The sequence below is a fragment of the Methylobacterium sp. J-059 genome (assembly GCF_022829485.1).
Classification (GTDB): Bacteria; Pseudomonadota; Alphaproteobacteria; order Rhizobiales; family Beijerinckiaceae; genus Methylobacterium.
This window is the reverse complement of record NZ_JAKSYA010000157.1, coordinates 1-47,361: the sequence shown is the minus strand read 5'-3', so window position 1 is coordinate 47,361 and position 47,361 is coordinate 1. Positions and strand designations below refer to the sequence as shown.

Here is a 47,361-nt window from a genome sequence, read left to right as displayed (position 1 = left end):
GCCGGCAAACCCTTCGACGCCGGCTTCCTTTGACGCAAGATCCTTTTGACGCAAGACCCTTGGACGCGAGTCCTCTTGCACGACGGACGGAATCGATATGACGAGCGGCACCGCGAAGTGGGTCTACACCTTCGGCGACGCTCGACGAGCGTGGGGTGCGTGCCGGGATGCGGGGTGAGCTCGCCGATGGCAGGGACGAGCGACAGGGCGGCACCGATGCCGACGCAGCAGATCGGCAAGGACAGGGGCAGGACCCGGAGCACCATCGGCAGCCATGCCGTCAGAAGCACCAGGACACCGAACCCGGCGACGACGAGGACATAGGTTTCCATCTCAGGGCGAACCGTCCCAAGTGCGGTCACGTTCCCGATACCGGCTCCTCTGCGACCCTGGCGACCTGCGGGGCCACCACAAGACTATCGTCGACTTCCGACCGTCGTCCGCGAGGAGCGGTTCGAGTTCGCGGCAGAGCGGGACTCCAAGCCCATCTGCAGGCGAGCGGCGCCGACAAGGACAAGCTGACGGCAGGGCAGAAGGCCGAACGTCGCAACCGTGCGGTGGCGGAACCACGCCCTCGCTACGACGCTCCAGCCCCGCGCAGTTGCGGTTGGGCCAACGGTTTTTCGCGGTTTGGAACGCTGCCTCGCCGGGAATGCAGCTCGCTTTCCCGGCGCTCGGTGGGGTCATGCTGCTCGAGCGGCGACCTTCGCGAAGGTGCCGGTCGCGATCTGCTCTTGGAGCTGCGCCTTGAAGTCCGCGATGCCGAGGACCTGAACGGGATTGCCCGCATCGTCGAGAAACTCGTAGAGCGCATCCTCGATATTGCGGTTGCTGAAGAAGACGATCGCATCCTCGTCGCCGCCACCCTCCATGTGGGGGTCGGCGTTCGCGACGCCCGAGACGTAGCTGCCCGTCGGACGGGTCTCCTTCAGGGTTCCGTCCTCGCGGTAGAACCTCAACTCACCTTGCATCACCAGCGTTACGTACGGGCTCTTGTGCCGGTGCAGCATCACCCGCTGGTTGGCGGCGAACTTGAACACGACGTCGACGATGCGGTTCTCCTCGTCGACCTTGTAGACGAAGAAGGCGATGTGCGGCAGCCAATCCAGGGTCCGCCAGGTGATGTTGGTTTCGTCGAACGTATGCTCGGACATTTTGTTTCCTTCCGTTCCCCCATCCCGCCGCACTCGGCGGACGCGCTGTTTTCAGCTGCTTCGGATGGTTCGACGTAGACGCAACGTCCTCCGCGAAGAATCGATACGCGGCTTTTTCGCCGATCCGTCATGCGTCCAACGTCATCGGGCGATCACGTCCGCCCGTGATATGGGCCTCCGGTCAGCGTCTCTCGCTCCGCCTCGGGACTGCCATGGCCTCGATGAAGTTGCGGATTTCCGTCTGGCGCTTGTCGCCCTCCGTGACCTGGTCGTCCGGGCCGAGGCGCCAGGCGAGGTCCCGGGACATAACCCGCCAAGGTCGTCCCGGCTCCGGTCGCGCTTTCCCCGATCTCTTCAGGTCGAGGCCGGCATGCGCGACGCTTCAGCCCAGGGATGCCTCGGCTGCAACAAACGTGCGGATGGCTCGTTGATCGCCCATGTCCGCGAAGCGCCCCTTGGATGCCTCGGTGATCCTCGTGGTCGAGGACGACGATCGCGTTCGCCTATGCGCCGCCGAGATGCTTGAGGACGCAGGCCTGACGGTGATCGAGGCCGGCAACGCCGATGAGGCTTGGGACATCCTCGAACGGCGCTCGGATGTCGGGGTGCTGTTCACCGACATCGACATGCCCGGCTTGATGTGCGGCAAGACGCTGGCGGAGCGCGTCTACGCCTTGTGGCCGGATATCCGACTGGTCCTGACCTCCGGGCGACAACGCTTGGCGGATGAGGAGGTCCCCGATCACGGCCACTTCGTGTCCAAGCCCTACAGCACGCGGGATGTCGTGGAGGCCGTCGCGGACGCCAAGTAGGGCGCCCTCGACGTCAAGGTCGGTGCCAAGCCCCTCGTCGACAAGGCCATGGGCAAAGGCGTGATGCAAGCAAGGGCGGCGCGACCTGGAACAGGGTCCGCTGTCCGGGGAGGTCCACGGCAACTCGGGCCTTTCTACCAGTGGGTGCAAGCAAAAAACACGGTTGCCGACGCGGACCATCGCCGTTGTGCTCGTTCACCAAGCCCTTCGAGGCGATGCGAACAAGTAGCCGGTGACTATTCCAGGACCACGTTGATGGGGGGAAATCCAAGATGCCGGTTCGCGCTTTCGTGATTTTGATACTGGGATCGATCGCGACGCCAGCCTTGGCCTTGCAACCGCAGGACACCCTGCGGGACTGGAGTGCCGCAACGGGCGCGGACCGTGATCGTCTGCTGCAGCAGCTGGAGAAATCCAGCGCAATAGCTGCTCCGCGCAAGGATGTGTTGTCCTGCTTCAATGATGCCGCGCGCATGAATGCGCATGCCGACTTGGCGATCGGCGATGTGTTCAGGGCCTGTGCCAAGCAGGCATCGGAAGACTCGATCTGAGTGCCGACCATCCCCTGACCTCGCGCGTGAAGCGGAGAGGCGTTTCAGGACGCAGGGGACGGCTATCAGCCGAGCGAAACAGATGCCGCCCACGAGGGCGATCTGAAAGCCATTGAGGTTTGGAACCGATGCTCACGCAAGCGGCTATTCTCGTGACGGCCCTCCTGTTCGGCGGGATGGTCCTGTACTCGTTCGGTTTCGCTTCGTTTCTGTTCAGCGCGCTGCCCGCCGACGCGGCAGGCCCACTGCTGCGCCGCGCGTTCCCGCATTTCTACATCTTCGTCATGGTGTGCGCCCTCGGTGGCGCGGCGCTGACAGCCACCACCGATAGGGCATCGGCACTCATACTGGGACTGATCGCCGTCACGGCGCTCCTCGCGCGCCAGATACTCATGCCGGCCATCAATGGCGCGACCGACATGGGTAATCGCGCTCGCTTCGGCATCCTTCATACCGGATCGGTCCTGGTGACCCTGGCTCACATCGTTGGGTCCTCCGCAGTAATCCTGAGACTTTCCGCCTAGCCGCGTCCGATCAGGGGCATACCTGCAATGCCCGGGGGCATGCCAACGAGATCTCGGGCTTTCAGGACAGCTCGATCACCGAACCGTAGAGAGGCTGGTCAAGCGACCGCATGGCGCGTCCGCGGTTGATTGGGTCTCGTCGCGCATTCAACCAACCGGGAAACGACCATGGCCCACGTCCTCGTCATCGGCGCCAGCAAAGGTATCGGCCTGGAGACCGTGAAAGCGTCGCTCGCGGCCGGACATCGCGTCCGGGCTTTCGCGCGTTCGGCCACGACCATGACCCTGTCCGGTACGGGTCTGGAGCGTTTCACGGGTGACGCGCTGAAGGCTGGAGATGTCGCCGCCGCCCTCGACGGCGTTGACGTCGTCGTCCAGGCGCTCGGGGTGCCGGTCAAGGATCTGCTCGGCCCGGTGACGCTGTTCTCGGACGCGACCAACATGCTGGTACTGGCTATGGAGAAAGCCGGGGTCAAGCGCCTTGTCGCCGTCACCGGCTTCGGCACGGGCGATAGCAGAGACTCCATCGGCCTGCTTCAGCGCGTCCCGTTCCGCCTCGTCTTCGGTCGCGCCTACGACGACAAGGATGCGCAGGAGATGCGCATCCGCAAGAGCGACCTCGACTGGACGTTCGTTCGGCCAGGGGTTCTCACGCCCGGATCGGCGACCGGCCGCTACAAGGTTCTCACCGAGCCCTCAAAGTGGCGGAACGGCCTGATCGCGCGGGCCGACGTCGCCCACTTCATCGTCGGGCAGGTCGACCAGCCGACCTACGTGCGAAAGGCCGTCGTCCTGATCGGCTGATCGACCACGGCCGGACCCAGGCATCCAAAAATTCCGTGACCCGTATCGGATGCCGTGACGCGGCATGCGTTACCCTCGGAGCGGCGCGGCTCCCGCCCGAGGCCTAGGTCGACCGTCATGTTCGCCTCCGTCTACGTCATCCTGCCGGTCTCGGACCTCGCGCCCGCCGAGGCCATCCGCGCCTCGCTGGCGCCCTTCCAACGCGGCGGCAAGGCCTTGGCAATCCGGACCTCAGCCTGGCGACCGTGGCACACAGGCCCAGCGCGTCTCCAGCCGCCAAGTCCAGCCGATGTTCCAGGCGGAGGGCCAGACCTTGTCGGGCTTCGTCCTCGACCGACGCCTAAACCGCGCCATGCAGCGCCTCATCGAGGCCGAGGATGCCCGCCCGGTGAGTGCGATCACCTTTGATGTCGCCTTCGGAGACCTGTCCTACGTCAATCGGACCTTCCGCAAGCGCTTCGCCCTGACTTCGTCCCAGGTCCGTCGACTGGGCAGGACCACCGGCGCAGTAGCTTCGGGGCCGGCCGGAGCCGGCGAGCCACTGCGCGCTGAGCGGTAGAGCAGGCACGGACCTTCGAGCCAAAGCCGTAAGCATCGAAGCTCCTATCCATCCAGCGCAAGCCGATGGGTTCATCCATTCGAAGCAGTCCACGCGAGGAGGGATCCGACGTCGGATCTCAGTCGCTACGCGCTCAGATTCAGCCGATAGCGATAGGCATCGCCCCGGAACAAGCCCTCGACGTACTCGATCATGACCGAGTTTTGGTTGTAGCTGTGGCGCTTGATCAGCAGGCACGGAAGGGGCCGTTCGAAGGCGAAGATCTCGCATTCGTCCGCCGTCGGCATGGTCGCCTCCACCGTCTGCTCGCAGCGCACGAGGCGGCCGCCCGGATGCTCGCTTAGAAAGGCGTAGACCGAGCCGGAAAGGTCGCCGGTCTCGAGGGCGGGCACCGCGCGGATGTTGTACCAGGCGACCTCGCGCGACATCGGCACGCCGTCGCCCGACCGGACGCGCGTCAGGCGCAGGAACGGGGCCGTCGAGGGGAGGCCGAAGATCGAGGCGATCGAGCGGTCCTCGGTGACCGTCCGCTCCAGGATGCGCGAGGACGGGATCTTCCCCAGCTCCCGCATCTCCTCCGTGAAGCCCTTGAGCCGGTCCATGCCCGGGCGCACGGGCTCGGGGGGACGGCGCACGAGGAAGCCGGAGCGCCCGCGCGGCACGAGAAACTCGTCGTCGCTGAGCTCGGCATAGGCGCGCTGCACCGTGACGCGGCTGACCCCGAGGCTGTCGGCGAGCTGGCGCTCGGCCGGCAGGATGACGCCCGGCGGCAGCGAGCCCGAGAGGATCAGCTCGCGCAGCTGGCCCTCGATCTGCCGGTAGAGCGGCATCGCGGTGTCGCCGCGCAGGCGCAACAGAGAGATCACCGAGGGACGCTCGCCGCTCGCGATGTCCCGGTCGACCTCCCCCTGCATCGTCCGATTTTTGGGGCGCACGTGCGATCGACCTCCGGTACAGAGGCTTATATCGGATCGGCTCGGAGCGCTCCATGCGTGTCTTTGTCATCGGAAGCTTCGTGATCGCCTGCTCGGTCAAGGTCGCGCGGCTGCCGCAGGCGGGCGAGTCCCTCGACGGCTCGGCCTTCGTGGCCGAGCCCGGCGGCAAGGGCTTCAACCTCGCGTTCGCCGCGCACCGGCTCGGCGTCACGGTTGACGGGCTCTTTGCCGTGGGCACGGACGTGTTCTCCCCGGTGGTCCGCGCGACCTTCGCGCAGGTCGGGTTCTCCGAGGCCATGCTGGTGCCGCATGCCGGCTGAACGGGCGCCGGCGTCGCCTTCGTCGATGCAGCCGGCGAGAACTGCCTGGCGGTCTGCCTCGGCGCCAACCTCGCCCTCGCTGCGGAGGACGTCCGAGCCGCTGCCGCCCGCGTCGGGCAGGCGGACCTCGTGGCGGCGACGTTCGAATCGCCGGACGCCCCCATCCGCGAGGCCTTCGCCCTGGCTCGGACGCGGGGTCTTCCCACCCTGCTGAATCCCTCGCCGGTGCGTGCCCTCGACCCGGCGATCCTGGCCGACACTGCGATCCTCGTCGTCAATGCGGTGGAGGCGGCCGATCTGGGCCTCGGCGCTCCCGACGCCATCGCCGAGGCCCGGGCCGCGACGCCGGCCATCGCCGCCCTGCTGGACGGCGGCCTCGAGCTCCTGGTGGTGACCCTGGGGCAGTGCGGCGCGATCGCGTTCCGCCGCGGAGTGCCGCCCCTGCGCCAGCCGGCCTTCGCCGTGTCGGCGGTCGATACGGTCGGGGCGGGGGACGCCTTCGCGGCCGGGCTGATGGCGGGCCTGCTCGCACAACAGCCCCTCGACGCGACCCTGCGGCAGGCCGCGGCCTGCGGCGCCCTCACGACCCGCCGGTTCGGGGCCTTCGACGCCTTTCCGACCGCGCAGGCGTTGGCCGCCTTCCTGGACGAAGCCGGACCTCGCCTCAGGCCGCATCCAGGCACGGCGCCGTCTGCCCGCTGAACATCGAGAGCGAGGCGACGATGCTCAGCAGCTCCGCCTGCCGCTTGGTCCCGGTCTTGTTGAAGATCGAGGTGAGCTGGGTGCGAACGGTGCTTGTCTGGACGCCGACGCTCTCGGCGTAGCTCTGCAGGCGCGAGCCCCCGGCCAGCGCCTGGAGCAGGCGCGCTTCCGCCGGGGTGAGGTCGAACAGCAGGTTCAGGAGGCCGTCGTCCGGAACGGCCCACGCGCCGACGTGCACGAGGACGAGCAGCACCGCCGAGGCGCCGAAGACGTCGCCGGGGTGCCGGTCCAGGCGCATGACGTGAGCGATCTGAGGGCGGTGGTCGGAATAGCCGCGCACCGGCATGCTCTGCGTCGCATGCCGGCCGCCGCCGACGTTGCCGATCGCATCCTGCAGCAGCTTGCTGTTGATCAGGCTCTTGAACAGCAGGCCGCCGTGCTGGCCCGGCGGCAGGACCTCCTCCCGCTCCTGCATGCGGGCATTCATGGTCAGCCCCCGCCCCGAGGCCGACAGGACCGCCGCGGGAAGCCCGATCTGGTTGAGCGTCATGGTGGCGACGCGGGTGCGCTCGCAGCCGAACTGGGCGCCGAGCTGGCACGCGCGCGCGAGATGGGGCCGCAGGGCGTCGAGCCGAGGCAGGATGGCGGCCTCATGGGGGCCGGTCCGGGCCCGGCGTTCGGCGGTGATGATCGCGACGTCGCCGGTCGCCAGGGGAATCGTCGTCCCCACCTGCCAGAACGGCGCGTCGACCTCGCAGGGCCGCCCGTCATGGGAGCCCGGCACGAGGTCGACGTCGCGCATGAAGCCCGCATGAGCCAGGGTGCGCCACTGCGCCGTGCGCCCGCTGCCGCGCCAGGAAGCCGTGGTCGTGTGATGACGCAGGCGCTGCTCCAAAGTCGGTGAGGCGATCCACCGGGGCATGCCGACGGGGGGCAGCACCATGAGCACGGCACCATCCGAGTTCGCCGTATCGCCAAGAGATTGAAGGACCTCCGGCCAGAGCTCGGGAGTGCCTGCAGCCTCGTAGATCCGGTCGATGAGAGCTTCCCGCATCAGCACGCCCCACGGTGATCCCGCTGATCGCGATAAGACCAATATCAGTCCAAAATCGACGGCGGTATCCCTCAAACGGATGATGCCGGCGAGGAGGGACGGCGCCGCGAGCCCGCTTCCGGCAGGTTCGCCGGTGCGTCGCCTCGCCGGGGGCGGCGACAACGCGGCATCCAGCGTCGTGGGTGAAGCCGTGCAAAGGCCTGACGTGGCGGAGCTTTCCTGTTCGGCCGAGACGTCCGCGGCGGGCCTGCGGCGGCGCAGGCGGTGCCATCCGCCAGACGGAGGATGCTCGGGGTTCAACCATCCCTAGATTGTCGGCTCGCGGAAGGATCAGCCATGAGAACAATCGTCGCCAGCCTCATCGTCGTCTTGTCCTGCACCGGGATCCGGGCCGACGAGTTGAACGACATGCCGGACATCGCCTGCGCCCAAGCATCCTCGGCCCTGGAGCGCGCGCAAATCGGGTGCCCGGACGCCGACAATGCCGCGCCCGAGCCCCGGGCGGTGGCCTCGCCCCTCGACCGCCGGGAAGACGACTGAACGCAGTGCCGCCGCCATGGGCGTCATCGCCACGGCCCTGCTCGCCGGCGCGAGCCTTGGGCTGACTATCGCCGCGCCGATCGGGCCGACGAGCCTGCTTTGCGTCCAGCGCACGCTGGCAGGGGGCCTGCCGACGGGCGTCGCCACCGGGCTCGGCGTCGCCACCGTGCATCTGACATACGGGGGGCTGATGGTGCGCTGGAGCGCGGACTTGGCGGCGGCGTTCTCGAACGGGGCCGTGCTCTCCCTGGTCTCGGGGACGGTGCTGCTCGGCCTCGCAATCCGGGTGCTTCGCAGCGTTTCGGTCCTGCACGTGAGCGGCGAGCGCCGCCACACCCTCGCCGCGAGCTACGGCAGCGCGGTCGTGCTGGCCCTGGCGAATCCCATCACCCCCGTGCTGTTCCTGGCCGCCATGCCGGCCCTCCTCGCGCGCGCGGCCGCGCCGCTTCCGGCGCTGGCGGTCGGCGTCTTCCTGGGCTCGTTCAGCTGGTGGGTCGTGCTCAACACCGCCGTGTCCCTGTTCCGGCGCTGTGTCACCAATCATGTTCTCGGCCGGATGAACAAGGCCGCCGGCCTCCTCCTCGTCGTCCTCGCGTTGAGCCTGCTGGCTCGGGGGTTGGACGGCCGCTGGGTGGGCCTTTTGGACGGTCCGCCCAGGGACGGAACACGATCGGCCGGCCCTCCGATCGGTGCCGAGGGGCCGCGCGGGACCGACCGGGCGACAGCGACACCCTCGCCACCGGTCACGACATCCTCCGCCCGCTCTATGGCCGGGTCGTGGAACGCACCCTAGGTCGGCGTCCCCGTTACGATTCGGAATGATGGACATGCAATTTCAATATTGTCACAAAATTGCATTGATATTGTCCGCAGGGTTGTTGCTGTCTTCGGCTCCCGTCGATTCACGGGAGGAGATGTTCATCGAAACCGTCGAAGGCTGGGACATCAATAAGACACTTCGAAACAACGATCCGCTTCCCTGTCAAATGACCCATTCCTATCGCGATATGACGGACGGGGGAGCTCAAAATTCGGTCGGGATTACGAGATCGGACGGGCAAATCGTATTCATGCTGTCTTATGAAAGATGGAATTGGTCCGAGGGTGAAAGTCTTAAATCAGATCTGATAGCCGGGAATGAAACGATCAGCCCCGTCCCAACCTGGATCGGCAAGGGGACGATCCTGTACTGTCGTATACTCGACAGGGAAGTCCGCAAGCTGTCGCTGAGCCGGACGGTTTTCGTGCGGTTTCCCGAGGGAGATGCTGATTTCGACGTTTCGGGTATCGAGGGCGCACTTGCGGCGATGGACCGCTGCAATCGATCCGATACAAAGAACGGGATGGCGAGATAGTAATTCTGTGATTCAATTTGCATTCATATCGCTGAACACTGATAATTTTTGATTTGAATTACTTATATATCAAGACAATCACTTGCGCGAATGAGCCAATCATATAGATCGAAGTCTAGAAATACTGTGACTCTCCTCTCCTGGTTGTCGAAGGGATTCTTGGCGATGATGGACGGCACGCGTCGGGCGATCCTCGGCGGCATCACTCTGGCGGCCGGTGCGCTCTCAGTGCGGACTTCGTCGGCCGCCGAAGCAGACGGACATGCGGCCGGGTACGATGTGGCCCCTGCTTCAAAATTCGCATCGACGATCCCACGCAAGGTGGGCGATGCCGTCAGTTTCACGACCTCGCTCGACAAAGGCTCGCTCAAAGCGACATCGGGCGGCTGGGCGCGAGACGTGACAGCGAGAATACTTCCTATCGCAACGGACATCGCCGGAGCACATCTTTATCTCAACGCTGGCGGCGTCCGCGAGATGCATTGGCACACGTCGGATGAATGGGCGTATATCCTTGCCGGTCGCTGCCAAGTGACCGTGGTGGACCCGAGCGGGGAGATGGAGGTCGCGAATTATGGGCCGGGCGACCTGTGGTATTTCCCAAAAGGTCACAGCCACGCCATTCAGACCCTGGGGGCTGAACCCTGCCACGCCATTCTCGCCTTCAACGACGGTCTCTATGGAGAGCATGGAACCTTCGGTCTCAGCGATTGGGCGAGCCGGCTAGACCCTGCGATGATGGCGCAGGTCTTCGGGATGCCCGAGGACTCGATCGCAGGCATCCCATCCGGCGAGGTCTATATTCGTCAGGGCGCTCTGATGCCTCTCGACGGGCCGCAATCCCGGGCCACCAAGGTGCTCAGCCGATCCCGCACGCACCGATACCCGATGCTGGCAGCCGGTCCCCAGACGAGCTCGGACGGCGGATCGCTGGCGATTGCCTCTGCCGAAGAATATCCAATGTCCGCGGGCATGACAGGTATGTTGTTGAGGCTCCAGCCCGGCGCTCTGCACGAGCCGCACTGGCATCCAAACGCAAATGAATGGCATTACGTTTCTCGCGGACGGACGCGCGTGACGCTCTTTGCCCCGGACAAGCGGCTCTCTGTCGCCGAACTTTCCGCTGGAGATTGTGCTTACTTGCCACGCGGGTGTGGTCACACGGTGCAGAATATCGGCAAGGAGGAATGCGAAGTCGTAGGCGTGCTCGACAGCGGGTCCTATCAGGAAACGTCGCTGTCGGACTGGGTGCAACGTGTCCCGGCACATCTTCTGGCCAATAATCTCGGCCTTCCCGACGAGGCATTCGCGAAACTTGCGCGCAAGAAATCTGTCATTATAGCAGCAGCTTAGAGCGTCTGGAGGCTGTTATGGACCGTCATTCGGAAATACCAGATGAAGGGGCATGATCTCTTCACGCAGATCCTACCCATCCGATGTCTCCGATGACGAATGGGCGCTGGTCGTCTCGTACCGACGCTGTTGCGTGAGGATGCGGGGCAAGGCGAGCACGGCTTGCGCGAGGTGTTCGACGGCCTGCGCCACGTGATGAAGACAAGGGGCACCGTGGCGGTGGATGCCCCACGATCTGCCACCTTGGGAAGCCGTCTACCAGCAAGCGCGGCGCTGGCTGGCGGCGGCGGCTTCGAGCAACTCGCCGACGAATCCCGTACGCTGCCGCGCCTCGTCACCGGCCCCAATCCAGAACCAAGTGCCGCCATTCTCGACGGCCGGACCCTGCGCTCGATGCCCGAGAGTGGCGCGCGGGCCGGCTACGATGAAGCCAAGCGCAAGAAAAGCTCCATGATCCGTCTGGCCGTCGAGACGCTTGGCCACCTTCTGGCCCTGCGCGTCACGCCCGCCGACGCCGACGACTGCGCCCCGGTCGGGCGGCTGGCGGAGGCCATGCAAGCCACCAAGCTCCAGAGCTGAGACAACATGAAGGATTGACGGTCTTCGTCAGCGTTTTCTCTGAGCGAACCATTTTCTCGCGTCGGGACGAAGTCTCGTTGCACGAGTCGATGACGCATGCATCGAACGAGCCTAATTTGCCCTATACCTGGGACGTCAACTTCCCGATCTGCGTCCCGTTCGGCCGAGCGGCAGCCGTGGGTGCAAATTCGCTTCCGCATGGCTTAAAGCCATACCTTGAGGAAGATGGACATTCAGGGGACAGGCCAAATTTCGAATTCTATCGAGGAAGCGAGCTTCACCCGCGGGTCGCCGTTCTCCGATAGATGCAGGTATGGTTCGATCAGATCGTAAACCCTGGATGCTTCATTCGAGCCTTTCCTGCATTGATGGCGTCGGGTGATTGACGAAGCTGCCCCCTATGAAAGGGCAAATCCTAGATCTCCATGCGGCGTTAGTTCACTGCGAAGATGCCTTAAACTGTTTACGCCGCTCTGAAGATTGCGTTATACCTCAACGGGAAAATTGAAGGCATCCCACAAAGAGCGCTCCGATTGCGGATCTGGAAATCCACCAACGAGCCAAGCAATCTACAAATAGCCTGTTTGTTTTGGTTGTAAATACTGTATTGGGCGCGTATTTGAACGCATTCTAGCACATCAAAAGATTCGACGCAGTTCCAGCGTCAGCTAAAAATGATTTTACCAAAACTTTTGAGCTGAAAAATGGGGTTCAGGAGTGCGACTTATTATCAAGGATCTATTTAGCTGTCAACCACTGTAGCAGTTTAGTCGATCGCATGTAAATCGATAAATGAGGTGCGATATGTACCATAGAGTATATAATAAAAAACCTGACATCTTTGTTGTAAAATCAACCGTGACCGAAGATCTGTTCGACGAGTTCGCAATGGCGTGCGGGGCGACCTATCAGGCAACCATTCGGCACGCACGAGTCACGGCAGCATTGGAGCAGGGAGTTTTTCGTATTCAAAGATTTGATATTTGGACCAACGGTGAATCAGGAACGAAAAAGAAAATCGGCCAATTTTTGATCACAAAAGGTTTTAGGAACCTAAAGTTTCACCCAGGAATTTGTCTCCTTCAAGGTCATGAGCATCTTTGGAGTGAGGCTATGAGAATGGCTCTTGAAGCTCTGGGTGACGGACGATACGTTTATGGGTCACGTTTCAATCTAGAAGATCCGCGAGAAGACGAGATTGAGTGTATTCGAGGAGCTTATATTATCGAAGTCCATGACCATGTCGTCGAAGCGGTGGATTTTTCTCAATGGCCGACGTGGAATCATTATGTAAAAAACGTTAGCAACAACATCCGAAGGAACATTAAATATTTTGCAGAAAATACTCAAAATTATGATATAGAAATAAAGACTGGTATACAATTCATACGCCATATTCCGTCTCTGGTTTTCAGTCGATACAAGATGTATCGAAGAAAGTCGGTCAAGTGCAGTCTTTATGGGATGGTAAGGATGTACCTTACTCGATTGCTGAGTTCTGGAAGCAATTCGTATAGCGCTAGATTGCAAATCAATAAATCGAATAAGGCGACCTTTAGCGGGATCCAGTTCGGTGCTTTGGATTTCTACATGGACGGCGCTTCGGATGATAACGTCAGGGGCTGCGGATCATTTCTCGTTCTCGAAATGCTTGCGAGACTTTTCAACCGATCGCCCAATGGAAAATTCGTGCTTGGAAGTGATCCCAACCCAATTCGGGATCGAGAATCGAAATACACAACGCGACATCGTTATCGCCAAGACTTAAGGATATCATACTTTCCGACCAGCACAGTTGATTTCTATTACAAATCTCCAATAGACTGAGATCGTTCCTAATTCAAAATTATTGACAATCAAATACCGTCTAACAAGACTATCTATGAAATTATTGATTCGGTACTTAAGGTCAAGTCAGTGCTTTCAACGATATTATTTATCTGTCAGACGGAGTAGAAATACAATACGGCGTGTTCGATTTTGGGATATAGAAATATGCCCATCGACAATCGGTTTTATTTGTCGTTGCCTGCTGGAGCTGAGATCTACGCCCCGTCGGTTGGCGGCGGGTTTTTGGGTAAGGCGTTGATGGGCTGAGGAGCGTTTCCGATGCCGTCATCCCTGTTGATCAATCTGCGCGAGCGGGTTGTTGCGACCCTGACGGGGAGGCGCGACCTGCCATGGCTCCGCCGCCCGCTTCGAAGTCAGCGTGTCGCGTGCCAGCCGCTGGGCGAAGCGCGTGCGGAAGGAGGGACAGATCGCATCGTGGGCGCAGCGCAGCGATCAGCGCTCGCAGGCCATCGAGGTCCAAGCCAATCCGATCCAAGCAACTTACGAAGCGCATCCTGCGATCTGTCTGGACGAACTGCGCGATGCCCGGGCCGTGCAGGGCGTGGCAACCAGCACAGGCGCGCTGGCTCGAATCTTCGCCCGGCAAGGCATCACCCGTAAAAGGCGGCGCTGCGCGCGGTTGAACAGTCGCGGGCGGACGTGACGGCTACCCGTACCGTCCAAAATCCCTGAACCGCCATCCGGCGAGCATGCGGCTTCACACCGCTAGGATGTCGAAACAGCAGCAATGCCGCAGGATACAAAACGATTAAGCCGTCGCTTCATGATGGGACGCGACTCGACGCAATTTGTTTGATCGATATCGGACGTTGCGGAATTTGCTGTTGCAGCCTCGTGATGCGCTTTCCAAGCCGCGCGCACGGTTCGGCAATCAGAACATGAAAGACCCAGCCGCTCGTCAATACTAAGGGATAGACAATAATTATCATGGACCAAAGGGGAAGGACGTTTTGGAGAAAAAACGTGACGGCCGCCAGAATTGGCACTTGCACGAGGTAGACGCTGTATGAAATCCTTCCCAGGAATTGTAGCGGCGGAGCCAATAAAAAACGTTCGATCCGACCTGGCGCGAGTGCTGCGGATATGACGAAAACCGATCCGGTTGCGACGCCAATATTGTGAAAGGCGTGTGTCTGCGACCAATGAGTTTGAACCATCAGCAGGCCGGCACACATCACGAACTCGCCAGCGTGGTATCTTGAGGTCGTCTCGAAGAACCGCCGGATTCTATCCAGATTGAGGGCCATCGAGGCGCCGATGACAAAAAATATCGTGTAATAGGCAGTATGTTGGAGTTCCCACAAAATGGTTCCGGTCAATGAAGTCTCAGGCACGGATCTGAGGAGGACGTGTATTGCTGCTACGATGAGAAAGCATCCCAGGATAAGAATTAATGATGCTCTCCATTTCCATGAGATCATGGGTATCATAAGCAGAGGAAACAGGAGCGAGACACGCATTTCCCAAACAAGGGAATGAACAGCTCCGTTGAGGCGGAAGTTCGTCTGCCCCAGCATCAGTGCATGCTGCACGAGGTTTTCGATCGTAACAGGTGCCGACCAAGTTTCGGTATTGATCCAATTGCTGCCCCCGGAAATATGAAAAATCGGTTGAAGAAAATAGACTGCAACGGCCGCAATCGCAATAATCGCAACATACGGAAGATAAATTCGGGAGATGCGCTTGACCAAGAATGCGCGATACTGCGGAGGGTGTCCTTCGATCCAAGGCAAAGCCAGCACCAAGCCACTCAGGACATAGAAGAGCGTGACCGCTTCATAGCCCGACCAGAAAATTCTCGATGGGGTATAGAACAGGATATATTCCGTGACGGATCTCGCTTCCGTTGTCCAGTCGGAGTAGAAATAGTCGCTGTAAGCGGGAATGATCGTAAGGCAGTGATGATTGAGCACGATGGCGGCTGCAAGGCCACGAACCGCGTCGAGAGCATGCAAGCGCTGTGGCAATCCCGCATCGATTTTGGCGAGATCGCTATCCGTCGCAAGATTGTTTGCAGTCCGATCCGGCATGACAATATTCGCCTTCCTCACATGCCCTTTTGGAATAGCTCTTATCTCGTTGCGGGTGTTGTCGTACGGATCATCTGCGGGCTCAATGGCGATTTGGGGGAGCGCTTTGGTTGTAGGTCCGCGCTTCGGAGCCGAATGGAAACTGGCGCGAAATTGCCACCGAGCAGATTGTCGGGAGCAGCCGTTTCTCAGCTTGGTTCACCGGCTCGAAGAGGTTCGTCTTTTGGTTCGACGCGAAGAGGTTCGTCTTTTGGTTCGACGCCACGTCCGAGGGTTTCACAATCGTCGTCGAGATGTCCGATCAAGCAAGAGCCGGCGCTTGATCGAGGCTGCGGCGACGCGGTGAGAGCCCAAGCGTCTGCGCGCGCGACATGATTTTATTCAAGACTTTGATAATGTTTCGAAATGCTGCGCTGCGAAGGCCGCGTTCTGTGCCAGGTTCCCCATGGAAGTGCCGCCCTGACGGAGCCAATCAGTCACCTGATTCCATCCCATGAAGAGAGCGCTGAGAATGCTCGCCAGGTCCTACGGCGTCACTCGGATCTCGCCTGCCGGTCGACCTCTGGCCATCCACGCGAGGCCGGTGATGTCACGCGGTGATCCTCTGAGCAGCATGGGCTTGGCCTTCACATTTCGGTATCGCGATCCTGCCGAGGGTGAATTGATCCGCTCATCGTTCGGGCTGCTGGATTTGGATCGGCAGAAAACGGATTCGGCCATCGTCACTGCGATGGACCGGATTGCTGCCGCAACTTTGCAACCCAGGGGCGCGCCGATCGGAACTTTTGTCGAAAGGTCTGTTTTCTCAGATATGGGAGATCATTAACCGTTTTTTAACCATGTCTATCGAATTGCTGATCTGCTTGACCGGATGGCGACAAGCCTCTTTGGGCGCAGATGATGCATATGGGACGATCGATTTCGCTTCGGGTCCTGCTGGCCGCGATCCTCGTGGTCGCGGTGCTTGCCGGCGGTGCCTGCGTGCTGCTCGTCGGCTCTGAAGATGCTGCGGAGACTGCGCGCAGGAGCGAAGCGGACGTCCGTCGTACGGCGAACCTGATTTCCGACAGGCTGAGCGAGGAATTGGCGACGGTCGGGCGTGATGTCAGCCTTGCTGCGGAAAACACGGTGCTCGGGCGCGAGGGGAACGGGACGACGGTTCAGCAAGTCCTCGGACGCTGGCGTGCTCTTCATCCGGGATATGCCGACATCCTCGTCGCCGACAGGAGCGGTCGCGTGCTGGTCACCGCGAGCGGATCGCTCGCCGGCGCCGACGTGTCTGGGACGACCTGGTTTTCGCGCGGCCTATCCGGGATCGTGATCGGCGATGCGAGCGATCGCACCCGCACGGGCGGCGACGTCCCGCCGAACGTGATCATCGGCGCGCCCGTTCGCGCCGGCGGCACAACGGAGATCGGCGTCCTCGCGGTCCAGCTCAAGCCGGACTGGATCCAGGAGGTGGTCGCCGCCCTGCGCCGCAACCTCGGGGGTGCGGCACGCGACTCCGCCATTCAAGTCATGAATGCCGGCGGGCGTTCGCTTCACCGGTCGACCGGCTTGGCGCAGGTGGGTCGAACCCATGAGGCCACCGCAGCCATCGCCGAAGGCGCCGGGCTCGGCTGGATCGTTTCGGTCAAACAGCGCGATCTCGTCGAGGACGCCGCCGGCGCAGGCCCCGCCACGTTCCTCGCCCTCGCCGCGGCGGCCCTCGGCGCGGCTTATATCGGCGGCGCGGTCGGGGGACGGCTCGGCCGCAACGTGCAACGGATCGCCGACGCGGCCCGTCAGGACCGGGTGGATCTGCTCCGTCGTGATGTGCCCACCGCCGATCTCGCCAACCTGGCCGATGCCGTCGGCGCCTGCATCGGACGGAGCCAGGGACGGGAGCGCCTGCTCGGGGAGTCCCGGGGAGCCCTGGCACGCAGCCGCGACCGCGTCCGCTCGGCGAGGCTGCTCGGGGGCTTCACGAGTTGGGAGGTCGACCTGCGGAACGGGCAGGTGACCTGGGCAGACGGCGCGGCCGCCGCGGTCGAGAATGCCGCCGAGCGGGCGTGTACGCTCGAGGAGATGCTCGCGCGGATCGAGGTCGACGACCGCGCGCTGCTCAAGAACACGATGCGCGCCGTGTGCGAGGAGCCCGGCTCCATCCGAGAGGCGGTCATTCGTTCTCTCGCCGGTCCCGATGACAGTGCAGGCCGCCGCCTGGTCCTGCGCCTCACCGCCGTCGCGCTCAACGGGCAACCGGTCCGTCTCCACGCCTTGACGCGTGAGATCGCCCAGGTCGCCCTTCCCGCGCCGTCCACCGGATCGGTCGCGCCGGGGGCCGTGCTGGCGGAGGTCGGTGAACCGCCGGCCGCCTTCCCGGCACAGGCGATCGTCGCGGGGATCGCGCACGACATCGGCGGCGCCCTCGACGCGATCTGGGCCGACCTGCGCGACATCGAAAACGATGCCGCCTTCGCGGATGACAACGCGATGGAGACCGCACGGCGCGATGTCGCCCGTGGTTCCGCACTCTTGAAGCGCATGTTGGCCCTCGTCCAGCCCGACAGCCCGGTCGTGCAGAACGGCGACGCCGCGCGCGTCGTGACCGAGACCGTCGACTTCATCCGCGCGGCGATCTTGCCCGGGCTCGTGCTGACGCCGTGGGCGGGCCCCCTGCCGGAGCTCGCATGCGGCATTCGCGAATTGGAAGTCGCCCTGCTCAACGTCGCCAGCGATGCACGCGCCTCCCTCCCGACCGATGCGATCGTGACGCTTTCGGTCGAGGAGGCGTCTGATCACGGCGACGCCCAGATCGGCCTGCGGGCCCGATTCTCGGCCCCGGACGGCTTCCGGGCCGATCGTGGCGTCGCCGCGGTCCGGGACCAGATGGACGCGATCGGTGGGGCCATCGGCGTCGCGACTGCGAACGCGGTCATCACCATCACCCTGACGTTCCCGATCGCACGGGAGAGCCTTGTGCCATCCGATCCCGCCCGTGAGGCGGAACAGGTCCTGCTCGTCGAGCCCGATGCCGTCCTTCGCGCCTCGACGGCCGAGAGCCTGATCGGTCGCGGCTATGCGGTGACGCCCGTGGCGTCGACGGAGGAGGCGAGCGAGGCTCTCGCCGAGTCCCGCGCCTACGCCGTCCTGCTGTGCGCGCATGCGATGCCGGCGGTGGACGGGGTCTTTCTGGCCGACGTCGTGTCGCGCACGCATCCGGCGACGGCCATCGTGCTGATGGCACCCGACGCGATCCCTCTCCGGGGCAACGCTGCGGTCCAAACACTGCGCAAGCCGTTCAGCTCGCAGGATCTCGTCGATGCCCTCGCCGGCGCGACCAAGCCGTCGCGCCGCGCCGATGCTGCGTGATGCCTGACCGGGCACGGGGACGCCGGTTCGCTCGAAGTCGACGTCCCGATCGCTTGCGCTGATCTGGAGTTGTCCGTCTCTCGACCGGAACACAGCTCCGCGTTGCGGGGGGCTGCACGGTCTTCGGTTCCTGACGACGTCGATCTATCGCGCCGAATGAAGGCGATCGATCCTGTTCACGCCCGTTCATTGATCGAGCGCGTGGAGGGTCTTTGATCTCCGCTTCGCCGCGTCGAAGCGCCGTGTTGCACGAGATTTCCTACGTGTAGGAAAAAGGCCACAGGGCGTCCTGCCCGGCCGGCGCAGATTCGCGACGCGCATCCTGTCGCGGACCAGCCGGAAGGAAACATCGTCCCTCTCTCGTCGATCAGGGGGGGCGACATAGCGTATTGCCGGCGGAGCTTTGGATCGTGAGCCCGTCCGGATCGGCGTCCAACCTTCTATCGGCGTCGTCACCGCCGACGAGCGCACCGATGTCACGGAGTCGATTGCGACCGGTGTCGCCACCTCTTGGCTCCGGATCTCCGGGCAGGTCTTACCTGTGCGTGTTCCAGCTCGAAGATTGACTTACCGACAGCTTCCCGTCTGAAACTTTGCACCTGATCGCCTGAGACATTCTATTGAACAGCACGGCCTCAATTCAGCATCGTGATCCGCGCAGAAAGCCTACAAAGTCAGCAAATTTAGACTGCAGATCTGGGCAATATATCGCCACTACAACCAATGGTTGAATAATCAAAGCACATTTAGAGGTCCCAGATATTGGGCGTTAACCATCCTTTAATCCTTATGAAGCTCTTTGTGCCGCGGGACATCGGCGCGCCGCGATGATCCGCCTGCACCCTCGGACGACATCATGACGAAGATTCGCGCTGGTCTCTGTGTCTTCGGAGCAATTGCGACGTTGGCTACGCCGAACGTCGTCGCGGCGGCCGACTGGTACACCGGCGCGGAACGGGAATCCGTGCAGGACGACTACATCGTCGCGATCGACTCCGCAGCCACCGTGACCTCGAACAGCTCGGCGTTCGGTGTCGTCACCGCGACGATCGCGCCCGTGACCCCGCTCAACGAGAGCGGTCCGCGCATCCGGCTGCAGGGCGTGGCCGGTACGTATTCCTATCCGTCCTCCACCGGCCGCACCGTGCGCGGCGAGCAGGAGGAGGGCACCGCCATGCTGGGCTATGAATGGATCTGGCAGCAGGCCGCGCTCGCCGGTTACGTCGGCGTGAACATCCGCAGCAATTCGCTGTCCGTCATCGATCCGAACAATCCCGTGCTCGGAACCGGCATCGGCGCGAAGGTCGCCGCCGATCTCTATCTCAATCCGACGGCGAACACTCTGTTCGCCGCCAACGCCTCTTATTCGACGCTGTTCAGCGCCTACTATGTCCGCATGCGGGCGGGTTTTGCCGTGGCCGATGGTGTCTTCGTCGGCCCGGAGGCGACGCTGCTGGGTGATGCATTCTTCAACCAGTGGCGATTGGGCGCTCATCTTACCGGATTCACCATCGGGCCAATGAAGTTCTCCGTTGGCGCCGGCTACGCATATGATCGGATCCAAAAGGGTGGTTATTACACCAGCGTCGAAGGTCGAGCAGCCTTCTGATGAACCTCCGGCCGAAAGACAACCGTTGAGCGCCGCAATCCGGCAGTAACCGTGCCTGCATCCGAGACTCCCGCGATGCGCGGCATTCTTTGATTCGAGGAATCGAGCCCGTGACATCCGTCCTCGTGCGTGCAGTCTGGCTTGTGAGTGCTGCCGTGGTGCTGCTTCTGCTGGCACAGCCGGTCGGAACCTCGATTCAGCTAGAGATGAGCCTCGGCGCGATCGGTCTGATGATCCTCCTCTGGCTGTTCGCGCGGGGGCAGGTCGGGCGTTCGGTGTTCCTGGCGGTCGGCAGCCTCATCGTGCTGCGCTACCTCTACTGGCGCCTGTCGAGCACGCTGCCGCCAACGACCGATCCGTTCGGCTTCGCCGCGGGCGTGACGCTGGCGCTGGCCGAGGTCTATTGCTTCTACATCCTCATGGTCAGCCTGATCGTGAACGCTGATCCGCTGACGCGCGCCCTCGTGCCGGCGGATGACGATGCGGACCTGCCGTCCGTCGACATCTTCGTGCCGAGCTACAACGAGGACCGGCACATCCTCGCCACGACGCTGGCGGCGGCCCGCTCCCTCGATTACCCGGCCGGCAAGCTCACGGTCTGGCTTCTGGACGACGGCGGGACTGATCAGAAATGCACCGATTCCGATCTGGCGGCCGCGCAGGAGGCGCGCACGCGCAGGGCGGACCTGCAGACGCTCTGTGCGGAGCTCGGTGTCTCCTACCTGACCCGGAGGCGCAACCTGCATGCGAAAGCGGGCAACCTGAACAACGGTCTCCAGAATTCCGGCGGCGAGGTCGTAGTGGTGCTCGATGCCGACCACGTGCCGTTCCGCTCCTTCCTGCGCGACACCGTCGGCCACTTCGCCGAGGATCCGAAGCTGTTCCTCGTGCAGACGCCGCACGCCTTCCTCAATCCCGACCCGGTGGAACGGAACCTCGCCACCTTCGATCGCATGCCGTCGGAGAACGAGATGTTCTACGCGATCGGCCAGCGCGGCCTCGACAAGTGGAACGGCTCGTTCTTCTGCGGCTCGGCCGCGCTCCTTCGCCGGACCGCCCTAGAGGAGGCCGGCGGCTTCTCGGGCGTGACCATCACCGAGGATTGCGAGACCGCCTTCGAGCTCCATTCGCGCGGTTGGACCAGCGTCTACGTCGACAAGACGCTGATCGCCGGGCTTCAGCCGGCGACGCTCTCGGACTTCATCGGCCAGCGCTCGCGCTGGTGCCAGGGCATGCTCCAGATCATGCTTCTGAAGAACCCGATGTTCAAGCGCGGCCTCAAGCCGATCCAACGCCTGTGCTACCTGTCGAGCATGACGTTCTGGTTCTTCCCGATTCCGCGCCTGATCTTCATGATCGCGCCGCTGCTGTACATCTTCCTCGATATGAAGATCGTCATCGCGAACGTGGACGAGGCGGTGGCCTATACGGCGACTTACATCCTCGTCAATTTGATGATGCAGAACTATCTCTATGGCCGCGTGCGCTGGCCGTTCGTGTCGGAGCTGTACGAATACGTCCAGGGCCTGTTCCTGATCCGGGCGACGGCGGCGGTGATCCTGTCGCCGCGCAGGCCCCAGTTCAAGGTGACGGCCAAGAACGTGACGCTGGACCGCGACCAGCTCTCCCCCCTGGCGCTGCCCTTCTTCCTGGTGTTCGCGGTCCTGCTGACGGGCTGCTGCGTGGCGAGCTATCGCTACCTGTTCGAGCCGGGCGTCACCAACCTGATGCTCGTGGTCGGCCTGTGGAACGGCTTCAACCTGATCACCGCCGGTGCCGCTCTGGGCGTTGCGGCCGAGCGGCGCCAGACCGAGACCAGCCCGTCGCTGGCCGTCGACCGCCGCGCCGTCCTCACCCTCAACGGAATGGCGGTCGACGTGGCCGTCGAGCGCATCTCGAGCGCCGGCTGCCAAGTCCGCATGGATGCCGTGGTTCCGATGCAGCGGAGCACCGACACCAACGCGGGCCTGCTTTCGGTTCCGCCGCGCGACGGGTTGTCCGCGGAGGCCGTCCGGGCCGCGATTCCGGTGCGGCTCACGGCGATGACGGCGTCCGGCGAGGAATCCGTGTGGCGGCTCGACTTCGAGACCCTGCCGCCCGAGGCGTACTTCGTCCTCGCCGACCTCATGTACGGCGACGCGGACGCGATGGCCCGGTTCCAGCAGCGCCGGCGCGGTCACAAGAACCTCCTCGCCGGGATCCTGCAGTTCGTCTGGTGGGGAGTCGTCGGCCCGGTGCGCGCGGCGGCATACCTGCTCAAGGGCAACCCGGCACCGGTCCCCGCCGCAGCGCCCCAGGTCGAGGTGCCGCTCCCCCGCACGGTGACGATGCATCGCCGGCTCGTCGACGGCGCCCGCGCGGAGCCGGCCGCCAACGTCGGATCGTCGGAGATCGCCGTCCGGAGCGCGAAGCCGGTGCCGAAAGTCGAGGATGCGACGCCGGGCTGGCTCCAGATGATGCTGGACGCCGAGAACGCCGCGCTCGTCCGCGACCGCCGGCGCAATTCGGACTCGCCCCACCCAAGCGCCGGCTGAGACATGGCTCAGATTGATCTCCCCTCCGCCCGTGCGATCGCCGCGCGTTCGCTCCGCTGCCTCCGGGCCGCGATGGTGCTGGCGACTGGCCTGCTCCTGGCTCCCTGCGCCGGGGCGCAGAGCTTCCTCGGTCGCGGGGCTCCGCACGCCCTGACGATTCCCGGAGCGGACGAGGCGGCACGCCCCCCGCGCCGGGCCGAGGGCCCGTCGCCGGACGGCCCGGAGGCCGGGACGCCGGTCCCCGTGTCGCAGGCCGCCGTATCGCTGCCCCAGCGCCCGCTTCCCGCGACCGGCGAGAGCCTGCGGCTCAGCGGCGAGGAGGACGCCATGCAATGGCCGGTCTACGTCACGGCCGAGCAGGCACGCGAGCGGCTGCGGCTTCGCGTCGGCTACCTCGCCGCCATCTCGGTGGTCCCGGAAGCCTCGTTCCTGACCGCGGCGGTCAACGACGTCGTCCTCGGCCGTACGCCGATCAAGGCGCCCGGTGCCGTCAAGGTGATCGAGTTCGACATCCCCGCGGGCGTGCTCAAGGCCGGGTACAATGCGATCGCGATCTCGGCGGTCCAGCGTCACCGTGTGGATTGCTCGCTGGCCGCAACCTACGAGTTGTGGACCCAAATCGACCCGTCCTGGACCGGTCTCGTGATGCCGGCGGGCGTCGAAACCGTGCGGTCCCTGCGCGACCTGCCCGCGGTGGCACCGGATGCGCGCGGCCTCGTGCCGCTGCGCGTGGTGCTCCGGAGCAAGCCGGGGTTCTCGACCTTCGAGAAGATCATCGCCCTGGTGCAGCGCGTCGCGCTCGCGGGCCGCTACGCCCACGTCTCCGTCGAGTTCGGGGCACCGCTCCAGGGGCCTGCGGGCCTCAACCTGGTCATCGGCTCGGCCGACGAATTGCGGGACCTGCCCGGCATCGATGCGGCCCAGGCCGCGACGGGGCAGGCTCTCGTCTTCCTCCCGGCCAACGCGGAGCGGGCCGCGACCCTGATCGTGCCCGGCAGCGGAGCCGCCGAGATCGAATCCGCCGGTGGGGTGCTCACCGCCTCCGCCTCGCGCGTCGCCGAAGGCAGCCCGCAGGGCCTGCGCCAGCTCGCGCTCGCCCGCGGCTTGGAGCTCGGCGGCGGCACCACGGTGCCCCTGTCCCGATTCGGCGTGCAGAATCGCGAGTTCTCCGGGCGATTGTTCCGGACGGGCTTCGACGTGACCCTCCCCGTCGACTTCATCCCGGCCGACTACGGCAAGGCCATCCTGTCGATGGCGGGCGGCTATGCGGCCGGCCTCGAGACCGGCGCGCAGGTCATCGTCGACGTCAACGGGCGCAACGTCGCGAGCGACACGCTCCCCCGCGCCGAGGGCGAGGTCTTCCGCAGCTTGGCGATGCCGCTGCCGCTCGGCCGCTGGCGACCCGGCCGGAACCGTATCGAGATCACGGCGCGGCTGCCGTCGCGGGCCGACCGGACCTGCGAGGACAGCGGGGTCGAGGCGAAGCGCTTCCTGTTCCTCAACGACACGACGTTGACGCTTCCCCCCCTCGCACGCGCGCTGCGCCTGCCGGAACTCGCGGCGACCGCCAGCGGTGGATTGCCCTACCTTCGGACCGCGCAACGGCCGCGGCTGGTGGTGCCGACGCCGGACCGCGAATCGATGTCGGCCGCCGCCACCATCGCGGTCCGTTTCGCGCTCGCCGCAGGTCGCCCCATCGACTTCGAGATCGGAAACGAGAACGCGCTTCTGCGCAGGGCGCCGACGGTGGTCGTGGCGCCGGCCCGCGCCCTCGATCCGGAGGTGCTGCGCGCGGTCGGGCTCGACCCCGAGCAGATCCGGCGGATCTGGGAGACGCGGGCGACGGCGCTGCCGTCGCCCGCCCAGCCCGATGCGACCCCGGGCCTCAGCCTCGACCGTCTCCGCAACGACGTGCCGCCGGCCTGCGCCCTGCCGGCGTCCGCCTCGCGGACCGCTCTCGTGATGCCGCGCCGCGCCCGGGACGCGGACAGCGACGGCGAGACCCGCGATCTCGTCTCGTCCTGGAGCACCGCGGTGCGCAACCGCGACTCCGTCGGCGACATGCTGTCGAACGCGACGGGCAGGCTCGGCAGCGCGGCAACCGAGACCATGGCCGCGGCGACGGGGTGGCTCACGGATCAAGTGCGCGAGGATCCGGTGACGATCGGCATCGAAGCATCCCTCGTCGTCGGCCAGGGCATGGCGGGCCACGATCCGGACACGGCGATCACCGTCTTCACCGCACCCAACGGTGCCGCCCTTCAAGCCTCCGCCATCTGCCTGAGCGCTCCCGTCGTGTGGAACCAGCTCGAGGGACGCGTCGCCGCCCTCGACGCCAACGACGGTGCCCTGACCACCTTCGCCGCGCGCCAGGGCCAGATCGTGGAGACCGTTCCGCGGACCTTCGAGAACACGCGCCTCGTGCTGGCGGGGTGGTTCTCGACCAATCCCAACACCTTCGTCCTCACCCTGCTCGCGGCGGCCGTCCTTCTCGGCCTCAGCACGCAGGCGATGCTCCGCGGAGTCGGCCGCAGGAGCCAGCCGATCCCCGACGCGCGGCGGGACGCCGACGGGGACGACCGGGAGTCCGACCGATGAGCCCCTTGCGCCGGCGCCTCGCCGCCCTTCTCCTGTTTCCTCTCCTCGCGCTGCCGGCGGCGGCGCAGGCGCCCGCGCCGCCGGACGGCGTCGGTGAGGCATCGTCCCGCCCGGCTGGACCGCCGACGATGTTCAACGCGATCGGCGATATCGGTGCCTGGCGCAGCTACCGGAGCCGCTTCGTCACGCCCGAGGGCCGCGTGGTCGATACCGGCAACGGCCGCATCAGCCACAGCGAGGGCCAGGGCTACGGCATGCTGCTGGCCGTCGCGGCGGGAGACCGCGACGCCTTCCAGCGCATCTGGGGCTGGACCCGAGCCAACCTGATGGTCCGTCCCGACGCGTTGCTCGCCTGGCGCTGGGAGCCGGACAAGCGGCCGGGCGTGGCCGACGTGAACGATGCCACCGATGGCGACATCCTCGTCGCCTGGGCCCTGGCCGAGGCCGCCGAGGCATGGTCGGACGAGGGGTACCGCCTCGCGGGCCGCCGCATCGCCGTCGACGTCGCGCGGCGCACCGTCCTGTTCAAGGCGGAAGGCGGGCCCCTGCTCCTGCCGGCCATCGCCGGCTTCTCGGCCGAGGACCGGGCGGACGGCCCGGTCGTGAACCTGTCGTACTGGGTGTTCCCGGCCTTTCCGCGGCTCGCCGCGCTCGCGCCGGAGTTCGATTGGGCACGCCTGAATACCGCCGGGCTCGACCTGATGACGCGCGCCCGCTTCGGCACGTCGAGGCTGCCGACCGAATGGATCGCGATGCGCGGCGGCGTGCCGAAGCCGGCGGAGGGCTTTACGGCGACCTTCTCCTACAACGCGGTCCGTGTGCCGCTCTATCTCGCGATGGCGGGATACGAAGACCGAAAGGCCTACGAACCCTTCGTGAAGCTCTGGTCCGCATCCGGTTCCGCGGGCATGCCGATCCTCGACATCAACAGCGACCAGACGGTGGGCCACCTTCAGGAGCCCGGCTACGCGGCCGTGGCCGCCCTGGCCGCCTGCGCCGGGACCGGTGCCGCGCTGCCGCCGAGCTTCGCCGAGCCGGCCGTCTCCGAAAACTACTACCCCGCCACCCTCCATCTCCTGGCGCTCGCCGCCGCCAACACGAGGTATCGCTCATGTCTCGGGCGTTGAGACGAGGCGGCGCAGCCCTGTCGCTGCTGGCGGGCCTGAGCCTCGATGTGGCGGGAACGGCGACCCAGGCGCGGGCACAGGGCGCGCCGGACGCGTCAGGCACCGTCCTGCGCGACGACCGGCGCGCGCCGGTGATCCTCGGCGCGACCAACGCACCGTCGTCGGAGATCGTCGACGAGAGTGGGCTTCGCTACTACGCCGCGCAGCGCCAGAACGAGCGGGTGCAGACCGAGATCGCCCGCCTGCGGCGGCGCTATCCCAATTGGACCGTGCCGACCGACCTCGACACGCTGAAGCCGAGCCCCCCGGAGGAGGCTCCGCTCTGGGACCTCTTCACCGCGGGGCGGGTCAACGAGGTGCGTGCGGCGATCGCCGCGCGGCAGGCGGCCGATCCCGAATGGCGTCCCTCGGACGACCTCGCGCGCAAGCTCAACCGCGGGACCCTGCGCAGCGAGGTCAAGGCCGCTGAGGCGAAGGGCGATTGGGACCGGATCCGCGCCCGCGTCGACGCCGCACCGGACACCCTGCGCAACCTCGACATCGACATCGCCTGGACCGTCGCCGAGGCCTACGCGCGCACCGGCTACACGGCCCAGGCCGTCAACGCCTACCGCACCATCCTGACCGGTCAAACCGACACCGCCCTGCGGCTCGCCACCATCCAGAAGGCGATGGCCAACCTGCCGATGGCACAGGTCGAGCCGCTGCTCGCCATGGGCCATTCCGCCGCCGACGGGAGCAGCGAGTTCCAGGCGATTCGCCCCGACGTCACGCGGGCACGGATCGCGGCCGTGCTGCACGAGGAGCCGGCCGGGAAGATCGAACCGGCGGACCTCGCGGCGCTGAGCGACGCCGTGCGCAAGGCGGCGGACCCCGCCGAGCTCAGCCTGCTCGGATGGTATGCCTATCACCGCCGCCAGTTCCGCGAGGCGCTCGACTGGTTCAAGGCCGCCATCGCCCGCGGGGGCGATGCGCGGATCGCGACCGGCCTCGCCCTCTCGCTTCGCGAGCTGGGGCAGGAGCGCGAAGCCGAGGAAGTCGCCTATGCGTGGCGTGGCCCGTCCGTGACCAACGCGGCGCTCTACCTCGACATGATGGGACGCCGGCTGACACGGCCACCGGTCGCGGCCGTCGATCCCGCGCGCCTTGACCGCTTCGCCAAGCTCGTTCTGATGACGACCTCCGGCGAGGGTGCGCAGGCGTTGGGCTGGTACGCCTACAACGCCTGCCAGTTCGAGGCCGCCGCGGACTGGTTCCAGCGTGCGAGCGCATGGAAGCCCCAGGAAGCCGCCGTTCTGGGCTACGCGCTCACCCTGAGCCGCCTGAAGAAGACCCGCGAGTTCCTCGAGGTGGTGAACCGCTATGATGGCCTGTTCCCGACGGTGGTGGATCTGGTCTTGCCGGCGCCCGACGCCCAGGCATCGGGACCCTGCGACCCCGTCCGCGACCCGCCGGTCGCGCGGGCAGCCGCCGCCGCTCAGGTTCGCGTCCCCAAGCCGGTCCCGGCGGCGGTCCTCGGCCGGGCGTTGCCCGTGCGGCGCGGCGAGTTTCCCTTGCCGGTCGCCGCCGAGAATCCGTTCCGCTTCCCCGAGCCGTCCGAACGTGGCCGCGAAGCGGATTTTCTGCGCGACGCCAAGGCGCTACAACCTTTGATTGCTCGTCGCGTGCCCGGTGTCCCGGCGATGCCCTACGAACGCTACGGCTTCACCCTGCTGCCGGCCTGGAACGGCATGGACCGTCCGACATCGCAGGCTGCGCTGCCGCTGCCGCCCGCCGGCACGCTGGCCCATGCGGATGCCCCGAACCCGACGCAGGGGGACCCATCCCGCACCGCCGAGGCGCACGACGGCGATCGGTTCGGTCCCTTCGACACCGCGTCCGACAGATCTCGCACCGATTCGCGCAGCACGGGACTGGACCGATGATCCCGTTCTCATTCCCCGGTGTCGGCCGGCCTCTGCGCCGCTCCGGCAGCGTCCTGCTGTTGACCGGTCTCCTGGCGGCCTGCAACACCGCGCAGGAGGCGCGCGGGCGGGTCGCGTTCGTCGCGACGGCCTACGCCTCCGGCGAAGGATCGCCCCAGCGCGTGCCGCTCGTGTCGCTCCCCGATGCCGGGTCGGCCGTTCTCGTCGACGAGTCCCGCCGCCGTGGCGCCCTGCATCAGAAGATCGTCTTCGGCCGCGATGGCAGCAGCCGGGCCGACCTGAGCTTGGGGACCGCCGGCTCGGGCATTTCCGGCATGGCCAAGCCGACGCGGCTCGGAATCGCCGCCGAACTCGCCCAGCTGCCCGACGGGCCGTACCGCGTGTCGCGTGAGCCGGCGCGCAACGCCTATGGCCCGGTGGGCGTCGCGCTGAACGGGCGCTGCGCGTTCGCGTGGCAATGGATCGAGGATTTGCACGGCATCGGATTGGGCGACACGTCGGAGATGCCGGGCCGCATCTCCGCGTCGCTCAGGGTCCATCATTGCAGCCGCGGCTCGTCCGAATCCCTGATCCGCGACTTGTCCCGCCTGCGCCTGGGCGCGGCTCTTCCCGAACGGATCGCCCGGGCGCCGCGACGCGCACGCCCAGCACGGGCGCCGGAGAAGGTGCAGGTTTCCAGCACGCCGGACCCCGTCGCCACGATGACGCCGCCCGCGGTCGCCCGTCCGCTCGTCACCGTCAATGGCAGCCGGACCCTCGTGAGCATCCCGCCGGATCGGGGCACCGCGGACTATGCTGTCGATTCCGGTCGCCCGGTGGTGCCGAGGCCGGGCGCTGCCGGATCCGAGGCGCTCGATCAGCCGCGCTACCTCACCGATCCTGCGCCGGCACGCCCATCCTCGAGCGCCCCGGCGACGCAACCGCCCCCCAGTCGACGCGACGCCCTGTCGACGGACCTTCCGGCGCAAGCCTATCGCGGGCCGACCCCCCCGCCGTTCGGTTGGTGAGGCCACCGACCACGCTCTCGAAGAAGACGAGGGCGGCCGAAACCGATTCCGGCCCGAAACGTCAGTATCCGATACGGGCGACATCGACAGGGAATCCCTGCCGTGTCGTCCGTGTCCGATAGCAGATGTAGCCGTAGGGACCGTACCATCGGCTGCCGTTCCAGCACGGACGCTGCAGCGGTCGCAGGTCGATGATGCCCGGCCCCGCCCAGCCTGCCGAGGCGTAGATCGGGGCGGCCCGCGCGACAGGCTGATCGATCGGCTGTGCGCTCACCGCGGATCCGAACAGCGGCGTCAGGCAAAGGATCGATAGGGCGCGTCTCATGTTGCTTGCATCCATCGTGGATGATCCTTCGCCTGAGATTTTTTCGTCAACGCTCGGCGCCCATGGATGTTCGACGTGGGTTGCATCGGCAAATCAGCGGTTCCGTCTTCGCGATCGATGTTCCCGACAGACTCGGAAGCTGAAAACTCATTCGTGGTCGCGCGGCGAGGGCGGGGCGAGCGGATGGCACGGAGCCGCTTGGTTCGGCTGGTCGGAGGATGAGCTCGGGCGAAGGCGAAGGGTCGCTCGGCGACGCATGCGGACGGACGGTGTGGCGACGCTTCCGCCATTGCCCCATCACGGAAACCGACCTCCTCGCGCGTGCAGGACAGCGCGGTGTGAGCCGTCCTCCGGCGTTCCGCTGTTCGGGCTCGAGCCATGCGGTCGCTCTATGCGAAAGGCCGAAGCTCGAGGCGGGGAGGGATGTCGAGCGTCACCGCGACTGTGACGCCGGGCGCGATCTCGCTTCAGGTTTGCCGGGTCACGTCGGGACCGGAGGAGTTCGCGAGCGGATCACGCTCGCGATCGGCGATGTGAAGCCCTTTCCGATCGCGCTGAGTCGCGCCGGGCGCCCACGTCCCGGTGAGGGCCACCCGTGCTTTCCCGCCTGCGTGGCGGACGAGGTCGACGCGTCGCCTCGGCAGAGTACCCCGGTCCGCGAGCCATGGCCGGTCTTCTCGATCGGCCCGGAAAAGCCCGCCGATCCGGTCGAGCGGTACTCCCAAAGCCCAACTCCATCGCTTCCGCGTTCTGCGGTAAGTATTGCGCGTCGTACCAGAGTGGTCCTCTGTCTAGCTCATCGCGTTCGACAAATCAGAATTCATGCCTCCGGCGCTTGTGGAGTGCCATGTCTCGCTATTTGGTCGGGTCCGTTCGAATGCGATACTCAACGAGCTTGCGAAGCACCGCCCGAACGTGCTCTCGAACCTGTCTGCGTCTGATGTCGTCGGCCTCTGACCGAGGCCCATCCTGCGGTGCGGCTTCAGTGGGCACGATTTTCACGTCCTCATATGGAGACCGGTGGCGACGACTGCGGCTTAAGCCGTTCGGCGCAGGCAACAATAGATACGCCAACTTGCGGGCAGAAATTTCATCAAAATACGTAGGTCGCTGTCGGATGCGCGCTTGTGCAAATGCGGATGGCGACATGGTTAAGCCGTCCTGATGCGAAACGCGGCAAAGTCGGCTGTTTACGACTCGGTAACGAGCCTGGGGCCAAAAAAATCGAAACTCGGGAGGTCGGTTTGCCGCAACGCTTTCGCTTCGATCTTGAGAGCAGCCACATCGCGATCCGGGACGAAGCCGGCGTGGAAGCCGACAGCCTCGATCAGGCGATCGAGCAGGCGGAGGCTGGGATCGAGGAGATGCGGGCGAGCGGTGAGGTGCCGCCTTCCAGCGAGACCTGGGAGCTGATGATCCGCGACGAGGACGGCGTTGAGCTGAAGCGTCTCCCCGTCTGAGCCTTGCCGACGGATAGGAAGCGCCGATCCTCGCTTGCGGCGGTGCCCGCGGACGAGAGAAGGCGTCCCGCCGGGAAGGGCGTCCCCCGCCGGCACCAAAGCAACACCGCGTCGGCGAGCGGCGGGGTCTGCTAAGGAGCGCCGGACACGGTACGGTGCCGGTCGCGGCAAGCGTCAAGTTCGCGACCGCCCATGGGGCGGCTCGGCCGGCTTCGGCAGGGGCCCGTGTCTCGTCAGATGACCTGTCCGACACGGTCCTCGAGGAGCATCCTCTTCAGGATCATGTGGCTGGCGACCAGGCGCGCGATTGCCGAGATCAGCGTCGCCGCGGCCGCACCCATCACGCCATAGAGGATGATCAGCGGGAGGCCGACGACGATCGATATCGCCACGCCGATGCCGTTGATCACGACAGCGGTTCGCGGAGCATCGATCCCGTGCAGGAACGAGCAGACCGCCTCGGTCGCGTAACCCGCCATGAATGCGAGGACGAGCACCCTCACAGGGCCGGTGAGGTCGAGATAGGGTGAGCCGGCACCGTAGAACGCCGACAGGATGAGCCGCGGCTCGATCAGCGCGCTGCAGTACAAGGCGAAGATGACGGGCGCACCCAGGAGGGCGCAGTTGCGTGCCGCGTTCCAGGCGCTGGATCTCCCGGACAGGTGCGCCCGCGCCGCGAGTTGCGGGATCAGGTTGAGCAGCGCGAACAGGACCGGGTTTGCGACGTTCAGGACGTTGAGCGCCGCCTGATACGACGCCGTCGAGCCGGCACCGGAGGCGAGGGCGAGCGTCCAGCTCAAGATCTGAAAGCGCGTGATGCCGAGCACGTTGCTGGTGAGCGCATACCGCCCGATCTGCCAGAAATCCTGCCAGGTCCCGGCGAGCCCCGCTGCATTCGGCAGGGTCAACCGCGCTTGGCGCGCCTGAACGCAAGCCGCGACGGCCGACGTCAGCGCCATCACCCAGAAGATCGCGGACATGGACAGGGATTCGACGAACCAGAACAGCGATACGACCACCGAGGTTTGGCCGAGGTAGCTGATCGCGTCACCGAGGATGGCGTCTCGAAATCGTAATTCCGCGAACAGGGCGCGGCGGCAATACTCCTGGAACTGCCAGCACAGGAAGTAGGCGATGGCGGCCAGGGCCAGATCCGCACGTCCGTTGGCGAGGTTCACGACCGCGAGGCCGATGCAGAGCGGGATGCTGAGCGGTACGAGGATCAACAAGCTCGTATGGATCAGCGCCCTGCTCTTGTCCGGGAGCGCGACGCTGCATCTGACGGTCATCGGATAGAAGACCAGCGTCGTGTTCACGACCTGCAACAGGAACAGCACGCCGAACAGGATCGAAACGTGCCCATACTCCGATGGTGGAAGATGGCGCGCGAGCATGATGTTGAGGACGAAGGTCCCCAAGCTGACGATCGCCTGATCGATCAGAGGATATCCGGCACCGGTCGAGCGCGCTTTGATCCAGGTCGTCTCGATCCTCGATCGCCATGTCTGCCTCGAAAGCCCGGTGTGAAGCGCTGGGGGATCGCCGACGGCGGAGGCGGACGGATCGGATGCTGGCGGCATGGCTGGAACCCGTGCGGGACGCGGTGACCGGCGTCCTGTCGGCTCGACGTCTCCGTCGAACGGTCTGGCACGATGCCGCGTGACGACCCCCGCGACCGAGGTCCGGGGCGGCTCGAACCGAGGTCGGCGTCGTGATGTCTTCGAACGACGATGATGATCGACAGGCAGGAACGCGTCCGTTCATGCTGGGAGCTCGAGCACGGACGGAGCAGCGGCGACACGCGACGGGAGCGATCGACACTCCCTGCCGATACTGTATCGCAGCGTCCAAGCAGCAAGAAGCGTTCGCTTCGTACTAGCCCTCCTGGCTACTGCGCCCTGGTCCACCTCGGACTTCCGAACCATGCCCGCAGCCATGCTGCGATGATGTCGCCGCACGCGGGTGTCGTCCGGCGACGCGCGGACCCGATGAATCATGAAAACCGTCCATAGCAAGCCAAGCAACGCGGTGCGGATCTTCGCTTGCCGTACCAGCAATCCAGGATGGCGAGAGGGAGTAATACCTGTTAGAGATGGATGTTAACGTATCGTTAAACATATTCTTCGGCGTTGCATTCGCTGGGAGAAAAGACAATGTCGAGCCGACGCGTGCTTGTGACCGGGGCCGGAGGATTCATCGGGCACCATCTGGTGACGTTCTTGAAAGCGAAGGGCTATTGGGTTCGCGGCGTTGACATAAAGATGCCCGAATACGAGACGTCGCAAGCCGACGAATTCGAGGTCCGCGACTTGCGGGATCCCGACGCCTGCCGAGCCGCGGTCAAGGGCATCCACGACGTCTACCACCTCGCCGCCGACATGGGCGGCATCGGCTACATCACCTCGTCCCACGCGGGCATCACGCTGAACAACACCAAGATCAACGTCGGCATGATCGACGCCGCTCGTGACTTCGGCGTCGAAAGATTCCTCTTCTCGTCGTCGGCCTGCATCTACCCGCAGTACCTGCAGCTTCAGCCCGATGTGACCCCGCTCAAGGAAGCCGACGCGTTTCCTGCCGATCCCGAGGAGGGCTACGGGCTCGAGAAGCTGTACATGGAGAAGATGTGCCAATATTTTACCGAGGATTATGGTTTCGCGACGCGCGTTGTCCGCTTCCACAACGTCTACGGACCGCTCGGCACCTATGACGGCGGACGCGAGAAGGCGCCGGCCGCGATCTGCCGCAAGGTGGCGCTCAGCCAGGACGGCGGCGAGATCGAAATCTGGGGCGACGGCCTCCAGACCCGGTCGTTCATGCATGTCGACGATTGTGTCGAGGGCATCTACCGGATCATGGAATCCGGTTACGACAAGCCCCTCAATCTCGGAACCGACGAGCTGATCTCGGTCGACGGGCTCGTCGATCTCGTCTCGTCGATCGCCGGGAAGCGGCTGTCCAAGCGTCACGACACGTCGCGCCCGCAGGGCGTGCGCGGCCGCAACAGCGACAACAGCCTGCTCCGGGAGGTCCTCGGCTGGGAGCCTTGCATCCTCCTCGCGGAGGGGCTCGTCCCGACCTACCGCTGGATCTCCGGCGAGCTCGAAGCTCAGAGCAGCCTGCAGGCCCCGATCCCGGCGGTCGCCGCCGAGTAGCGAGGAACGCGCGTGGGCATCGATCCCGATGCCCACGCGGCCACGCCGCATCGGCATGCGCCCTGGACCGGGCGAGCCGCCCGGTTCGTCGCGCTGCCGTCGATCCCCTCTCCGAGACCGAGATCGCGCTCAATGGCCACGACACTCCCGACGTCCGACCTCAAATCCGCCGCCGCCTCGCCCCTCGTCACGCTGCGGGGAAGCGGCCGACCTCTGCGCAGGACCGACGCGCTGGCGCGCTGCCTCGGCGTGGCGCTCGCTCTCGTGTCCGCGGACGCCGCGGCGGCGGCCATGGCCGTGGCCGGCGGCATGCTTCTGACACGGCAGAGCATCTTCGCCGATGCCGCCGGCATCTCGGACGTGATCGTTCTCCCGATCCTCGCCTGCGCGATCTTCGCCCTGTCGGGGCTCTACGGCGGGTACGGCCCGAGCCCTGCCGAGCGCCTTCGCCTGCGGACCTACAGCGTGCTCGCGCTGGCTCTGAGTTCCCTGGTCTTCCTGAGCGGATACGGCCTCACCGCAGGGTCCGCGTTGAGCCTGACCGTGACGACGCTGCTCCTGGTCACCCTCGGCTTCTACGCGGAGGTCGCCGTCCGAGGCTTCCTGATCCGGAAGGGGGTTTGGGGGGCGCGGACCGTGATCGTCGGCACGGATGCGTGCGCCACCGGCTTGGCAACGACCTTGCTGGCGCAGCCGGAGCTCGGCTTTAACCCGATCGGCTTCCTCGTCGATGGCGCCCGGAGAACCGACGCGACGCAGGCCGGGCAGGCCGTCGCCCTCCTGCCGATCCTGGGCGCGATCGAGGAGGTACAGAACCGATCGTCCGTCGAGGTCGCGATCTTCTGCTCCTCCGCCGATTTCGCGGCGAGCGACATGGCGGAGACCGGCCCGCTGCCGTTCCCGCGGGTCGTCGTGGCCCAGCAATCGCAGGATCTTCAGAGCCTGTGGATGCAGACCAGGCTGCTCGGCAGCACCTTCGGGTTCGAGATCCGCCGGGATCTCTACAGGCCGCGCAATCTCGGCCTGAAGCGCCTGGCGGATCTCGTCCTGACCTGGCCGCTCATCGTTCTGATCGCACCGGTCGTCGCTCTCCTCGCGCTGCTGATCAAGTGGGCCGATCCGGGGCCCGCCTTCTACGTGCAGCAGCGGGTCGGACGAAACGGCAGGCCGATCGGCGTGCTCAAGCTCCGCAGCATGTACGTCGATGCCGAGCAGCGACTGAAGGACCATCTCGCTGCCGACCCGCAGGCCGAGAGCGAGTGGCTGCGGTTCTTCAAGCTGAGGCACGATCCGAGGATCCTGCCCTGGATCGGCCACTTCATTCGGCGGACGAGCCTCGACGAGCTGCCGCAATTCTGGAACGTCATACGGGGCGAGCTCAGCCTCGTCGGGCCGCGGCCGTTTCCTTCATACCACACCGACGGTTTCGATCGCCGCTTCCAGGCTTTGCGGCGCAGCGTCCCGCCGGGCCTCACGGGGCTCTGGCAGGTGTCGTCGCGCAGTGACGGCGACCTGGCCGTGCAGCAGAGCCAGGACACGTTCTACATCCGCAACTGGTCGATCTGGCTCGACTTCTACATCCTGCTCGCCACGGTGCCGGCGATGATCGCCGGGTCGGGTGCCCGCTGAAGCGGGCGCCTTTCTCTCTCAGTGAGCGTCGGCGAGCGACGGGTCGGGCTTGGCACCGATCCGTTCGGCCTGTTCGGGGCGGGAAGCGTGGCCCAGGGCCCAGATCGCCGCCTGGGTCCGGTTCTGCACGTTGATCTTGCGCAGAATGCTCTTCACGTGAATCTTCACCGTCGACTCCGCGATGCCGAACTGCCGGGCGATGTGCTTGTTGGAGATGCCGTCCGTGAGGCATCTGAGAATGTCCGCTTCCCTGCCGGACAAGAACAGGCGCTGTTCCGTCGGCGCCGCCTTCAGGGGCTTGGGCTCGTACGGCGTGCGACGCGACGCCAAGTACTTGGCGAAGTTGATCGACAGGACGCCGCCGTCGCCGAAGACGACATCCAGTGCCGTGATCAACGCGGAAGGGCTGATGCCGGCGCTCAGGAAGGCGTGCGCCGGGATGCTCATCGCGTCCGCATAGCGATCGGGATCGTTCTCATCCACGAGCACGACGATACGCGCCGCCGAATTTCTGGACCGCAACGCCGAAACGATCTCCGCCATCTCGGTGCCGTGCGCTGCATCCGTAAAGATGATAAGCTTCGGGCTGGTATCCTGCAGATGATTCGAGAAATCGAGATGTGGTAACTGAATGATGTTCCGATATTGATGATCTTCGAGAATGCTGCGCAGTCCTTCGCTGTAAAATCCAGACGGTCCGATGATCAGCGTCGCTATCGACCGGCTTGGATGCTGGTCGGTGATCTTGAGCCTGCGCTGCGCCGACGCAGCTGCTGGCGCTCTGATTCGGCTGAGTCGTAGCCCTTCGGACATCATCGCCTCGCGAATTTGGAAGACCGGGCATCTATAAAGCAAGAGAATGGAAATCCTGGAGGATAAGTCAATTCTAAAATGGAGCCACCACGATCCGATTAGGGCTCTACATCGCGGATGAGAAAACAGTTGTCGCAGTTTTTGCATGCCCCGAAGAGCGAGGGCCGAGCATCGGGCGCAACGTTTGCGGCGGAAATGTAACTTATGATGGTCGCCCCGGGCGCCCCAACTAGTGTTTCGACAACAGTTACGAACCTCCTCGATTCGCAGGATCGAACGCTCGGCACAGGACGTGCTCGGGATCGCACACGGATCGACATCGGCATCCGGATGCCGCCGTCTGCGCTGCATGGCGCATAGTACTTTGGGAGGACCAAACTGGCCTTTTGAGACATATGGAAGAGGACCGATTTAATTATATTCGACGGTCACATTTCAACACTGTCTTAGGCAGGCTCTCATGGCTGTAGAGAAGCGTAAAAGCGCGCGGTCCTCCGTGCCGCGGCCGGTGAATCGCCGTCGGACGGACGAGATCGTCGAGACGGCCCTGGTCGAGCCGAACAGCCTGTTTCGAGAGGGGATGGAACACATCCTGGCTCGAACGCGATTGCAGGTCGTCGCCAAGACCGACACGCTCACCGCTCTGCTGGCATCCTCGACCGGGCACAAGGTGCCGCGCCTGGCCATCCTGGCGATGGAGGGAGTGGATGCGCCCTCGACCGCGACCATCGGCGCGCTGAAGGCCCGGTATCCGGATTGCCGTATCGTGTGCCTGATCCAGGGCGATCATTCGGATGCGAGCGTCGACCTGCTGAAATCCGGCGCCGACGGCGTCCTTTTGCGGTCGATCGGCGCCGACGCCTTCGTCAGATCGCTCGAGCTGGTGATGCTGGGAGAGCGCGTGCTTCCCGCGGCCGCCCTGTCCGCGGCCTGTTCCGGCGAGTGTCGAGAGGCGACGCCCGCACATGCGCCTCTTCCGGACGGCGATCAGCCCGGCAAGCCGGAGCAGGCGCCGCGCTACTGCAATCTGTCTTCTCGGGAACTCGCCATTCTCCGATGCCTCGTCCAGGGCGAGTCCAACAAGATCATCGCACAAAACCTCGACATCGCCGAAGCCACGGTCAAGGTTCACGTCAAGGCCATTCTTCGCAAGACCCACGTTCAGAACAGGACCCAGGCCGCCATCTGGGCCCTCAACCATCTCGCCGACTGCGAGCCCTCCGATCTCGAAGGGGCGGCGAATGGCAGCCACGGCCAGGTCGCGCCGATTCTTCTGCCCGCCGATGGGTCTATCCGCGTAGCCTAGGCCGGGCGCGCTCAGTTCTCGCGCCAAGCCTTGGCGACCTGATCCGCGAGCGGTTTCGTCAGGAAGGAGATGACGGTGCGCTCCGTCGTCTTGATGAAGCTCTCGACCGGCATGCCCGGGCGCAGCTTCGCCTTCCCGAGCCGCCTGCTCTCCTCTTCGCCGATCGCGATCCGGGCGGTGTAAACGTTCATGCCCGACTTGGCGTCCTTCGTCACATCGGGCGAAAGCCGGTCGACGACGCCGTTGATCTCGGGGGTGGTGCGCTGGTCGAAGGCGGTGAATCGGAGCACGGTCTGCTGTCCGACATGGACGTGGTCGATGTCCTCCGGGCGGATCTTCACGTCGACGGCGAGCGCGTCGGCCTGCGGCACGATCAGCATCGCCGGCTCGCTCGGCGTGACGAGGCCGCCGATGGTGTGCACGCTCATCTGGTGGACGATGCCGTCCTGCGGCGCGCGCAGATCGATGTGACGCAGCGCGTCCTCGGCGACGACTCGCTTTTCCACGTACTCGGAGGTCTTGGCACGGATATCGGCGAGTTCCTTTGCGACCTCGGCGCGCATATCCTGGTCGATCTGGAGGATCTGCAGCTCCGTCTCGCTGATCTTGCCCTTCGCCTGCGCGATCGCCGCCAGGAGCTGGCCGCGCTCGCCGTCGAGGCGGGTCGCCTCGCGCTCCAGCGCCGTCACCCGCGAGACGGGGATCAGGTTCTTCTGGCGAAGCTCGCGCAATCCCTGAAGCTCGTTCTGGATCAGCGCGATCTCACCCTCCTTCGCCCGAGACTGGTCGTTCAGGCCCGTGATCTCGTGGTTGAGCTGGGCGACCCGCTCGTTGAGCTGTGCTTTCTGGCCGCCGCGGGTCGCGCGCCGGATGGTGAAGAAGGCGGTTTCTCCGGCGATCAGGTTCGCCACCGTCGGGTCGGTCTTCGCGCGCTCGAGGAACTCGGCCGGGAAGGTCGGCGCGTCGGCGCCGCGCTGTTCCGCCTCGTCGCGCGCACGGCGCGCCGTCGTCTCGTCGAGCGACTTGACGACGATGTCGAGGTTGGCCCGGATCTGGGTGTCGTCGAGGCGCACCAGCACCTGCCCGGATCGCACGCGATCGCCCTCGCGGACGTTCAATGCGCCGACGACCCCGCCCACCGGGTGCTGGACCTTCTTCACCTCCGATTCGACGACGACCTGCCCGGGCGCGATCACAGCGCCCGAGAACGACGTCAGGCAGGCCCAACCACCGATGCCGAACACGAGGATCCCGGACAGGATCGCGGCGGCTCGCAGCTGACGCAGCAGCGAATCGTAGCTCGGGCTTCCATGGACGCCCGGCGCCGGGACGAAAACCTCGGCCAGGGCGCGCAGGCGTCCGGCCGCCGTCCCGATGCCGGCGCGCGCACGGGACAGCGCGAGGCGAAGGCGCGGCTCGAGCGAGCGGACCCTGGCCGGGACAGTCCGAATCATGCGCGGAACCGTTGCTGTGCGGCGGCGAAGGCCGGCCTCGGCGCGTCGGCCCGGGCGGGCACCTTCGCCGGCGGAGCGGTCGTCGGGACGGCGGTCGGGCGAAGGAGCCGGCCGAGAACCTCGTCGCGTGGACCGAACTCGGCGATGCGCCCGTCCGCGAGAGCGAGAATGAGATCGACGGTCGCCAGCACGTTGGGACGGTGCGCGACGACGATCGAGATGCCGCCGCGCGCGCGAACCCCGTGCAATGCAGCCGCGAGCGCGGTCTCGCCGGCCACGTCGAGATTAGCATTGGGCTCATCGAGCACGACGAGGAACGGGTTACCGTAGAGCGCCCGCGCCAGGCCGACCCTCTGGCGCTGGCCCGCCGACAGGCGGACGCCGCGCTCGCCGATCGGGCCGTCGTAGCCGCCCGGTATCTGCACGATGGTGTCGTGGAAGCCGGCGGCCTGCGCCGCTTCGATCACGGCGTCCGCCGACGCGTTCGGGTCGAACCGGGCGATGTTCTCGGCGATGGTCCCCTCGAAGAGCTCGACCTCCTGCGGCAGGTAGCCGATGTGGCGCCCGAGCGCCGAATTCGACCACTGGTCGAGGGAGGCGCCATCGATGCGGACGCTGCCCCTGACCGGCGACCAGACGCCGACGATCGCCCTCGCCAGCGAGGACTTGCCGGACGCGCTCGGCCCGACGATGCCGAGCGAGGTGCCCGCCTCCAGGTCGAGGCTGATGTCGGACAGGACCAGCCGCTGGATCTGAGGGGGCGCGACGCTGACGGCCTGCAGGCTCAAGGTCCGGTGCGGCGCCGGCAGCTGCAGCGGCGTCGGCATCGCGGGCAAAGCGGTCAGGAGCACGTCGAGCCGGCGCCAGCTCTGCCGGGCCGCGACGAAGCTGCGCCAGTTCGCGATCGCCAGTTCCGCCGGCGCCAGCGCCCGCGAAACCAGGATCGAGCTCGCGATGATGATGCCCGAGGAGGCTTCGCCCGAGATGACGAGGCAGGCGCCGAGCGCCAGGACGCCGGATTGGAGCGCGAGCCGGAAGACCTTGGATGCGGAGCCGAGGCCGGTGGCGATGTCGGCGACGACCTGCTGCGCATCGAGGAAGCGGCGGTTGGCGCCGGACCAGCGACGGATGAAGGTGTCGCGCATGCCCATGGCGGCGAGCACTTCGGCGTTGCGCTGCCCGGCTTGGGCCAGGCTGCCGCGGCTGGCCGCGTGTTCCGTCGCCCGTTGCATCGGCCGCCGGGTCAGGCGGTCCGTGACGATGGTCAGGGCCACCAGCACGCCGGCTCCCGACAGGGCGGCGAGGCCGATCAGCGGATGGAACAGGAAGCAGATCAGGAGGTATAGCGGCATCCAGGGGAGGTCGAACAATGCCCCCGGCGCCGGGCCGCTGAGGAAGCTGCGCAGGGCATCGAGATCGCGCACCGGCAGCAGCCCGTCGTCGGGCATGCGCCCGACCAGCGGAGCCCGGATGGTGGTCTCGAAGACGCGGACGCCGAGCGACTCGTCCAGCATGGCGCCGACGCGAACCAGCGCACGCGCGCGCAACACCTCCAAGGCCCCCTGGAACACGAATAGGGTCAGCGCCAGCAGGCACAGACCCACCAGCGTCGCGATGCTGCGGCTCGGAATCACCCGATCGTAGACCTCGAGCATGAAGAACGATCCGGTCAGGCACAGGATGTTCACGAGGCCGCTGATCACGGCGAGCCCGACCAGGGCGTGGCGGGCGACGACGATCGCGGAGGCGATCTCGGAGCCCCCGGCCGGCAGCCGGGACGCCGCGCGGGGATGTGCAGGCTGCGGTTTCACGAACACCACATCACCGTCCTTGCAGTCGATGGAGGAGGATTTCGGGTATGCGGGACCGGCGGCGCCAGCCGCCATCGCCCCGCGGATCGGAGCGACCTTGATGCTGGGTGCGCTGTGCGCCGCCCGTCGCCGTGCCCCTCTGCCCGAGCGGAGCGAGGGGGGCGGTCAGGCGTCGGGTCGCTGGAAATGCAGCGCGCGTCGTCGGGGAGGGCCGATCCGATGACCGGCCCCCCGTCGTGTTCGTCTCGACGGCGTCAGCCCCAATGGCCGCCCGCAGAGGCGTGGTGGAAGTGGTCGATCGGCGTCGCGGTCTCGGCCCCGGCGTGATTCGCCCAGTGCTGCTCGGCCAGTCCGGCGTAGTGCTGCAGCGCGTTGCCGGCCACGGCCTGCCAATCGACATGGCCGTCCAGGCGAGCCGAGATGGCGCTGGCGACGGACGGGTCGACGCCATGGTCGGCCAGCAGATCGGCCCAGGACGGGTGCGCGTCGCTCGATGCCGAGACGGGGCTCGTCGGCGTCGCGCCGCCGCCCCGTGCCTCCGTGCCCCCGTGGCAGTGCGCCAAGCCGCGACCGGGGTCGTGCGGGTCGGTGTGCGGCGCACTCCCCGTCGCGGATGTTTCGTCCGGGGCCGCCGGGACGGGGGGCGTCCCATCGCCGGTCCCCGCGCCGGGCTGCGCGGTCACGGGCGCCGGAGCCGTGGAGCCGGTCTGCTCGGGAGCCGCCGGCTGCGCGGTCGCCGGCGACGCTGGCTCCGTCGCGACGGGGGTGGAGACAACAGGCGTCGAGGCCGGATCGACGGATTCCGCATGCTCCGGTGCCGCCGGGGCGGTGGTCGCGGGCAGCGCGGGGTCGGCCGCGACGGGAGGCGTCTGGGATCCCGGCTCGCTTGGTGCCGGCGTCTCGGGGGCGGGCGTGAAACCGACGGGCACGGTCTGCGCCACCGGGATCTGCGTCGAGATCGTCGCACCGGCATCCTCGCCGGCGGTCGTTTGGAAGCCGCTGAAATCGTAGCCGGTGTTCACCCAGGAGAAGTGCTGCCCCGAGGGGTCGGCGTAGTGGTACGCGTTGTTGGCGAAGCTGTTTCCGCCGTTGCGCAATCCGGCCTCGTCGAAGTCGGCGACCGAGCCGGAGACGCCGGCGCCCGGCGTGCCGTCGACGATCACGTTGTCATGGACCGCGTTGCCGGTGGTCGTGTGCGGGCCGTACGCGCCCGATCCGCGGTCCTGCTGAATCAAGGTGATTCCGTTGCCGCCGGTCGTCGCGTCGACATGGTTGCCGTAGACCTCGACGTTCTTCGAGTTCTGGATCTGGATCTGACCGTCCCACAGCCAGGGCGCCGTCGGGCTGCCGTTCCCCGTCACGACGTTGTTGCGGATCGTGGCGTCGTAGCTGATCTCGTGGCTGATGCCGCCGGCGAGATTGTTGACGACGGTGTTGCCGTCGTAGAGCGTGTGGATGTTGTCGATATCGGTCCAGAGGCCGTAGCCGTTGTTGTCGTGGGCATAATTGCCCAAGACCTGAAGGTTGGTCGTCTGGGCGAACTTGCTGCCGCCGCCCTCGAAGCCGGGATCGATGCCGGCGAAATATCCGTTGTGGCCGATCTCGTTGCCTTGGACGAGAATGTCGGTGCCATTCGCGCCGAGACCCATCTGGCCGTTGTCGTGGATGTTGTTGCCGACGATCTTGCCGTCCGTTCCAACGTAGGCACCAAGGGCGTAGTTCAGCCGGATCTCGTTGTTCTGGACCACCCATCCCTGGGCCGACGGGTCCCATCCCACGGCCGCGTGCTGCACCGGCGGGTCGTACTTCTCGATGACCAGGTTCTCGACGGTCACGCCCTTGGCTCCGCCCGCGAAGGCGAACGGGCTCACGCCGGCCTCGACCTTGTGGCCGGCGGGATCGTCCTGGAAGTAGATCTTGTCGGCGGCGTAGTCGAAGTAGAACTTGCCCGGCGCGACCTTGCCGAGCGAATCGACGGGCGAGAGCGGTTTGTCGTCGATGAAGAACGTCTCGGGATAGCCCGCACGCTCGGCACCGGGAATGCCCTTGTCGGTCGAAAGACGCATGCCCTCCTGGGTCTGGTCGCTCGCGACCCAATTCGCGCCTTCCTTGGTGAAATCCGTGATCTGATGCGAACCGTTGAGAATCGCACCTTCCTGACCGATGAAGTGGTCGTTGTCCTTGGGCTTGACCGACTGCATGCGATGCTCGCCGGCCTCGATCCAGAAGGTCGATCCCGCGGGCGCGGAGTCGACGACGGATTGAATGTCCACGCCGACCGGCACCACGATGGCGCCTGCAGGCATGCTGGTAGAAGTAATCCCAAAGGTCTGTGACGCCACCATTGCGCTCCCGATCAGCTGAGGGTTCTCGTTGACGTGCAGGCCGAGCGACGTCTAAGTTTCTTTCAATACTGAGAGAAACCGTATTGCGTTCGCGGTTGCGCGGACGCTCGATGTAGCCGGCTTGACCATTGGATACGCCCGCCATGGACTCGCTGTCTTGTCTTTTCGCGCCAGATATTTGCGACGTCGCGCCTCGGCGATCTCGAGCGATCTCGGTCACGAACTTTTCGGCGGCCGGATCCGCTCTCGTTCCCCTCCTGAACCCGATCCGTGAAGCGATCGCATGACGGACCTCGGCGCAGCGCTGCCACAAGATCCGTCCCTGAGCAGCACGGCCGTCGCGCTCGCGGTCGAACGGCTCGTCCTGGCCGGGTTGGAGCCCGATCCGCTGCTTCGTCAGGCCGGCCTCGTCGGCGCGGATGCGGACATGCCGGTGCGCGGCGACGCGGCCGAGAAGCAGGGCGTCTTTCTCGATACCGCGGCCGACGTGCTCCAGGACCGGTCGCTCGGCCTGCACATCGCCCAGGATTACGAGCTGCGCCGGTTGGGCCTGTTCTTCTATCTGATGGCGTCGTCGGAAACGGTCGGCGAGGCGCTGAGCTGCTTCGAGCGCTACGTGCGCACGCAGGATGCCGGGCTCGACGCCTCGTATCGCCAATCCGATGTCGCCCTCACGGTGGCCGTGCGCCCCCTCGACGTCGGCTTGGCCCCCAGCCGGCATCTTTCGGAATTCCTGATGCTCTCGCTCTATCGACTGGTGACGTCGTTCACGCCGGCGACGCCGCTCGGCGTGAGCTTCGTCCACGTCCATCCCGAGACCGCCGAAGACACCGAGACCTCGTTCGCCGCTCCGGTCGACTTCGGCGCATCGGAGAACCGGATCGCGTTCGCGGTCGACATCGCGAATGCGCGCCTGCCGAGCTTCGACCCCTACCTCCACGGGTCGCTCGTCCGTCAGTTCGAGCATGCGGCCGAGGCGGCGCAGGCGGAGCCGAAGTTCCTCTGGTCCGACGTCAAGAAGGCGATGGCGCCGCGGCTCTCGAACCGGACGGCGACCATGGCCGACATCGGGCGCGACCTCGGGATGAGCACCCGCACGCTGTCGCGCCGGCTTCGCGAGGAGGGCAAGACCTTCAGCGGGGTCCTGGACGAGCTGCGGGCCGAGCTCGCCAACTACTACATCCGGATCAAGGGCTTGCCGATCACGGAGATCGCGTGGCTGCTGGGTTATCGCGAGGCGAGCGCGGTCGTCGTCGCGTTTCGGCGCTGGACCGGCCTGTCGCCGACCGAGCTGCGGCGACGGAACGAGGCCATGACGATGGTGCGCAGTGCAGCGGCTCCGGACGAGAACGCGAGCGGGCCATCGCACTGACGGCCGCACAGCTGCGCCGTTCGCACAGCCTCCGGTCCGTTATTTCGGAAGAACGATCGGGATCGTCTCGGGGCGCCGGAACAACGGAAGGGATGGTTGCCCGCTCGGTCACGACGAGGAACGACCGGACGTGAGACGCCCCGGTCGCGTGACGCGCGACCGGGGCCGTGCCGTCACCCCGCAAGCGCCAGCGGGACCACGCGATCCGGCTTGCCGGCGTCGGCATCGCCCTTCCCGACGCCGACGTAGCGGAAGCCCGCCTTCTCGACCCGCTCGGGCCCGTAGACGTTCCGCAGGTCGACGAGGATGGGCCGGGCCATCGCGCCGCGGAGGCGATCGAGATCGAGCGCACGGAACACGTCCCATTCGGTGACGATCACGACGGCATCCGCATTGACCACGCAATCGTACGCGTCGAGGCAGTACGAGACGTTGGCGATCATCGCGCGGGCCTGATCCATTCCTTCGGGATCGTAGGCACGGATCCGCGCGCCGGCATCCTGCAGCGCCGTGATGATCGAGATCGCCGGCGATTCGCGCATGTCGTCGGTATTCGGCTTGAAGGTCAGCCCCAGGATCGCGATCGTCCGCCCGCGCACGCCGCCGCAGGCCGCGATGACCTTTCGGGCGATGATGCGCTTGCGATGATCGTTCGAGGCGGCCGCGGTCTCGACGATGCGCATGGGCGCCCCGTGCGCCTGCGCCATGGCGATCATCGCCTGGGTGTCCTTCGGGAAGCAGGAGCCGCCGAAGCCGGGCCCGGCATGCAGGAACTTGGCGCCGATCCTCTTGTCGAGGCCGATGCCGTGCGCGACGTCCTGGACATCCGCGCCGGCCTGCTCGCAGAGGTCCGCGACCTCGTTGATGAAGGCGATCTTCGTGGCGAGGAAGGCATTGGCCGCGTACTTCGTCATCTCCGAGCTGCGCCGGCCCATGAACAGGATCGGAGCCTTGTTGAGGAACAGCGGCCGGTATAGCTCCTCCATCACCGCCCGCGCGCGCTCGTCTTCGGCGCCGACGACGATACGGTCCGGCCGCTTGAAATCGTTGATCGCCGCCCCCTCCCGCAGGAACTCCGGATTCGAGACGACGGCGAAATCGAGCTGCGGCCGCAGCTCCCGGACGATGCGCTCGACCTCGTCGCCGGTCCCGACCGGCACGGTCGACTTCACCACGATGACGGCGTAGCCGCTCAGCGCCACGGCGACTTCCCGGACGGCATCGAAGACGAAGCTCAGATCGGCTTGGCCGTCCCTGGCGCGCGCCGGCGTTCCGACCGCGATGAAGATTACCTCGGCCGATGCCACCGCCGTCGCGAGATCCGTCGAGAAGCTCAGGCGCTCGTCCGCGAGATTGCTGGCGACCATGCCGTCCAGATGCGGCTCGTAGATCGGCAGGACGGCGCGTCTCAGAGCGGAGATCTTGTCGGCGTCGCGATCGACGCAGACGACGGTGTGTCCGAAATCCGCGAAACATGCGCCCGAGACGAGACCGACATATCCTGATCCAATGACGGCGACGCGCATCGTACCGACTCCTCTCGTGAGGTTACCCAGGCCAACGCCGCGTCGACGGCGTCGAAGACGACAAGTGAAAGAATGATGTCCGTAAATATCGTCGGACGACAGGGCGTGTATTGGTCTATTTGGAACAAGCCGATCGCTCCAGTGGGCAAATAGCGTGTAGCTCTTTTGGGGAGAAGACCGTGCTCGTTGCCTGTGATGCGGCGTGGTTCGACACGGGCGGTCGGAAGGGGTGGCACGGTCTCGCAGCCTGATCGCGAGCGTGGTGCGGTCGCCGCCGCTCCGCTGGCGGCGTCACGCAGCCGAGACGCCCGGCGATAACGCTACCGCCCGTAGACATCCTCCACGCGGATGATGTCGTCCTCGCCGGTATAGGAGCCGACCTGGACCTCGATCAGCTCGAGCGGGATCTTGCCGGGGTTGGTCAGGCGGTGCAGCGCGCCGATCGGCAGGTAGACCCCTTCGTTCTCATGCACGAGGATGATCTGCTCGTTCAGCGTGACCTCGGCCGTGCCCTTGACGACCACCCAGTGCTCGGCGCGGTGGAAATGCTTCTGCAGCGACAGCCGTCCGCCGACCTTCACCATGATGCGCTTGACCTGGAAGCGCTCGCCGATGTCGATGCGCTGGTACCAGCCCCAGGGCCGGTACATCCGCCGATGCGCGTCGGCCTCCGGGTGGGCCTTCTTGCGCAGGCCGGCGACCAGTTCCTTGACCCGGCCCGACTGCGCCTTCGAGGCGACCAGCACGGCGTCGGGGGTCGCCACCACCACCACGTCGTCGAGGCCGACCACCGTGGTCAGCCCCTCGCCCTCGCTGTGCACCAGGCTGTTGCGCGTGCCCAGGAGCTCGACCCGGCCGCGCACCGCGTTGCCGGCGGCGTCCTGCGGC

36 protein-coding genes and 2 pseudogenes are annotated in these 47,361 nt (G+C 65.7%); 26 read left to right on the top strand and 12 right to left on the bottom strand.

The features are described 5' to 3' along the window. Positions 1–683 precede the first annotated feature (683 nt). Entirely contained in the window at positions 684–1,154 is a 471-nt protein-coding gene (locus MKK55_RS23625; protein WP_243937921.1) for a regulator, read from the bottom strand. Positions 1,155–1,621: 467 nt separating this feature from the next. On the opposite strand from MKK55_RS23625, the gene MKK55_RS23620 reads away from it, so the two are divergent. The 5 genes from MKK55_RS23620 (at position 1,622) to MKK55_RS29115 (ending at position 4,404) form a co-directional block, all read left to right on the top strand. Continuing rightward, the gene (locus MKK55_RS23620; RefSeq protein ID WP_409566115.1) at positions 1,622–1,966 is read left to right on the top strand and encodes a response regulator; all 345 of its coding nucleotides are present in this window, start codon (positions 1,622–1,624) and stop codon (positions 1,964–1,966) included. Between the two features lie 272 nt (positions 1,967–2,238). Then, positions 2,239–2,517 carry a hypothetical protein gene (locus MKK55_RS23615; protein WP_243937919.1) on the top strand — a complete coding sequence of 93 codons (279 nt, stop codon included), beginning with the start codon at positions 2,239–2,241 and terminating at the stop codon, positions 2,515–2,517. Positions 2,518–2,645: 128 nt separating this feature from the next. Then, positions 2,646–3,041 carry a DUF4149 domain-containing protein gene (locus MKK55_RS23610; protein WP_243937918.1) on the top strand — a complete coding sequence of 132 codons (396 nt, stop codon included), beginning with the start codon at positions 2,646–2,648 and terminating at the stop codon, positions 3,039–3,041. A gap of 129 nt (positions 3,042–3,170) precedes the next feature. After that, the gene (locus tag MKK55_RS23605) at positions 3,171–3,845 is read left to right on the top strand and encodes an NAD(P)-dependent oxidoreductase (RefSeq protein WP_313898982.1); all 675 of its coding nucleotides are present in this window, start codon (positions 3,171–3,173) and stop codon (positions 3,843–3,845) included. Between the two features lie 64 nt (positions 3,846–3,909). After that, positions 3,910–4,404 carry a helix-turn-helix domain-containing protein gene (locus MKK55_RS29115; RefSeq protein WP_279596339.1) on the top strand — a complete coding sequence of 165 codons (495 nt, stop codon included), beginning with the start codon at positions 3,910–3,912 and terminating at the stop codon, positions 4,402–4,404. Positions 4,405–4,529: 125 nt separating this feature from the next. Here the strand turns inward: MKK55_RS29115 and MKK55_RS23595 are convergent, their stop codons facing one another. Next, complete coding sequence (locus tag MKK55_RS23595; protein ID WP_243937914.1) at positions 4,530–5,339, bottom strand: GntR family transcriptional regulator; 810 nt, start codon at positions 5,337–5,339, stop codon at positions 4,530–4,532. A 53-nt stretch (positions 5,340–5,392) separates the two neighbouring features. On the opposite strand from MKK55_RS23595, the pseudogene MKK55_RS23590 reads away from it, so the two are divergent. After that, positions 5,393–6,361: pseudogene (locus MKK55_RS23590) on the top strand (PfkB family carbohydrate kinase). On the opposite strand, the gene MKK55_RS23585 reads toward MKK55_RS23590, so the two are convergent. Continuing rightward, complete coding sequence (locus MKK55_RS23585) at positions 6,324–7,304, bottom strand: helix-turn-helix transcriptional regulator (RefSeq protein WP_243937911.1); 981 nt, start codon at positions 7,302–7,304, stop codon at positions 6,324–6,326. The pseudogene MKK55_RS23590 and the gene MKK55_RS23585 overlap by 38 nt on opposite strands. Before the next feature lie 447 nt (positions 7,305–7,751). Between MKK55_RS23585 and MKK55_RS23580 the strand changes: the two genes are divergently transcribed. From MKK55_RS23580 to MKK55_RS23550, 7 genes and pseudogenes are all read left to right on the top strand, one after another. Continuing rightward, positions 7,752–7,955, top strand: coding sequence for a hypothetical protein (locus MKK55_RS23580; protein ID WP_147725588.1), 204 nt, complete (start codon positions 7,752–7,754; stop codon positions 7,953–7,955). A 16-nt stretch (positions 7,956–7,971) separates the two neighbouring features. Continuing rightward, entirely contained in the window at positions 7,972–8,748 is a 777-nt protein-coding gene (locus MKK55_RS23575) for a LysE family transporter (RefSeq protein ID WP_243937909.1), read from the top strand. A 25-nt stretch (positions 8,749–8,773) separates the two neighbouring features. Further along, positions 8,774–9,310 carry a hypothetical protein gene (locus tag MKK55_RS23570; protein WP_243937906.1) on the top strand — a complete coding sequence of 179 codons (537 nt, stop codon included), beginning with the start codon at positions 8,774–8,776 and terminating at the stop codon, positions 9,308–9,310. Between the two features lie 126 nt (positions 9,311–9,436). Beyond that, on the top strand, positions 9,437–10,663 hold the full coding sequence (locus MKK55_RS23565) for a cupin domain-containing protein (RefSeq protein ID WP_243937905.1): 1,227 nt from the start codon (positions 9,437–9,439) through the stop codon (positions 10,661–10,663). A 52-nt stretch (positions 10,664–10,715) separates the two neighbouring features. Next, positions 10,716–11,224: pseudogene (locus tag MKK55_RS23560) on the top strand (transposase); the annotation flags it as partial. A gap of 822 nt (positions 11,225–12,046) precedes the next feature. Then, positions 12,047–13,069 (top strand): hypothetical protein, encoded by a 1,023-nt coding sequence (locus MKK55_RS23555; protein WP_243937903.1) that lies wholly within the window; start codon positions 12,047–12,049, stop codon positions 13,067–13,069. Between the two features lie 382 nt (positions 13,070–13,451). Next, on the top strand, positions 13,452–13,736 hold the full coding sequence (locus MKK55_RS23550; protein ID WP_243937901.1) for a hypothetical protein: 285 nt from the start codon (positions 13,452–13,454) through the stop codon (positions 13,734–13,736). Positions 13,737–13,854: 118 nt separating this feature from the next. Here the strand turns inward: MKK55_RS23550 and MKK55_RS23545 are convergent, their stop codons facing one another. Next, positions 13,855–15,123, bottom strand: a complete 1,269-nt coding sequence (locus tag MKK55_RS23545; RefSeq protein WP_243937899.1) for an acyltransferase family protein — start codon at positions 15,121–15,123, stop codon at positions 13,855–13,857. Positions 15,124–15,709: 586 nt separating this feature from the next. Here MKK55_RS23545 and MKK55_RS23540 point away from each other — a divergent pair. From MKK55_RS23540 to bcsN, 8 genes are all read left to right on the top strand, one after another. Then, positions 15,710–15,949: a hypothetical protein gene (locus MKK55_RS23540; protein WP_243937897.1), complete on the top strand. Its 240-nt coding sequence runs from the start codon at positions 15,710–15,712 to the stop codon at positions 15,947–15,949. Positions 15,950–16,029: 80 nt separating this feature from the next. Then, the gene (locus tag MKK55_RS23535; RefSeq protein WP_243937895.1) at positions 16,030–18,477 is read left to right on the top strand and encodes a response regulator; all 2,448 of its coding nucleotides are present in this window, start codon (positions 16,030–16,032) and stop codon (positions 18,475–18,477) included. Positions 18,478–19,333: 856 nt separating this feature from the next. Next, entirely contained in the window at positions 19,334–20,086 is a 753-nt protein-coding gene (gene bcsS / locus MKK55_RS23530) for a cellulose biosynthesis protein BcsS (protein WP_147725596.1), read from the top strand. 101 nt (positions 20,087–20,187) lie between these two features. Continuing rightward, positions 20,188–22,620, top strand: coding sequence for a UDP-forming cellulose synthase catalytic subunit (bcsA, locus tag MKK55_RS23525; RefSeq protein ID WP_409566117.1), 2,433 nt, complete (start codon positions 20,188–20,190; stop codon positions 22,618–22,620). Between the two features lie 3 nt (positions 22,621–22,623). Beyond that, positions 22,624–25,218 (top strand): cellulose biosynthesis cyclic di-GMP-binding regulatory protein BcsB, encoded by a 2,595-nt coding sequence (locus tag MKK55_RS23520; protein ID WP_243937891.1) that lies wholly within the window; start codon positions 22,624–22,626, stop codon positions 25,216–25,218. Continuing rightward, positions 25,215–26,345, top strand: coding sequence for a glycosyl hydrolase family 8 (locus MKK55_RS23515; RefSeq protein ID WP_243937889.1), 1,131 nt, complete (start codon positions 25,215–25,217; stop codon positions 26,343–26,345). The genes MKK55_RS23520 and MKK55_RS23515 overlap by 4 nt, the downstream gene beginning before the upstream one ends. After that, the gene (locus tag MKK55_RS23510) at positions 26,330–28,270 is read left to right on the top strand and encodes a hypothetical protein (RefSeq protein ID WP_243937888.1); all 1,941 of its coding nucleotides are present in this window, start codon (positions 26,330–26,332) and stop codon (positions 28,268–28,270) included. Before MKK55_RS23515 ends, MKK55_RS23510 begins: the two co-directional genes overlap by 16 nt. Before the next feature lie 161 nt (positions 28,271–28,431). Further along, positions 28,432–29,277 (top strand): cellulose biosynthesis protein BcsN, encoded by an 846-nt coding sequence (gene bcsN, locus MKK55_RS23505; protein ID WP_147727200.1) that lies wholly within the window; start codon positions 28,432–28,434, stop codon positions 29,275–29,277. Positions 29,278–29,338: 61 nt separating this feature from the next. Here the strand turns inward: bcsN and MKK55_RS23500 are convergent, their stop codons facing one another. Further along, positions 29,339–29,617, bottom strand: coding sequence for a hypothetical protein (locus MKK55_RS23500; RefSeq protein ID WP_243937887.1), 279 nt, complete (start codon positions 29,615–29,617; stop codon positions 29,339–29,341). A gap of 1,118 nt (positions 29,618–30,735) precedes the next feature. Here MKK55_RS23500 and MKK55_RS23495 point away from each other — a divergent pair. Continuing rightward, positions 30,736–31,062: a DUF6894 family protein gene (locus MKK55_RS23495; protein WP_243937886.1), complete on the top strand. Its 327-nt coding sequence runs from the start codon at positions 30,736–30,738 to the stop codon at positions 31,060–31,062. 233 nt (positions 31,063–31,295) lie between these two features. Here MKK55_RS23495 and MKK55_RS23490 read toward each other — a convergent pair whose 3' ends face one another. After that, complete coding sequence (locus MKK55_RS23490; RefSeq protein ID WP_243937885.1) at positions 31,296–32,456, bottom strand: lipopolysaccharide biosynthesis protein; 1,161 nt, start codon at positions 32,454–32,456, stop codon at positions 31,296–31,298. A gap of 759 nt (positions 32,457–33,215) precedes the next feature. On the opposite strand from MKK55_RS23490, the gene MKK55_RS23485 reads away from it, so the two are divergent. Next, positions 33,216–34,217: an NAD-dependent epimerase/dehydratase family protein gene (locus MKK55_RS23485; RefSeq protein WP_243937922.1), complete on the top strand. Its 1,002-nt coding sequence runs from the start codon at positions 33,216–33,218 to the stop codon at positions 34,215–34,217. Positions 34,218–34,349: 132 nt separating this feature from the next. Further along, on the top strand, positions 34,350–35,846 hold the full coding sequence (locus MKK55_RS23480) for an exopolysaccharide biosynthesis polyprenyl glycosylphosphotransferase (RefSeq protein WP_243937884.1): 1,497 nt from the start codon (positions 34,350–34,352) through the stop codon (positions 35,844–35,846). 18 nt (positions 35,847–35,864) lie between these two features. Here MKK55_RS23480 and MKK55_RS23475 read toward each other — a convergent pair whose 3' ends face one another. After that, positions 35,865–36,659: a response regulator transcription factor gene (locus MKK55_RS23475; RefSeq protein ID WP_243937883.1), complete on the bottom strand. Its 795-nt coding sequence runs from the start codon at positions 36,657–36,659 to the stop codon at positions 35,865–35,867. Positions 36,660–37,119: 460 nt separating this feature from the next. Here MKK55_RS23475 and MKK55_RS23470 point away from each other — a divergent pair, with 460 nt between their 5' ends. Further along, on the top strand, positions 37,120–37,965 hold the full coding sequence (locus MKK55_RS23470) for a LuxR C-terminal-related transcriptional regulator (protein ID WP_243937881.1): 846 nt from the start codon (positions 37,120–37,122) through the stop codon (positions 37,963–37,965). Between the two features lie 11 nt (positions 37,966–37,976). On the opposite strand, the gene MKK55_RS23465 is transcribed toward MKK55_RS23470, so the two are convergent. From MKK55_RS23465 to MKK55_RS23455, 3 genes are all read right to left on the bottom strand, one after another. Then, complete coding sequence (locus MKK55_RS23465; RefSeq protein WP_243937879.1) at positions 37,977–39,419, bottom strand: HlyD family type I secretion periplasmic adaptor subunit; 1,443 nt, start codon at positions 39,417–39,419, stop codon at positions 37,977–37,979. Continuing rightward, positions 39,416–41,230 carry a type I secretion system permease/ATPase gene (locus MKK55_RS23460; protein WP_409566116.1) on the bottom strand — a complete coding sequence of 605 codons (1,815 nt, stop codon included), beginning with the start codon at positions 41,228–41,230 and terminating at the stop codon, positions 39,416–39,418. The genes MKK55_RS23465 and MKK55_RS23460 overlap by 4 nt, the downstream gene beginning before the upstream one ends. 254 nt (positions 41,231–41,484) lie before the next feature. Further along, on the bottom strand, positions 41,485–43,536 hold the full coding sequence (locus tag MKK55_RS23455) for a right-handed parallel beta-helix repeat-containing protein (protein ID WP_243937875.1): 2,052 nt from the start codon (positions 43,534–43,536) through the stop codon (positions 41,485–41,487). A 322-nt stretch (positions 43,537–43,858) separates the two neighbouring features. Between MKK55_RS23455 and MKK55_RS23450 the strand changes: the two genes are divergently transcribed. Further along, positions 43,859–44,947, top strand: a complete 1,089-nt coding sequence (locus tag MKK55_RS23450; protein ID WP_147840778.1) for an AraC family transcriptional regulator — start codon at positions 43,859–43,861, stop codon at positions 44,945–44,947. 173 nt (positions 44,948–45,120) lie between these two features. On the opposite strand, the gene MKK55_RS23445 is transcribed toward MKK55_RS23450, so the two are convergent. Further along, positions 45,121–46,473, bottom strand: coding sequence for a UDP-glucose dehydrogenase family protein (locus MKK55_RS23445; protein ID WP_243937873.1), 1,353 nt, complete (start codon positions 46,471–46,473; stop codon positions 45,121–45,123). 320 nt (positions 46,474–46,793) lie between these two features. After that, the coding region (locus MKK55_RS23440; protein WP_243937871.1) for a cupin domain-containing protein at positions 46,794–47,361 on the bottom strand (568 nt) is incomplete at its 5' end.

Excerpts from the sequence above, each read along its gene's own strand:
- MKK55_RS23450 (WP_147840778.1), top strand. The coding sequence starts at position 43,859 with ATGACGGACCTCGGCGCAGCGCTGCCACAAGATCCGTCCCTGAGCAGC.
- bcsS (WP_147725596.1), top strand. The coding sequence starts at position 19,334 with ATGACGAAGATTCGCGCTGGTCTCTGTGTCTTCGGAGCAATTGCGACG.
- MKK55_RS23455 (WP_243937875.1), bottom strand. The coding sequence starts at position 43,536 with ATGCCTGCAGGCGCCATCGTGGTGCCGGTCGGCGTGGACATTCAATCC.
- MKK55_RS23585 (WP_243937911.1), bottom strand. The coding sequence starts at position 7,304 with ATGGTGCTGCCCCCCGTCGGCATGCCCCGGTGGATCGCCTCACCGACT.
- MKK55_RS23575 (WP_243937909.1), top strand. The coding sequence starts at position 7,972 with ATGGGCGTCATCGCCACGGCCCTGCTCGCCGGCGCGAGCCTTGGGCTG.
- MKK55_RS29115 (WP_279596339.1), top strand. The coding sequence starts at position 3,910 with ATGCGTTACCCTCGGAGCGGCGCGGCTCCCGCCCGAGGCCTAGGTCGA.
- MKK55_RS23520 (WP_243937891.1), top strand. The coding sequence starts at position 22,624 with ATGGCTCAGATTGATCTCCCCTCCGCCCGTGCGATCGCCGCGCGTTCG.
- MKK55_RS23515 (WP_243937889.1), top strand. The coding sequence starts at position 25,215 with ATGAGCCCCTTGCGCCGGCGCCTCGCCGCCCTTCTCCTGTTTCCTCTC.
- MKK55_RS23490 (WP_243937885.1), bottom strand. The coding sequence starts at position 32,456 with ATGCTCGCGCGCCATCTTCCACCATCGGAGTATGGGCACGTTTCGATC.
- MKK55_RS23535 (WP_243937895.1), top strand. The coding sequence starts at position 16,030 with ATGGGACGATCGATTTCGCTTCGGGTCCTGCTGGCCGCGATCCTCGTG.
- MKK55_RS23485 (WP_243937922.1), top strand. The coding sequence starts at position 33,216 with ATGTCGAGCCGACGCGTGCTTGTGACCGGGGCCGGAGGATTCATCGGG.
- MKK55_RS23555 (WP_243937903.1), top strand. The coding sequence starts at position 12,047 with ATGTACCATAGAGTATATAATAAAAAACCTGACATCTTTGTTGTAAAA.
- MKK55_RS23465 (WP_243937879.1), bottom strand. The coding sequence starts at position 39,419 with ATGATTCGGACTGTCCCGGCCAGGGTCCGCTCGCTCGAGCCGCGCCTT.
- MKK55_RS23615 (WP_243937919.1), top strand. The coding sequence starts at position 2,239 with ATGCCGGTTCGCGCTTTCGTGATTTTGATACTGGGATCGATCGCGACG.
- MKK55_RS23495 (WP_243937886.1), top strand. The coding sequence starts at position 30,736 with ATGCGGATGGCGACATGGTTAAGCCGTCCTGATGCGAAACGCGGCAAA.
- MKK55_RS23480 (WP_243937884.1), top strand. The coding sequence starts at position 34,350 with ATGGCCACGACACTCCCGACGTCCGACCTCAAATCCGCCGCCGCCTCG.
- MKK55_RS23500 (WP_243937887.1), bottom strand. The coding sequence starts at position 29,617 with ATGGATGCAAGCAACATGAGACGCGCCCTATCGATCCTTTGCCTGACG.
- MKK55_RS23540 (WP_243937897.1), top strand. The coding sequence starts at position 15,710 with ATGTCACGCGGTGATCCTCTGAGCAGCATGGGCTTGGCCTTCACATTT.
- MKK55_RS23445 (WP_243937873.1), bottom strand. The coding sequence starts at position 46,473 with ATGCGCGTCGCCGTCATTGGATCAGGATATGTCGGTCTCGTCTCGGGC.
- MKK55_RS23510 (WP_243937888.1), top strand. The coding sequence starts at position 26,330 with ATGTCTCGGGCGTTGAGACGAGGCGGCGCAGCCCTGTCGCTGCTGGCG.
- MKK55_RS23610 (WP_243937918.1), top strand. The coding sequence starts at position 2,646 with ATGCTCACGCAAGCGGCTATTCTCGTGACGGCCCTCCTGTTCGGCGGG.
- MKK55_RS23580 (WP_147725588.1), top strand. The coding sequence starts at position 7,752 with ATGAGAACAATCGTCGCCAGCCTCATCGTCGTCTTGTCCTGCACCGGG.
- MKK55_RS23570 (WP_243937906.1), top strand. The coding sequence starts at position 8,774 with ATGATGGACATGCAATTTCAATATTGTCACAAAATTGCATTGATATTG.
- MKK55_RS23625 (WP_243937921.1), bottom strand. The coding sequence starts at position 1,154 with ATGTCCGAGCATACGTTCGACGAAACCAACATCACCTGGCGGACCCTG.
- MKK55_RS23545 (WP_243937899.1), bottom strand. The coding sequence starts at position 15,123 with ATGCCGGATCGGACTGCAAACAATCTTGCGACGGATAGCGATCTCGCC.
- MKK55_RS23475 (WP_243937883.1), bottom strand. The coding sequence starts at position 36,659 with ATGTCCGAAGGGCTACGACTCAGCCGAATCAGAGCGCCAGCAGCTGCG.
- MKK55_RS23470 (WP_243937881.1), top strand. The coding sequence starts at position 37,120 with ATGGCTGTAGAGAAGCGTAAAAGCGCGCGGTCCTCCGTGCCGCGGCCG.